Below are 56,984 nucleotides of genomic sequence, written 5' to 3' on the forward strand. Positions count from 1 at the left end.
GATCCTGGCGGGGGCGGGGGCGGGGGCGGGGGCGGGTCCGGGGGACGGCGGACCGGTGCACAACCACCGCCCACCCGCCTGAACCGCGCCGCCCGTCAGCCCTCCGCCGGGGCGCGGCCGGTCAAGGTGGCCAGGCTGGTGCGGACGTGCGACATGTGCGCCTGCATCTCCTCGCGCGCGTCGTCGTGCTCGCGCAGGAGGCGCTCCGTCTCGCGTACGACGCGCTCCTCACGCACCCGCGCCTCGGCCAGCAGCTCGGCGGCGCGCGCCTCCGCGTTCTCCTGGCCGTGACGGGCCGCCTCCTCCACGGCGGCCAGGGCTCGCTGCGCGTCCGCGAGACCGCCCTCCGCGTAGGCCACACGTTCCGCATGACGGACAGCCAGCTCCGCCTCGCGTCCGGCGAGTTCCCGCTCGGCACTCTCCCAGCGCTCCGCGTGCTCCTTCTCCTGGCCGGCGAGCAAATCCGCCGCACGCTGCCGCATTTCCTTCAGCGCCGCGATCGCCTCGCCCCGCCGCGCCTTCACCTCCCGGCGTGCGCCGGCCCTGGCCTCGTCGGCGGTGCGCTGGGCGACGAGGAGGATCTGCTGGGCGCGGGCATCGGCCTCGGCCAGTACCGTCTCCGCGTGCTCGCGGGCCGCGTCGTGAGTGGCGGCGGCCGCCGCGGCAGCCGCGTCGCGCAGCGCCTGAGCCTCGTCGCGGGCCGAGGCCACCACTTCCGCGGCCTCCTCCTCGACCACCGCGAGGAGGTGCTGGGCGCGCTCGCCGAGGGTCTCGTACGTCTGGGGAGCGAGCCCGTCCACCTGTTCGCGCAGCCGCGCCGCCTCGGCCTCCATCTCCTTCGTCAGGACGGTGAGGCGCGCGGCGCGCTCCCACGCGGCGTCGCGGTCCTGGGAGAGCCCGGCGGCGTACCGCTCCACCTGGTCAGGACGGTAACCGCGGCCCCGCCCGACGATGAAGCCGTGAGGTGACGGTGAAACCGATGCACTCATCCTTGAAGCCTCTCTCCGACGCACAACACAATCCGTCGCAATCTTGACGGATGAGGCGCAAGTGCTCAAAACCCGACACTCCACCCGATCGCACCCGGTCAACGATGCGCCAATTGCTGTCAGAAGTCCGAATCAAGGTGCCGTGGCGCAGCGCGCCGAAGAGCTTTTCGGCCGATAACCGGGGCAGGCGCCCGACCCGTACCGCAGGTCGAGCGCCCGAACGTACCCGTCAACCGGTCAGCCGGTCAGCCGGTCACAGCAGGCCGTCCCACATCTGCTCCAGCAACACCGACCACCAGCTCTCCGGCGACGCCAGCGCCGCCGGGTCCAGTGCGGCGAGCTGCGCCTGGAAGTCGACCGTCCAGCGGCCGGCCTGCTCGGGCGTCAGGCCGAAACGCAGCCGCCACATGTGGCCGAGGAGTGCCAGCGAGCGCGTGAACTCCGGCAGCCCGGTGTTCACGAACTGCGGCGGCACGGGCTGGCCACCGGGGCCCGCCTCCACCGGTACGGCCACCATGTTGGCCGTGCCGTACTGCACGCAGATCGCCCGGCCGAAGTCGCTGCCCATGACGAGGTACGAGCCCGCGTCCGGGGCAGGCTGCACTCCGCGCTGCGCCGCCAGCTCCGCGAGCGTCGGCACCGGCTGACCCGGCACCGCCTGCGCCCAGAAGAACGGCCCGAAATCGACGGGCAGTCCCGCCCACACGAGCGTGCGCGCCACGATCTCCGGTACGCCCTGACGCGACACCGCCGCCTGGTCGAAACGGAAGACGCCCTGCGGCCCGAAGGCCCCCATCAGCTCGTGCGCGATGCCCTCCGGCGGGATCGGCGGCGCCTGCATCAGCTGGCCCGGCGGCGGCAACGGCACCCGCATCGGCGCGGGGCGCGCCGGTCCGTCCGCGACCTGGTGCAACTCCCCCTGGTGGGTGAGGAGATGCTGCATGCCCTGCTGGCGGCTGGCGTGATCCTTCCCGTACGGCGCCACGCTCGTGATCCGCACCTGCGGCCACGTCTCACGGATCATGCGCGCGCAGTAACCGCCCGGCAGCTCGCACGACTCCAGCTCCGTGTGCAGCTCCAGCACCTGCTGCGGCGGCACGTTCATGGCGCGCAGCTCATGCAGGATCTGCCACTCGGGGTGCGGCGTGCCCGGCGCGGAGCGGCGGATGAGCTGCTGCTCACTGCCGTCCTGGGCGCGGTAGCGCAGGACGGCCTGGTAGCCGGGGCCGACGGTCGGCAGGCCGGTCGGCCGGGGCTGCGGGTAGCCGTACGCCTGCCCCTGGCCCTGCGGCTGCGGGGGCTGCGGCATGGGCATGGGCTGCTGCATCGGGGCACCACCGGGCGGCATTCCCGGCGGGCCGGGCGGGCCGGGGGGCTGCGGGGCGCCGGGCGGCGGACCGACCTGTCCGGGACCGGCCAGCATGGTCGCCGCGTGATGGATGCCGCCGCCGGGCGGACCGGGAGGCTGGGGAGCGCCGGGCGGACCGGGCGGCTGCGGAGCCCCCGGCATGCCGCCGCCCTGACTCGGGTCGGCCAGCATCGTCGCCGCATGATGTACGCCCCCACCGGGCGGCGGAGGCGGCGAACCAGGAGCTCCGGGAGGACCGGGAGGACCAGGCGGACCGGGCGGCTGCGGAGCCCCCGGCATGCCACCACCCTGACTCGGGTCGGCGAACATCGTCGCCGCATGGTGAACACCGCCACCGGGCGGCGGCTGCGGACCGTCGGGCTCCAGAGCCGAAACGAACTGAGTCGGTACGTACCCACCCGCCGGGGCACCGGGCGCACCGGGCGCACCCGGCACACCGGGAACGCCGGGCGGCGGCGGAGGCATCGAACCACTCCCGCGCGCACCGCGCGACACGGCGGCCTTGCTGGTCGCGGCGTCGGCGATGTCCCTGGCATCGGGCCGGGGCCCACCGGGGCGTACGGGCGCGACCGGCGGCTGCGGATCACCAGCAACCGCGGGGGCCACCGTGGTCGAGGGCAAGTGACTGCCGCCCGACATCAGCGCCGTCTTCGCCTCCGGCGGCACACCGGGCGGCGGGGCGTCGTCCTCGTCGGACCCGGAGAGCGGCGGCGCGAAAACCGTCGCGGGCAGCGGAACTGACGCGTCGTCGGAGCCGGTGGCCGAGTTGGTGTCGGTCCCGGCCCAAGGGGTCGCCCCGGCGGGCGCCGCGGGCACGCCGCCGGAAGCGGTGGGCTCGTAGTCGACCTGGCCCGCGCTGGGCCAGGGCGTCCCTCCGGACCCGCGTTCGGCCTGCGAAGCGTTCTCACTCCCGGATCCGCCCCAACTCCCGCCGCCGGTAGCTGTACTCGCGTCACCCGGCGCCCCATGGCCCCCGGCACCGCCCCAGCCACCACCGGCAGCGGGCGACCCGACCGCGTCCTGCGGCCCACTGCCACCCGTGCTGCCGGCAGCACCGGCGTCGGCCGGGTCACCGAGCGCGCCACCGGCACCGCCCGCCGAAGGGGAAGCCGCCCCCGCGCTCACCGCGTCGGCCCAACCGCCGCCCGCAGAAGACGAACCCGCCCCCGACTGCGGCCCATTGGCACCGGCGAGAGGCCAGTCACCGCCCGCTGAGGCCGAGGGGGAACCAGCAACCGAACCCGAACCCGAACCCGAACCCGAGTCCGAGTCCGAAGCCGAATCCGTCGCACGGCGATCCGGAATGCCGATCTTGTCCGCCGCGTCCTGGAGCCACTCCGGTGGCGTCAACAGGAACGACGTCTGTTCCAGGTCAACCCGCTGCCCCGGAGCCGGCCCCGCATCCGCCACCGGTGACACGTCCGGCGCCCCGTACTCCTCCTCGTACCGGCGGATCACCTCACCCACCGGCAACCCCGGCCACAGCGTGGCCTCACCACTGTCCCGGGCGATGACGAGGCGCTGACGCCCACCGTCCGACGCCGGACCGCTCGCACGGTCCTCCGCCCACACCACGAAGCCGAGTTCGAACTCGCGCACCCGCACCTCACGGTGCGACGGCACGGGCACATCCCCGTTGACCCACTCTTCCGCGCGCTCCTGCGCCTGCGCGAAGGTCACCATAGGACCGTCACCCCTCCACCGGGACGGCGCGCGCGAAGCCGCCGTCCACCATCAGGTTCGCCACGGTCTCCAGCTCCGGCGGATTGCCCGCCAGCCGCTGCAGAAAAGCGTCGAAGTCGTCACCGCACGGCAGCAGCAGCCGCTCCACGCGCTCGTGCACCGTCCAGCCGTCGCGGTCCCGCGCGTCGTCGTACGCGACGAACCACACCGACCCCACCGCCTCGCCCCTGACCTTCACGGCCAGCAGACCGCCCTGCACGAAGGCAACGCCCAGGTAGTCCTTGGTCATGTGGTCGCGCAAGCACTTGTTGACGTACACCAGATCATTCACCGCGGCCTCGTCCCGCACAGTGAAGAACGGCTGGTCGACCAGCAACCCCAGCTCCGCGTCCAGCGCCGCGCCCACCGGCGCGCAACCGCCGGCCGCCTTCAGGAAGGACCTGTACGCACCCGGAAGCCGGTAGCCAAGATCTTCCTCCACGCCCAGGATCTGCTGCTCACTCACCGATACGGAACCCTTCGGCAGCCCGAAATGGGCCGGCCGCGTCTCCTGCAGCGGGCGCGTGCCGCGCTTGTCCTGGTCGACGGCAGCAGTCGCCAGCCCACCGTGGTGGCGCAAAAGCGCCTTCACCTCAACGGGTACGAGTTCCATGCGCCGGGTGCCCGCCACGTGGTGCCAGGTCCAGCCGTGCGGAGTGGCGACCGCCGGGATCGTGTCCCACAGGTCGTGCCCGTCGGCGGCCAGCGCCGCATTGGCGGACACGTAGTCGGTAAGCCGCAGTTCGTCGACGCCGAAACCCTCCGGGGGCTCGGCGATCTCCGCGGCGGCACGCGCGTACGGCGTGAAAACCGGGAAGCCGGCGTCGTCAACACGCACACCCTGAGGGTGGCGGGAGGCCCGGACCGGGTCCGGGAAGTGCACGAGCTGCCCGGCGTAGGCCGCATTCGGTGGCGCGGCTTGCTGCCCGAGCCGACCTGTCGTCATGGCGGTTGCCCCCTGCTGCGTCTGGCTGATTCGGACAGCCTATGCGTTGGGGCAACAGGCGGCCCCGCCCCTCGCCTTGCGTAACGAACCGTCACACGGGGGTCACCACCTGGCGACACACGTACACGATTCACCGACCCAGCTTCCGTACCACTGGACACATTTGGCAGGCTGTCCCAGCAACGCGGGGGCGTGCACACCAGCGGCTACCGTCGCGGGCACGGAGGGGAGCACCACCATGCACACGGCACAGACAGCCGCTACGACGACACCGACGGGCACGGCCACGACAGCGACAACGACGACGCCGGAGCCAGCCACAACGGCGGCGGCGGCCACAGGCACAGCCACTGCCCCAGCCACAGCCACGGCCGGAGACCCGCGCCTCAGCTGGAGCAGCACCGAGCCCACCCGTGTGCCCGCGCTCAGCCACCGCCGGGACGGCATCCTGCCGACCGTCGCCGCCGCACTCTCGGTACGCGGCGCCGACACGCTGATGTGCACCGCGGGCCGGGGCGACCAGCCACCGCCGCTGCACCCGCTCGTCCAGGACTTCCTCGACACCCTCACCAGCGGCCAGCGGGAACGCTTCACCGGCCGCTGCCCGGAAGCGATCCTCCTCTCCCGGCACATCACCGCCACCGAGGGCTCACGCTCCAAACGCGCCTCCCGCAAACCGCTCACCACGGGCGAGGCCCGCCGCTCCCTGAAGCACTCCAAGCTCACGGCCCGCCGCATCCGCGAGGACGGCGATCCGCTGCACGGCAGCTACGCCCCGCCGTGCCGATCCTGTACGCCGATGCTCGCCCATTTCGGCGTACGAGCCGTAGACCCGACCGCGACCACCAACGAGAAGGGCTGACCCGCAGCCAATGCCGGCCCCCAACACCAGCACCACCCGCTTCCCGGTAGCCGTGGACGCCGCCCTGCGCGCGGCCGGCTGGCAGCCGGGGCGCTGGGACATACGGCAAGCGGAGCACTGGGCCGACACCCTGCGCGCACACACCTCACCGGCCGGCCACCGGCACAGCGTGTTCCCCGCGGCGGTAGAGGCCTGGGCCGAATTCGGCGGCCTGCACATCACGCCCCCGGGCCCGGGCCGGCAGATCGCCCCCACCCCGGTACGTTTCGATCCCCTCAGCGGCCTGCACCACGCCCGTACGCTCGCCGACCTCGGCCGGGCCCTCGGCACGGAAGTCTGTCCGCTGGGCACGGAGCTCAGCGGCGAGGGGGACGACGGGCAGGCGGTGCTCGCGGTCGACGTGGAGGGCCGGGTCTACAGCCTGGACCACACGGGCGACTGGTACCTGGGCCCGGACCTCGACCACGCCCTCTCCACCCTGATCACCGGCACCCAGCCAGGCCGACTCGCTCCGGAGTAGCCGGAGCGCGGGGCCGGCATGCCGCTGCGCGGGCCGTTCCCCTACCCGCCCCTTCCCGCAGTGACATTTCGCGGCTCCGCCGCGTGAGGGGCGCCGCCCCGGACCGCACTCCTCAAACGCCGGAGGGGCTGGATTTGCCGGAGGCGGAGGTCGCCAGAGCTAGGCGCTCTGCCCAGCTCAAGGGGGCCGTGCCCCTTGAAGTTGCCGCGCTTGCCGCAGTCTCAGGCTCCAGCTCGGCGAAAATCCGGCCCGTCCGGCGATTGAGGACACGCCCGGAGGGCGTTCGGGGCCCGGGGCAGCGCCCCGGGTCGGGAAGGGGCGGGGTGGGAAGGGGCGGGGTGGGGAAAAAGCCCCGCGCAGCGGCACCCGCCCCCGTCCGCCCCCGCAGCCGGAAGCGGAGCCGGTAAGCCCGCAGCCGTGCCGGCGGCCATGAGCCGGTAGCCGGGTCGCACCACACCACACCACACCGCACCTCACCCAGGAGCGGGCAGCGACCTACCCCCCGCGCGGCCGAGCCGGCAGAACCGCCGACACGCGGAAGCCACCCGCATCCGTCGGCCCGGACACGAAGACACCACCCAGCGCCGTCACCCGCTCCCGCATCCCCACCAGCCCATTCCCGCCACTCGGCAACCCCGCATCCGCCGTGCCACCGTCCGACGGCCCGTTCTCCACCTGCATGGCGACCTCCGAGCCCCGGTGCGCCAGCCGCACCCACGTCTTCGCGCCCGCCGCATGCTTGTGCACGTTCGTCAGGGCCTCCTGCACCACGCGGTACGCCGTCTGCTCCACCAGCGGCCCACACGCGACCGGATCGCCCTCGACCGAGAACTCCACCACCATCCCCGCCTGCCGCGACTGCCCCACCAGCGCCTCAAGATCGGCCAGACACGGCCCGTCCTCCGCCTCAGCGGCAGCCGCCGCGGCCGCGGCCGCGCCCACCGCCGCCAGCGGAACCGCCGCCGACGCCATCGGCCGCGCCCCAGAACCCCCCGCATCCCCCGAACGCAGCACCCCGAGCATCTCCCGCAACTCCGTCAGCGCCTGCCGCCCCATGTCCCCGACCAGCGCCGCGTTCTTGACCGCCTTGGCCGGGTCCTTCAACGCCACCGCCTGCAGCGCCGCCGCGTGCACCACCATCAGACTCACCCGGTGCGCGACCACGTCGTGCATCTCACGCGCGATCCGCGTCCGCTCCTCCGTACGCGCCCACTCGGCCCGCTCCTCCGCCCGGTCCGCCAGCAGCGACAGCTCCCGCTCCAGCGAATCCGCCCGCTCCCGCAAGCTCTCCATCAACCGCCGCCGCGCCCCTATATAGAGCCCGTACAACACCGGCGGCCCGGTCAGCCCCAGCGACAAGAACAACGAAACCAGCGGCACATACCAGGGCCCGGGCCTGAAGTCCCCGTCCGTGGCGTTCGCCACGTCCTGCTGCGTCCGTACGAACGTCACGATCAACGTCCCGGCCAGCGACATCCCCGCCAGCACCACCGTGATCCGGCGCGGCACCTCCGACGCGGCCAGCGTGTACAGCGACACGATGCCCATCAGGAAAGCCATCTCGGCCGGCGTCACGGCGATCGACACCAGCACCACCGCGATCGGCCACCGCCGCCGCACGACCAGCACGGACCCCGCGACCAGTCCGAACACCACCCCCAGCGGAACCGGCAGCCCCGCGTTCCCCGCGAACCTCACACCCTCCACCGCACATTCGAGCGCCGAAACCAGCGCCAGTCCCACATCCAGGACGACACTGCGCCGCCTGTCCCACCACCAGAAGCGCCGGGCGGTCATGCCCGTGGCGTCCTGATCTGCCCCCGTTACGGTCATGCCAACCACCCTACGGGCGCCCGCCACCCAATATCCGGAGACCGGACGAGTGCGAAAACAGCCGTTGGCTCCCGAAACATGTGTTGTCCACACGAACTATTGAATCGACCGCGCTTTCGACCCAGGACGACGCATAACGAACAAGGCTGCTCGCATGACGGAAATCCTCGGCAAGTACGCCGACTTCGAAGTCCTCCGCGAGCAGGCGATCTCACTCCGCCGCCAGGGCCTCAGCCGCCGCCAGATCCGCGACCGCATCCAGGTCGACAACAACGACATCCTCAACCGCCTCCTGGACGGCGAGCCCGCCCCTGAGTGGACGAAGCGCCCGAACGCGAAGGACGACCTGCGGGCGAAGGCACGGGAGCTGCGCCTCCAGGGCCTCACGTACGACCAGATCCAACTGGAACTGGGCTGCTCGAAGAGCTCGATCTCGCTCTGGGTACGGGACCTGCCGAAGCCGCCCAAGCGAACTCGGGAGGAGGCGTCGGCGATCGCCCGGCGCGGCTGGGAAGCAACGCTTCAGCGGCGTGAAATCGAGCGGGAAGGGACGAAGCGTGCCGCCGCCGATGAAATTGGCGCCCTGACGGACCGGGAACTGTTCCTGCTGGGTGTCACGCTCTACTGGGCCGAGGGCGGGAAGGACAAGGCATACGACCGGCGCGAGTCTCTCAAGTTCATCAACAGCGACCCGAACGTCATCACTCTCTATCTGCGATGGCTCGACGTGCTCGGGGTCCCCCGTGAGCGTCTGCGTTTCTACGTCAGCATCCACGAATCGGCCGACGTGCCAGCAGCCGAACAATTCTGGGCGGACCTCGTCGGCGTCGCGCCCTCTGCCTTCAACAAGACCTCACTCAAGCGACACAACCCCAAGACCGTCCGCAAGAACACAGGCGAGGCGTACCGGGGTTGCCTGGTCGTCTACGTGAGGCAAAGTGCTGATCTGTACCGTCGCATGGAAGGCGCCTGGTACGGCATAGTAGGGGCGTCACTCACGTCCGACCCGAGAAATCGGACATAAGAGACGAACCATCCCGGGTCGTCTAATGGTAGGACAAATGGTTTTGGTCCATTGAATGAGGGTTCGATTCCTTCCCCGGGAGCTTCACTTTGCGGGTCCTGACCTCCCTGGTCAGGACCCGCGCGCGTTTCGGGCATGACACCCCCCGGTATCCTGCGGGTGTCCACCACCCGAAGCCGAAGGGCATCACCGTGAGCGCCAACCGCCCGGCCGCCGCCGTCGTCGTCCTCGCAGCGGGTGAGGGCACCCGCATGAAGTCGGCCATCCCGAAGGTCCTGCACGAGATCAGCGGGCGCTCGCTCGTCGGGCACGTCGTCGCCGCCTCCCGCGAGCTGAACCCCGAGCACCTCGTCGTGGTCGTCGGCCACGCCCGCGAGCAGGTCGCCGCGCACCTCGGCGAGATCGACCCCGAGGCTCGCACCGCCGTACAGGAGCAGCAGAAGGGCACCGGGCACGCCGTCCGCATGGGCCTGGAGCAGCTCGGCAGCGGCGGCATCGACGGCACCGTCGTCGTGGTCTGTGGCGACACGCCACTGCTGACCGGTGACACCCTCACCCGCCTCGCCGGGACGCATGCCGCCGACGGCAACGCGTGCACCGTGCTGACCGCCGAGGTTCCCGACTCGACGGGGTACGGGCGGATCGTCCGGGACAGGGACAGCGGTGCGGTCACCGGGATCGTCGAGCACAAGGACGCCACCGACGCGCAGCGCGCGATCAGTGAGATCAATTCCGGTGTGTTCGCGTTCGACGGGCAGCTGCTGGCCGATGCGCTGGGCAAGGTCCGTACGGACAACAGTCAGGGCGAGGAATACCTCACGGACGTGCTCGGCATCCTGCGTGAGGCCGGCCACCGCGTGGGCGCGGCGGTCGCCGCCGATCACCGGGAGATCCTCGGCATCAACAACCGCGTCCAGCTGGCCGAGGCACGCCGGCTGCTCAATGCCCGGCTGCTCGAGCGGGCGATGCTGAGCGGCGTGACGGTCGTCGACCCGGTCTCGACGTTCATCGATGTGACGGTGACGTTCGATCAGGACGCGGTCGTGCATCCGGGTACGCAGTTGCTCGGTGCGACGCACTTGGGTGAGGGCTGTGAGGTGGGTCCCAACTCCCGGCTCACGGACACGGTCGTCCACGCGGGCGCCCGGGTGGACAACACGGTCGCGGAGCGCGCGGAGGTGGGGCCGGGGGCGACGGTCGGCCCGTACACCTATCTGCGGCCCGGTACGAAGCTCGGTCCGAAGTCCAAGGCCGGCGCGTATGTGGAGATGAAGGCCGCTGTCATCGGTGAGGGCACGAAGGTGCCGCATCTGTCGTACGTGGGTGACGCGACCATCGGCGAGTACACGAACATCGGGGCGGCGAGCGTGTTCGTGAACTACGACGGTGAGACGAAGCACCACACCACGATCGGTTCGCACTGCCGGACGGGCTCGGACAACATGTTTGTGGCTCCTGTCACGGTCGGGGACGGCGCGTACACCGCGGCGGGCTCCGTCATTACCAAGGATGTTCCGCCCGGTTCACTCGCCGTTGCCCGTGGGCAGCAAAGGAATATCGAGGGTTGGGTGGCTCGTAAGCGTCCGGGAAGTGCTGCCGCGCAGGCGGCTCAGTCGGCGGCTGAAGTGGCCGAAGGCGAAAGCTGACCGGAAACAGGTGCGCCACTGACGGCGTACCGTGATAGGTGCACACAATTCGGCTGGCTCGTATGCGATTCAAAGGCGTGCGGGCGCAGCAGCAATGATTCACGTCCGAGGAGACAGTGCTGTGACCGGGATCAAGACGACCAGCGAGAAGAAGCTGATGCTCTTCTCCGGCCGCGCCCACCCCGAGCTGGCCGAGGAGGTCGCGCACCAGCTGGGTGTCGACCTCGTGCCGACGAAGGCTTTCGACTTCGCCAATGGTGAGATTTACGTCCGCTACCAGCAGTCGGCGCGCGGTGCCGACTGCTTCCTGATCCAGAGCCACACGGCTCCGATCAACAAGTGGATCATGGAGCAGCTGATCATGCTCGATGCTCTGAAGCGGGCTTCCGCGCGGAGCATCACTGTGGTCGTCCCGTCCTACGGTTACGCCCGTCAGGACAAGAAGCACCGTGGCCGTGAGCCGATCTCGGCCCGTCTGATCGCGGACCTGATGAAGACGGCGGGCGCGGACCGCATCGTCACGGTCGATCTGCACACCGACCAGATCCAGGGTTTCTTCGACGGCCCGGTCGATCACCTCTTCGCGCTGCCGGTTCTCGCGGACTATGTCGGGGCGAAGGTGGACCGTTCGAAGCTGACGATCGTGTCGCCGGACGCCGGCCGTGTGCGGGTGGCGGACCGTTGGTGTGACCGTCTGGACGCACCGCTGGCGATCGTCCACAAGCGCCGTGACAAGGACGTCGCGAACCAGGTCACGGTCCACGAGGTCGTGGGTGACGTGAAGGGACGTATCTGCGTCCTGGTCGACGACATGATCGACACGGGTGGCACGATCTGCGCCGCCGCGGACGCGCTGTTCGAGAACGGTGCGGAGGACGTCATCGTGACGGCCACGCACGGCATTCTGTCGGGGCCGGCGGCGGACCGTCTGAAGAACTCCAAGGTGAGCGAGTTCGTCTTTACGGACACGCTGCCCACGCCGGGTGAACTGGAGCTCGACAAGATCACTGTGCTGTCGATCGCGCCGACGATCGCGCGTGCGGTGCGCGAGGTCTTCGAGGACGGTTCGGTCACGAGCCTCTTCGAGGAGCAGTCGTAGCGATCACTTAGCAGTCATCGCCTAGATCGATTTCTGGTACGGCCTTCCCGCCGGGTAGACTCCTTGAGTTGCTCGGCGAGGGAGGCCGTACTCATGCAGTACGGCATATCCGTTATCGACGCGCTCTTCGTAGCAGGCCGTTTCGTGGCCGGGTGACCCATCCGTTTTTTGTCACCTGCGAGGAGTGCAGCCATGGCCGAGATCAAGATCGCCGCTGAAGTCCGTACCGAGTTCGGCAAGGGCGCTGCCCGTCAGACCCGTCGCGCCAACAAGGTTCCGGGCGTCATCTACGGCCACGGCGCCGCGCCGGTCCACGTCACCCTGCCGGGTCACGACCTGATGATGGCGCTCAAGACCAGCAACGCGCTGCTGAGCCTCGACGTCGACGGCAAGACCGAGCTGGTCATCCCCAAGGCCATTCAGCGTGACGCGATCCGTCGCACCATCACCCACGTCGACCTGCTCTCGGTCAAGCTGGGCGAGAAGGTCACGGTCGAGGTCGCGGTCCACACCGAGGGCGAGCTGGCCCCGGGCGGCAACCTGCTCGAGAACGTGCTGAACACGCTGTCGGTCGAGACCGAGGCCACGCACATCCCCGAGTCCGTCACGGTCTCCATCGCGGGCCTCGAGGCCGGTGTCTCGATCCACGCGAAGGACGTTCCGCTGCCCGAGGGCACGACCCTGGTCACCGACCCCGACGCCATCGTCATCCAGGTTCTGGCCCCGCAGGCCGAGGAGGCCCCGGCCGAGGGTGAGTCCGAGGGCTCCGAGGCCTGAGCCTCGCTGCTCACCCAGCTGCACCCAGCTGTTCACTGTCCAGCCGCCGTCCCGCGCCTCTGTGCGCGGGACGGCGGCTGGCGTATGAGGGCGTACGAAGGCGTATGAAGGAGACATGCAGATGACGGACGCAGCAGCCGCCGCCGAGCCGTGGCTGATCGTGGGCCTGGGCAACCCGGGTCCTGATTACGCGGCCAACCGGCACAATGTCGGTTTCATGGTGGCCGATCTGCTCGCGGAGCGCATGCGGGCGAAGTTCAAGGCGCACAAGGCGCGCGCCCAGGTCGTCGAGGGCCGCATGGGTGCGCCGGGCCCGGCGAACCGCCGTGTGGTGCTGGCCAAGCCGCTGTCGTACATGAATCTGTCCGGTGGCCCGGTCACGGCGCTGCGTGACTTCTACAAGGTGCCGACGGCCAACATCGTCGCGATCCACGACGAGCTGGACATCGACTTCGGCGCGCTGCGCGTGAAGCTGGGCGGCGGCGACAACGGCCACAACGGCCTCAAGTCGATGACCAAGGCGATGGGGCCGGACTATCACCGGGTGCGGTTCGGCATCGGGCGGCCGCCGGGGCGTATGCAGGTGGCGGACTTCGTCCTGAAGGATTTCTCCTCGACGGAGCGCAAGGAGCTGGGTTACTTCGTGGACCGGGCGGCGGACGCGGTGGAGTGTCTGGTCACTGAGGGTCTTGAGCGCGCGCAGAGCTCGTACAACTCCTGACATTCCCCCCTCCAGTCCTGGCCAGAGGTTGACCGAGCGCGGTCATATGGCCAAGGATCGCGCTCCATGGCCTCGAAGCGGACTCAAGCCCTCCTGTACGCCCGGCGAACGGCGATGGCCGGCATCGCCCTGCTGCTGCTCGTCGCCGGCGTACGTTCCTCCTGGGGCACGGCCCAGCACGTCATGCTCGCCAAGGGGCGCGAGCACGGCACGATGACGGTCGCCGCGTGCGGCGCCGAGACCTGTACCGGCCCGTACACCCCCGAGGGCCGTACGCCCGACCACCCGCGCGTGAGCATCGACAAGTCGATCGCGGCGAAGAAGGGCATGAAGCTCCGGGTGGTGGTGAAGCCCGGCACCGATGAGGTGGTACGCGCCGGAGGGTCCGGGCTCCTGCACGCCTGGACCCCGCTCGGCGGCGCACTGCTGCTCGCCGGTCTGGTCATCGGTGGGGGCCTGCGGCTGACCCGCACCGCCTGGGGAGTGGGGGCGGTCGGCGGGGCACTGCTGGTCGCGTCGTTCTTCGCGCTCTGAGTTCCGAGCGCTCCGAGTTCCGAGCGCTCCGAGTTCCGAGCCGCGTACCTCTGTGCGGAGCCGGAACCGCGTATTCCTGATCGTTACCCGGGACCATTGGGTCAAGTCACGGCGCATGGGACGGATGGGCCGACTTCCTCCTTGACGGGCCGCAGGGACCACAGGAAGCTGAGCCGCCCCACCCCCCACGGCATGCCACTTCTCTCACGTTGGACTGCCCATGCGCCCCCTCATTCCCTCCAGCGCTCTGGTGACGGCTGTGACCGCCTCCCTGCTGCTGGCCCCTTCCGCCTACGCCACGCCCCAGGGCGACAACGGCACGGTGAAGATCCACGACGCCACGACGGGCGAGGAACTTCGCAGGAACGAGCCGAAAGTCTGCTCCTTCTATCTCGACGCTTTCGGCTTCGACGCGACCCAGCAGGTCAGCTGGCACATCGAAGCCTGGGCCAACAACGAACTCGCCAAGGGCGAGATCGTGAAGTCCGGTTCGCTGACGCTCGACGGCTCCGGCCACGAGCGAACCGCGGACATGACCCTGCCCGACGGCCAGTACAAGCTGTTCTGGAACTTCGAGGGCGAGAACGGCAAGGCCAAGCACAAGGTCTTCAAGACCGACTGCCCGGCCGAGGAGGAGCCGGCCGACAAGCCCGGTAAGCCCGCCGAGGAGCCGGCCGACGAGCCGGCCGCCACGCCCAACGAGAAGCCCTCCGAGCCCGCCCCGGCCGGCGAGCAGCCGAACGGGGGCGCCTCCCCGACGGAGTCCGCTCCGGCGTCCGCGGCCCCGGCCGGTCAGGACGGTGGATCCGGTGGATCCGGCGACCTCGCCGAGACCGGTTCGGGTGCGCCCGTCGGTGTTCTCTCCGCCGTCGCCGCGGCGCTGCTCGGCGCCGGTGGCTACCTGGTGATGCGCCGCCGCAAGGCCCAGCAGAGCTGATCAGCGAACACGAACGGCGGTGGTCCCGGTGACCACCGCCGTTCGTGCTGTCCGTACCGCCGTGTCCGTCAGCCGGTGTTGCGCAGCCCTGCCGCCACGCCGTTGACCGTGAGCAGCAGCGCCCTGGCCAGCAGCGGGTCCGGCTCCTCACCGCGTTCGGCCGCTGCGCGCTGGCGGGCCAGCAGCGACACCTGGAGGTAGGAGATCGGGTCCAGGTAGGCGTCGCGGATCGCGAACGTCTGGTGGAGGACCGGGCTGGAGCCGAGCAGCTGCTCCTCGCCCGTGATCCGCAGGACTTCCGCCACGGTGAGCTCGTGCTCGGCGCGGATCATCTCGAAGACGTGCTTCAGCTCGTCCGGGACGAGCGTGTCGACGTAATGCTGCGCGATGCGCAGATCAGTCTTGGCGAGCGTCATCTCGACGTTGGAGAGGAAGTTCCGGAAGAAATGCCAGTTCTGCTGCATTTCGTCCAGGACCGTGTCCAGTCCCGCCTCCCGCAGCGCCTTCAGACCGGACCCGACGCCGTACCAGCCGGGCACGATCTGCCGGGACTGCGTCCACCCGAAGACCCACGGGATGGCCCGCAGGCCGTCGAGACCCGCGCCGCTGTCCGGGCGGCGCGAGGGCCGCGAGCCCAGGTGCAGGTCCGCGAGCTGGTCCACCGGAGTGGCCGCAAAGAAGTACGCCGGCAGGTCCGGGTCCTCGACGAGCCTGCGGTACGCCGTGTGGGCGGCCTCGGACACGGTGTCCATCGCCGCGTCCCAGCGCGCCAGCGACTCGTCGGACTGACGCGGTGAGGTGTGCAGCGCGGAGGCCTGGAGCGTGGCGGCGACCGTCAGCTCCAGGTTCTCCCTGGCCAGGGACGGCACGAGGTACTTGTCGGAGATGACCTCGCCCTGCTCGGTCACCTTGATCTCGCCCTCCAGCGTGCCCCACGGCTGCGCGAGGATCGCGTCGTGCGAGGGGCCGCCGCCGCGGCCGACGGTGCCGCCGCGGCCGTGGAAGAGCCGCAGGCGTACGCCGTACCGGTGGGCGACGTCACGCAGCCGCCGCTGGGCGCGGTGGATCTCCCACTGCGACGTCGTGATGCCGCCGAACTTCGACGAGTCGGAGTACCCGAGCATGACTTCCTGCACGTCACCGCGCAGTGAGACGAGCCGCCGGTACGACGGGTCGGCGAGCATTTCGTCAAGGATCACATCGGCCGCACGCAGCTCGTCCGTGGTCTCCAGCAGCGGCACGATGCCGATCTTCGCCCACCCGGTGTGCAGGTCGACGAGCCCGGCCTCCCGCGCGAGCACAGCCGCGGCGAAGACGTCGTCGGCGCCCTGGCACATCGAGATGATGTACGACTCGATGACCTCGGGCCCGAAGCGCTCCAGCGCCTCTCTGATCGTGGTGAACACGCCGAGCGTCTTCTCGCCCGCGGCGTCCAGAGGAGCAGGAGTCGGGGCCAGCGGCCGCCGCGACCGCAGCTCCTTCGCGAGGAGCTTCTGCCGGTACTCGCGCGGCATGTCGGCGTACCGCCAGGACTCCTCACCGAGCCGGTCGAAGAGCTGCCCGAGGGCGTGGTGGTGCGCGTCGGCGTGCTCGCGTACGTCCATCGTGGCGAGCTGGAGCCCGAACGCCGCCAGCGTGCGGATCGTACGGTCCATGCGGCCGTCGGCGAAGAGGCCGCCGCGGTGCTCGCGCAGCGACGTCTGGATGAGCGCGAGGTCGGCGATGAGCTCGCCGGTGCCGAGGTAGTCGATGCCGGGGCGGTGCGGGGTGCCGTTGGCGAGGCGCTCGCGCGTGTTGAGGAGCTTCTGCCGGATGCAGGTGGCCTTGAGCCGGTACGGCTCCTCGGCGTTCAGCCGCTTGTAGCGGGGGCTGATGGGCAGCCGCTCCAGGTCGGCCTGGAGGGAGGACATCAGCTCCTCCGTCGCGCCCGCGTAGCGGATGGAGTTCGACAGCTGCCCGCGCAGCTGATCAACGAGCTCCAGCGCGTCCGTGATCCCGTGCTCGTGCTGAAGGATCAGCACTTCCCAGGTCACGGCCGGTGTGACGTTCGGATTCCCGTCGCGGTCGCCGCCGATCCAGGTGCCGAAGGTGAGCGGCCGGGTGTCGGCGGGCAGCTCGACGCCCACCCGCTCCAGCTCGGCGGAGAGGTCCTCCAGGACGTCACCCACGGCGCCCGCGTGCAGCTCGTCCAGGTAATAGATGGCATTGCGGGCTTCGTCGGCAGGCTCGGGGCGTACGACACGCAGCTCGTCCGTCTGCCAGATGAGGTCGATCGATTCGGCCAGACGGAGGTCATGGCGACGCCGATCGGAGGCGATCACCGGGGTCTCGAGAAGCTCCGCGATGCGGCGCAGCTTGTTCAGCACGGACCGGCGCGCGGCCTCGGTCGGATGGGCGGTGAAAACCGGCCTGACGTTGAGGTTCTTGACGGTGTGGCGCAGGTGCTCGGGGTCGGCGTCCTTGAGCTTGTCAGCCGTACGGGCGAGCAGCCCGCCCTCTTCGGCACGCTTGGCGCGCATCTCACGACCGCGGTGCACCTGCTCGGTGACGTTGGCAAGATGGAAGTACGTCGAGAAGGCCCGCACCAGCCTGGCTGCGGTTTCCAGGTCGGTGTCGCCGAGCAGTTCGGCGGCGGCCTCGCCGTCGGTGCGCGTCAGGGCGCGCACCCGCTCCACCAGCTCGAGGAGCTCGTGGCCTTCCTGCCGTACGAGCGTCTCGCCGAGCAGGTCGCCGAGGCGGCGGATGTCGGCACGCAGCTCCGCGCTGGTGTTGGAGTTCTGGTCGGCACTGCTCACAGGTGCGGCTCCTTGCAGTGTTTGAGCACGTCTGGAGGTTATGTGGACCACGCTGTCCGACGGCACCCAGGATATGCGGCGCGGCCGAACGTGTTCCCCGCGGCCTCTTGCCGCTGGGCAAAGCGCTGCCATACTTACGACGCCGTAGGTTACGCAACCGTAGCCAAAGGTTTCGCAGCTGCGGCTTTGGCAACCAGAGCTTCTGACACTTCCCTCACCCCACAGGGGACCCCATGACCACTCGTTCCGACGTGCTCGAAGATGCCCGCGAGGCGGGTAACGACACCTCGGCCCCCACCGCCACCCGCGGCGGGGAGTCCAAGCGCTCCATCGAGCAGCTCGCGCTTCTCCTCTTCATCACCGTCCCCTTCCTGGCCCTGCTGGCGGCTGTGCCGCTGGCCTGGGGCTGGGGCGTGAGCTGGCTCGACCTGGGCCTGATGGTCTTCATGTACTACCTCGGGTGCCATGGCATCACGATCGGCTTCCACCGCTACTTCACCCACGGTTCCTTCAAGGCGAAGCGCCCGCTGCGCATCGCCCTGGCGGTCATGGGCTCCATGGCGGTCGAGGGGCCCTTGGTCCGCTGGGTCGCGGACCACCGCAAGCACCACAAGTTCTCGGACGCCGAGGGTGACCCCCACTCGCCGTGGCGTTTCGGCGAAACACTCCCCGCCCTGATGAAGGGCCTGTGGTGGGCACACATCGCCTGGATGTTCGACGAGGAGCAGACGTCGCAGGAGAAGTACGCCCCGGACCTGATCAAGGACCCGGCGATCCGCCGCATCTCCCGCGACTTCGTCTACTGGACGATCCTGTCCCTGGCCATCCCGCCCCTGGTCGGCGGCCTGGTGACGATGTCCTGGTGGGGCGCGTTCACGGCGTTCTTCTGGGGTTCCCTGGTCCGCGTGGCGCTCCTCCACCACGTCACGTGGTCGATCAACTCGATCTGCCACGCGGTGGGCAAGCGCCCGTTCAAGTCCCGTGACAAGTCCGGCAACGTCTGGTGGCTGGCGGTCCTGTCCTGCGGTGAGTCCTGGCACAACCTGCACCACGCGGATCCGACGTCGGCGCGGCACGGCGTGATGAAGGGCCAGCTGGACTCCAGTGCCCGGCTGATCCGCTGGTGCGAGAAGGCCGGCTGGGCGTACGACGTCCGGTGGCCGAGCACGGACCGTATCGACTCCCGGCGCAAGAGCGAGCCCTCCGAAGCGGCATGATTGGTGACGTGGCGATCGACGGCAGCAGTACGAACAGCGAGAAGAGCAGGCCCACTCCGAGCCGGCGTGCCCGCCGCGTCCGCATGACCGGCAAGGAACGCCGCGAACAGCTGCTGGACATCGGCCGCACCCTCTTCGCCGAGAAGGGTTTCGAAGGCACGTCGGTAGAAGAGATCGCAGCGAAGGCAGGCGTCTCGAAACCAGTGGTCTACGAACACTTCGGCGGCAAGGAGGGCCTGTACGCGGTAGTGGTCGACCGTGAGATGCGTCGCCTGCTGGACATGGTCACGGGCGCCCTTACGGCGGGCCACCCCCGCGAACTCCTGGAACAGGCCGCGTTCGCCCTCCTGGACTACATCGAGACGTACACGGACGGCTTCCGCATCCTGGTGAGGGACTCCCCGGTGGCCCAGTCAACAGGCAGCTTCGCCTCCCTCATCAGCGACATCGCGACCCAGGTGGAGGACATCCTGGGCCTGGAGTTCAAGGCCCGCGGCTTCGACCCCAAGCTGGCCCCCCTGTATGCCCAGGCCCTGGTGGGCATGGTCGCGCTCACCGGCCAGTGGTGGCTGGACGTCCGCAAGCCGAAGAAGGCGGAGGTCGCGGCGCACCTGGTGAACCTGTGCTGGCACGGGCTGGAAAACCTGGAAGCCAAACCCCGTCTAATAGGCCACCGCAAGAACTGACCTCCACGGAACCACGCGAGCGGGCCGCCCCTTTCCGGGGCGGCCCGCTCGCGTGGTCCCCCCTCCAGAAGCTCCAGAAGCTCCGGAACGGCTTCAGGCCCCGGTGTCGGTGGCGAGTGCGTACAGCAGCTCGTACGCCGATTCCACCAGGTGCAACCTGTCGCCCCGGCGGGTCGCCAGCGCCGCGATGCCGGTGGCCGAGGCGGGGTGGAAGCCGAGGAAGGCCTGTTGGCCGAAGGTGGCTCCGGCGTGGAAGAGCAGGGGTCCCCCCGGGGCCGGGTGGTGGAACCAGGTCAGGGTGTGGGTGTCGCGGCGGCGCAGGCCGCGGCGCAGTTGCGGGATCTGGACGTCGCGCAGCGGCAGGCCCAGTGGCGTGGTGCCGGGGTTCAGGTGTGCTTCGAGGTAGGTGAGGAGGTCCGCGGGGGTGGAGCGTACGGCTCCGGCGGCGATGAAGGGGCCCATGCCGATGCCGGGTACGGGTGTGGTGCCGTTCCTGCGGTGCCCCACGGCGGCGGTGTTCCCCGTGGTGGTGGGGGATCCCGGGCCGAGGGTGGTGCCGGTCAGGCCCAAGGGGCGCAGCACGTGGCGGGTGAGCAGCGTGGGGCAGTCGGCGCCCGCGGCCCGGGCCATGGCGGGGCCGAGCAGCGCCACCCCGAAGTTGGAGTACCGCCAGCGGGTGCCGGGGCGGTGGTGGGGCCGGGTGCGGGCGAAGGTGCGCAGGAGCCGCTCGGTGTCGTACGTCGCGTAGGCGTCGGCGTACGGGCGCAACAGGGCGCCGGGGATCAGGTCGCCGGGGATGCGGGGCAGCCCCGCGGTGTGGGTCGCGAGGTGGCGCAGGGTGATGCGGCGCGAGTCGGGGTGGCGCAGGGGCAGGTCCGGCAGGTGGGCGGCGAGCGGGTCGTCGAGGGACAGCACTCCGGCACGGGCCAGGTGGGCCAGGAGCAGGACGGTGAAGGTCTTGCTCACCGAGCCGAGTTCGTAACGCAGCGCGTGGCGTGGCACGTGGCGTGGCGCGTCTCGCGGCGCGGCCAGGGCACGCCCGGTGCCACCAGTCACCGTCGTACGTCGGCCGTGGCGGGTGACCGCGAGCACGACGTCCGGGGCGTCGATCGCGGTGACGGCGTCCGCGAGGCGCAGCGCGAGCGCGTCGGCGGACGTCGTGGCGGCCGGTGCCACGCGCGTCGTCACGCGCGGGACATCGCCCGGGAGGTGGCCATCGCGGAGGCGAACGCGGCGACCAGGGTGGGGTGGTGGACGATGTCGAAGACCTCCGCCTCGTCGCCGTCCGGCATCCCGTGCTGGAGGGGCATCGCACCGCTCTCGGACTGCGCGGCGGCGTACCGCTCCCACACCTGCGCGTCGAGGGTGGGCCGGGGCAGGCACGCGTCGACGACGAGGAGTTCGCCGAGCAGGTCCCAGTGTTCGAGGTCGGCCCAGTCGTCGATCCAGGCGGGCAGGTACAGCGCGAGGTAGGCGGCGGTCTGCGGCGGGATGCCGCCGGGGTCCTCGCCCCAGTTGGTGAGGTGGAAGACGGTGTGCGTGATGTCGTACGCGATGTGGTACTGCACCGTCCACGGTTCGGGGTGCCGGCTCAGCCAGGTCAGCTTCACGGCTTCGTCGAAGTCCCCACTGGGGGTGAGGCCGATTTTGCGTTCGGCGCCCAGCACGCTGAGCCGCCGGATGGGCACCATGTCCAGTGCCGGCCAGGTGCGGGTGCGGTGGCTGACGTCCACGGCCGTTTCCAGGCCCGGGTGGCGGAAGCCCAGTTCGTGGAAGGTCGCGTAGATCTCCAGGGGTACGGGCGAGAAGGGTTCGTCATGCTGAAGAGCCGCCAGTACATTGCCGCCGTCCAGCAGTTCCCGCCACGTGAAGTCCAGGAGCTGCCCGGCGCGGGCGTGCTGACGCGAGCCTGCCACTCCCTCCCGGAAGAGCACCCGCATGTTGAGCGCCAACTCGCCGATGGGTTTGAGGCGTTCGACGATGCCTCGGCCGGTGGCGCGGTCACCGGGCGTCAGCCGGAAGTGCTCACGGTGGTCGTCGAGCCAGGTCAGGGCCCGGTCTCCGACACCGTGCAGGAGCGCGGGAGGAGCGGCTGCGACTGTGCCTGCGGTAGTTGTCATCGAGCTGCCTCGCTTTCGTGGACCTGCGCCCCCGTATCACCCGCGACCGCACCCAGGGCGATGCGGGCCAGCGTGCCGGCGAAGGCGGTCACCAGGGTGGAGTGGTAGCAGGCCGTGAAGGTGGCGGCGCGGTCGTCGGCGGGTGGTCCCGCTCCCATGTCGGGCACACTGCCGTCGGGCCTCCGCGCGTCGGCCAGCCGCTGCCAGGCCACCGGATCGTACGGAGCGGCGGGCAGGCAGGCCGTCACTGCCAGCAATTCGCCTGCCAGGTCCCACAGTTCTTCGTCCAGCCAGTTCTCCAGCCAGGCGGGGAGCCACAGCCGCAGGTAGTCGGCCTGCGCGCGGGGCAGCCGGCCACGGGCGCGGCCCCAGTCGGTGAGGTGGAAGACGTCGTGGGTCAGGCCGTACGCCCCTCCCCGGTCCAGCGCCCACGGCTCCGGCATCAGGCCGAGGTTGGTCAGCCCCAGCACGGCTTCGAAGTCGGCGTGCGGCGCCAGGCCGATCCGGCGCTCCGCGTTCAGCACGCCGAGGGTACGGGTGTGGTCCTCGCGCGCCACGCGCCAGCCGCGCAGCCCGGTCGTCGCCGCCAGCAGTTGTTCCACGGCGGTGTTGCGCAGCCCGGCCTGGGCGAAGACTCCGTAGATCTCCACCGGATACGTGGCGTGCGGCTCACCACGGATGAGCTCGGCGAACAGCTCCGCGTCGCGTGTCTCGTTCCAGGCGAAGGCGAACAGCCCGTCCGCCGCCTGGCGCAGCTCGTCACGGGGGTGGGACGTGCGGATCAGGTACGTCAGTTCGGCCAGTTCACCGAGGGGTTTGAGGGTGAGGTTGGGGTCGGCGTCCGTGGTGACGTTCGGGGGCAGCCGGAAGTCGCCGCGCGCCGCGTCCAGCCACTCCAGGCTGTCGCCGACCATGCGGTCGAGGAACGACGCCGGGGCGGCCAGGTCGCCTGTCACCCACCCCGTCCGTAGAACTGCCGTGCGGCCACGACGTGGAGCGCCACCCTCGGGTCGCCGTCGCTCATTTGCCGCACGAACACCAGTCCGGTATCGAGCCCCAGGGTCGGCGGGGCGTCCGGCAGCCGGGCCAGCCAGCGCCCGAGTCCGGCGGCCTGCAGCCAGTCCCTGCGGCGTACGGCCCGGACGAAACCGCGGGCCAGGTCGTCGGTGCGCGACGCGAGCCGGTCGGCCAGCCCCTGCGCGAGTCCGGGAAGTGCGAGCGCGGCCAGTTGCGACGCGCGGTGGGAAAGTTTTGGCCAGGGATCGTCGGTCACCCACGCCGAGGCGGCCTCCGGCGCCTGCGGCCACCGGTCCGCGCCGCCGGGCAGGAAGGCGTGCGAGGCCTCAACCAGGCCCCGGTAACTCCACACCGACACCTCCGAGGCGTCAGGGCCGGGCGGGTAGGCGGCCAGCGCCTCCCGGACGACCGCTTCGTCGTTCTCCCCACCGGGTGCTGCCCGGTGGTCCAGCGCGTAGGGTGCGAGCGCGTCGGCGCCCAGCACCCGGATCGCCGCTGATGCCAGCGCGTCCCCTTGCCGCAGGAGGCTGGAGAGCGCATAGGGGTCGCCCTCACCTCGCAAGGCAAGGACGACTCCGTTTGCGGCATCGGCGACCACAGCGCTCAGCGGGACTGAGCCCGCTTCTTGAGCCTGTTCAGCCAACGCATTCCTCCTCAACGGGCCTTCGGGTCCGTCTTCGGGCGGGGGGTCGGCGGTGAGCCGAGGAGCAAGAGCGCGAGCAGGAACGAGCCCTTACACTCACGGGTGTCGCGGAAGACGCCCTGCGGTTCCGCGGAATCCAGCAGCCCCTCTACTTCGGCGCTCAGCGCTGCGGTCTCGACCGGGGAAGTGCGGTCCATGATCATGGGACCATCTCCTCTTCTAGCGGCTGAATAACCAGCGTTACATGGGCCCCAATTGGTCGCAAACGGTAGATAACAGGCGCAGGTCCGACAAGAAATCCGAGGGAAATCCGAGAGCAATCCGCCTCTTTGTTGACGACGTAACAGGTCAGCTCAGGCGGCCTTCCCTCCCCCCTTCCGCGCGACCGCGAAGATGCGCCGGAACGGAAAGACCGTCCCGTGCGGGCCTGCCGGATACGCGCTGCGCAAGGCCTCGGCGTACTCCGCGACAAACGCTTCGCTCGCCTCCGGATCGTCCGCGAGAGCGGTCAGGACCGGCCGCAGAGCCGTACCCTTCACCCAGTCCAGGACCGGGTCCTCGCCACGGAGGACTTGAAGGTACGTCGTCTCCCATACGTCGGCCTCGCAACCCAGCGCCATGAGGCGGGTGAGGTAGTCGCCCGGTTCGAGAACCGCCGCCACCGCCGCCCGCTCACCCGCGCCGCCCAGCCGGCCGCGCCAGCGCGGGGAGTCGCGCAGGGCGGCCAGGATGGTGTGACTGGGGGCGGTGAAGTTGCCCGGCACCTGAAAGGCGAAGGTGCCGCCGGGAGTGAGTGCGTCCAGCCAGGCCGGGAAGAGGTCGGCGTGGTCCGGCACCCACTGGAGGAGCGCGTTGGAGACGATCAGGTCGTACGTCGCCTCGTCCGGCGCCCAGGTCGCGGCGTCGGCGTGGCCGAAGTCGAGGAGCGGCCCCGCGTACCGCGCGGCCTGCTCCAGCATCTGCGGGGAACTGTCGTAACCCGTGATGCGGGCGCCGGGCCAGCGGTCCGCCAGCAGCGCGGTGACGTTGCCGGCGCCGCAGCCGAGGTCGGCGATGCGGGCGGGTGCGGGGGCGTCGACGCGGGCGAGGAGGTCGAGGAAGGGCCGGATGCGGTGGCCCGCGTGCCGGAGGTACTGCTGCGGGTCCCAGATCGGGGGTCGTACCGTCATGCACGCAGCTTGACCCCGCAACACTCTCGACGTCAAGATTCTCGGCGCCAAGAGACTTCATGTCGACAGACCAACTACACTGATCGCCATGGAGGACGAGGTCGACCGACTGGTCGCTGCATGGCGCCGCGAGCGCCCCGACCTCGACGTGGAACCACTCGAGGTCCTCAGTCGCGTCTCCAGGCTGGCCCGCCACCTCGACCGCGCCCGGCGCATAGCCTTCTCCGAGCATCAGCTGGAGCCGTGGGAGTTCGACGTACTGACGTCGCTGCGGCGCGCCGGCGACCCGTATCAGCTCTCGCCGGGCCAGCTGCTGACGCAGACCCTGGTCACCTCCGGCACCATGACCAACCGCATCGACCGGCTCGCCAAGAAGGGCCTCGTCGAGCGACTGCCCGATCCCAGCGACCGCCGTGGCGTCCTCGTGCGGCTCACCGCCGAGGGCCGCGACCGGGCCGACCAGGCGCTCGCCGGGCTGCTCGCGCAGGAGCGGGCCATCCTTGCCGAACTCTCGCGCGCGCAACGCGCTGACCTGGCCGGGCTGCTACGCCAGTTGACCGCCCCGTTCGACAACATCCCGGGTTAGGCCCGTCGGCCCGGGCCCGCCGCCGACCCCCAGGCCCACCTGCCCCAGCTCGACCGGCCCCAGGTCCACCGGCCCGACCCCGGCGCGGCGCGCGAGCGCGACGGCGGCGAGCGTGGAGTGCACGCCCAGCTTCCCCAGCACATTCTGCATGTGCGTACGGACGGTGTGTGGGGAGAGGAACAGCCGCTCGGCCACGGCCTTGCGGCCCAGCCCGGCCACCATGCACCGCAGCACCTCCCGCTCGCGCGGGGTGAGGGACTCGACGAGCCGCTCACTCTCCGTGCGGTGCTTGCGCGCCGCGGTCAACTCCCGCAGTACGCCCGTGAGAAGCGCCGGCGGCAGGTGCGTTTCGTCGCGCAGTACGCCGCGGATGACGGCCAGCAGACGTTGCAGCGAGCTGTCCTTGGCGACCCAGCCCGCGGCGCCGGCCTGCAGCGCGAGGGCGGCGCGACGCGGGTCGTCCTTCTCGGCGAGTACGACCGACCGTACGGCCGGCTGCCCGGACCGGACGCCCGCCACCAACGAAATTCCGTCCACCGGACCGTCCTCGCCCGGCTCCGGCACGTGAACCGCGCGGGCAGGCACCGCCGCGGCGGTGCCGAGGTCGGCGTCGACGAGCATGACATCGAATCGGCGGCCTTCCGCCGCCGCCCGCTCCAGAGAACGCAACGCGGCCGGGCCGCTGCCCGCCGCGCAGACATCGACGTCGGGCTCGGCGGCGAGGGCCGCGGCGAGCGACTCGGCGAAAATGCGGTGATCGTCCACCACCAGTACCCGGATCCGAACCACAGACACCCCCATGCCGCGTTGTGCCGGGATGTCCCCCCTGGACCCCCGGGGAGGCGAAACCGCCTGCGGGTACGGCGCCCGGAGAAGGTGCACGTCAGGTCGGACGCACGGCCGCCGCCGTGCAGCGAACACTGACCACTGCCCACCCCGGGCGACGTACCCGACTGTCTCGCCCCCTGATCAAGCACCGGCCCCCACCGGCGCTCTGCTTCAGCGTACGGGCGGGGGCGGGAAGCGGAAGGTAATTCGCAGAACTGATGGCCTGGTCTGTCCTTGGCGTGTTTCTGATGTGCCTCCTGTTTCGTATGGAGACAGAAGTCGATAAAACTCGACCAAGAACGGCCACGGGTCCGCCATCACGGTGTATTCACCACACGGGCAGCGCAACGAACAGCTTCCCGGCTGTCTCCCCCCGTGCGGTCGCCCGACGCTGACCGGAGTCCGGCACACGCACACCCAGACCCCGGGAAGGGAAACCGTGCATGGGGGTCAGACCCAGCACCCGCACCAGAACGCGTCTGCTCACCGCCGGAGCACTGCTTCTGGTGGTTCACGCGGGCGGCTGGCCCCTGGCCGCCGACCCCCCGCGCGCCGCCGCCGACGGTGTGGGCTCCCACGCCCTCGCCCTCTCGGTGACCGTCAACACGCGGCCCGGACGGGAGGCCGAACACACCGGCATCCGCGTCGGCCATCCCGTCGTCAAGCACTACCGGCTCACCAACCGCTCGGGGGCCGACCTCCACCGGCTCCGCCTCACCGACCCCCACGTGCCCGGCGCGGCGGTGAACTGCCCCGGCGGCCGGGGCCTGTGGCTGCGCGGGCTGACCTCCGTCACCTGTACGTCGCTGGTCAGCGCCACTCCCGGCAGGCACACGTCCACCGTGCGCGCACACGCGGAGATCCCCTCCCTCGGGGCGCGGCCGAGTGCCTCCGCCGTGGCCGGTTACGAGGGCGTGGCCGGTGCCCTGCGGCTCGCTGTCACGGTGCGGGAGGTGGAGGGGTCGCGTGCGGTGGTCCAGTACACCGTCGGGAATCCGGGCAACCGCACCGTCTTCGGCGTACGGCTCTCCGATACGGCGCTGAACCCGCCCCGGATCATCTGCGGCGGCCGCCCGGCTTCCTCCCCCCAGACCCTGCCGGCGGGGGCCACCGTGCTCTGCGTCGCGGAGCTGGACGGCCTGCGGCCCGGTACGTACCACAGCGGGCCCGAAGCGCGAGGAAGCGACGGGCTCTTCACGCTGGACACGGCGGGCGGGCTCGTCGGCCCTCCGCCGCTGGTGGCCCGTGCGGCGACGCGGTTCACGGTACGGGCCCAGCCGCCCCCGGAGTCACCCCGGCCGGCGAGGCCGGCGCCCCCACCGGCCCAGGCTCCACTGCCGGCCCCGGGTCCACCGCCGGGTGGCGCTTCGCTGCCGGGTGGCGCTTCGCCGCTGGACCGGGCTGCGCCACAGGCGCCGTCGCCCGGCGGCGGCGCGGGCACACCGGGAGCCCCGGGAGCCCCGGCCGCCGCGCCCGGCGGCGGTGCGCCGGGCGGCGGTGCGCCGGGCGGCCCGGCAGCCCCCGCCGGGCCGGCGCCGGGCACCCTTGGAGCGCCCGGCCTGGGGGTTCCGGGGCTGGGAGTTCCGGGGCTGGGGGTTCCGGGCCTGGGAGTTCCGGGGCTGGGGGTTCCAGGTCTGGGAGCGTCAGGCCTCGGAGTCCCGGGCCTCGGCCTCGGCGTACCCGGCCTCGGAGCTCCCGGGCTTGGCGCACCCGCACCAGGACTCGGCATCCCCGGCCTGGGGGCGGGTGAGGCCGCAGGCGTCGCACCGCCACCCCCCGCCGCCGAGGGCATCGCGCCTCCGCCGCCCGGAGAGCGCGCCACCCGGCCGAACACCCCCCGCGCCCCCGCCGACAACCAGTCCGTGGCCGCCCGAAGAGCCGGCGGCGTGCCACGCCGGGAGGATCCGCTCCCCGTCGTCGCGGTCCTGCTCCTGCTCCTCATTCCGGCGGGCATCGTCGCCGTGGTGGCCTCCCGCCGTACGTGACCCCGCGGCTGCCCACTTATCGACTCGACCGAGGGAGCGTCATGGAACAAGTCGTCGAGATGCTCGCCGTCGGGATGATCTGCGCACTGCTCACCGCAGCCGCGGTCATCGCCTGGCGCCGGTTCCACCCGGTGGAGGAAGAGGAGGAGTCCGGCGAGGAGGTGGCCGAGTACATGTCGATGATGATCGCCCTGCTGTACGCGCTGCTGCTCGGCCTGGCGCTGGTCAGCGTCTGGGATCTGCGGGCCAGCTCCGAGAGCCACACCGCCGCCGAGGCGGGCGCCCTGCACCAGATGACGGTCCTCGCCGAGGGCATGCCGCCGGCGCAGCGGGAGCGAATCGACGCCCTGGCCGAGAGCTACGCCGCTCATGTGGTCCAGGAGGAATGGCCGCGGCTGGCAGACCGTAACGGCCTCGGCGAGCGCGGCTGGTTCCCGCTGCGGCAGCTGCGCGCCGCAGCGGCGGCCCCGCCCGATGCCACCCCCGCCCAGGAGGTCACGGCGCTGGAACTGCTCGCTCAGCTCGGCGCACTCGACGACGCACGCCGGGGCAGGGAGGCGGACGCACAGGAAACCCTGTCACCGGCGCTGTGGTCCGGCATTGTGATCGGGGCCATCCTCTCGATCTGCATCCTGTTCTTCTTCAAGATCGGGCGCAGCCCCAGCCAGTTGGTGATGGCCATGGGCATGGTGGGGCTGACCGTCTTCCTCGGGCTCCTCATCCACCACTTGGCCTCGCCCTTCGGCGAGGTGATGGGCGTCAGCCCTGACCCGTTCACCCGCTACTTCCCCAAATCGGCCGGGGTCTGAATACAGCCGGCGTACGACAGTCGTCACGCGACGCGGTGGGCTCCCCGCGCCGGGATCGCCCGGAAGATGCGGGGCGCCGTACGGGAGGTCGCAGCGAAAGCCGTCTCGATCGACTTCGTGACCGTGTCCGACGCCGACGCCGACGACTCCACCAGGACGATCGCCGAGCCACCGAACCCGCCCCCCGTCATCCGCGCCCCCAGCGCCCCCGCCGCGTTGGCGGACTCGACCACCAGGTCGAGCTCCTCACACGAGACGCGAAGGTCGTCGCGGAGCGAGACGTGCCCCTCGGTCAGAAGCGGGCCCACCGCTCGCGGATCAGCCCCGTCCAGGAGGCCGATCACCTGCTCCACACGGTGGTTCTCGGACACCACGTGCCGCACGTAGCGGCGTATCCGCTCATCGCCGAGACTCTCCAGCGCGGCCCGCAGACCGGCGTACGGAACGTCCCGCAGCGCCGCCACGCCCAGCGCCCGCGCCCCCGCCTCGCACCCCTCGCGTCGTTCCGCGTACGCCCCGTCGCCCAGCGCGTGCTTGACCCGCGTGTCGACGACCAGCAGCTCCAGTCCGTGGGCGGCCAGGTCGAAAGGAACCTGGCGGCGCGTGAGGTCGCGCGTGTCCAGGTACAGCGCGTGGCCTTCCGTGCAGCAGGCCGCCGCCGTCTGGTCCATGATCCCGCAGGGCACCCCGACGAAGGCGTTCTCGGCGCGCTGGGCGACCACCGCCAGCCGGTCGCCTGAAAGCCCCAGGTCGTACAGGTCGTTGAGGGCCAGCGCCGTGACGACCTCCAGCGCGGCGGACGAGGAGAGACCCGCGCCCGTCGGCACCGTCGACGTCAGGTGGATGTCGGCGCCGCCGACCGCGTGGCCGGCCTCCCGCAGCGCCCACACCACCCCCGCCGGGTACGCCGCCCAGCCGCCACTGCCACTGCCGAGCGGCGCCAGCTCGTCGGCCCGCAGCTGGACGATGCCGCCGTCGACGTCCGCCGAGTGCAGGCGCAGCACGCCGTCGTCGCGGCGCGCGACCGCCGCGACCGCCGTGTGCGGCAGGGCGAGCGGCATCACGAAGCCGTCGTTGAAGTCGGTGTACTCGCCGATGAGGTTGACCCGGCCGGGGGCCGCCCACACCCCGTCGGGCTCGGCGCCGTACAACTCGGTGAAGGCCTTGATGACGGCGTCGGTCACGTGGTTCATACGTCCTGCTCCTCCCGGCGGGCAAACGCCCACGCGTCCGCGACGATGCCCGCGAGATCCGCGCGGGACGGCTTCCAGCCGAGCTTTTCGCGCGCCGCGTCGGCGGACGCGACCAGCACCGCCGGGTCGCCGGCCCGGCGCGGAGCCGGGGTCTCGGGGATCGGATGCCCCGTGACCTTGCGTACGGTCTCGACGACCTCACGGACCGAGAAACCGTTGCCGTTGCCGAGGTTGCAGATCAGGTGGGCGCCCGGCTCGGCCGCCCCCAGCGCGAGCAGGTGTGCCTCGGCGAGGTCGGCGACGTGGATGTAATCGCGGACGCAGGTGCCGTCGGGGGTCGGGTAGTCGTCGCCGTACACCGCGATCGACTCGCGCCGGCCCTGCGCGACCTGGAGGACGAGCGGGATGAGGTGGGATTCGGGGTCGTGCCGCTCCCCGTACGTGCCATACGCACCGGCGACGTTGAAGTAGCGCAGCGAGACCGCTGCCAGGCCGTGCGCGGCGCTCTCGCCGCTGATCATGTGGTCGACGGCGAGCTTGGAGGCGCCGTAGGGATTGGTGGGCGCGGTGGGCGCCGCCTCCGTGATGGGTGTGGAGACCGGCTCGCCGTACGTCGCCGCCGTCGAGGAGAAGACCAGCTTCCGCACGCCCGCGCCCCGCATCGCGGCGAGCAGCGCCATGGTCCCGCCGACGTTGTTCGTCCAGTACTTCTCGGGGTCGACGACGGACTCGCCGACCTGCGAGAACGCGGCGAAGTGCAGTACGCCGTCGTACGAGGAGTCCAGCCAGCGCCCGGCCTCCTGGACGCGGCCCTCAATGAACGCCGCGCCGGAAGGGACGCCCTCGCGGAAGCCGGTGGAGAGGTCGTCGAGGACGGTCACCTCGTGGCCTGCCTCCAGGAGGTGGGCCGCGACCACGCTGCCGACGTATCCCGCACCACCAGTGACCAGGTACTTCTGCTGCTGCTTCACTCGCTCGCTACCTCTCGCAGTCGCGCTGCCGCGGTCTCCGGCGGCACATCGTTGATGAACACATTCATGCCGGATTCGGAACCCGCGAGAAACTTCAGCTTGCCCGAAGTGCGTCGGATGGTGAAAAGCTCGAGGTGCAGCGCGAAGTCGGGGGCGCCGAGCGGCGCCTGGTGCCAGGCGGAGATGTACGGCGTCGGCGGCTCACCGGGGCCGAAGATCCGGTCGAACCGACGCAACAGTTCCAGGTAAATCTGTGGGAACTCTGTGCGCGCGTCGTCGTCCAGCCCTCGCAGGTCGGCCACGCGCCGCTTCGGGTAGAGGTGCACCTCGTACGGCCAGTGCGCGGCGTACGGCACGAAGGCCACCCAGTGCTCGCCCTCCAGCACGACTCGCGTCCCTTCGGCGCGCTCCCGCTCCACGACGTCGTCGAAGAGGTTCCGGCCGGTCTCCGCGAGGTGCGCGGCCGCCGAGCGCAGCATCAGCTCCGTGCGGGGGGTGACGAAGGGATAGGCGTAGATCTGGCCGTGCGGATGGCCGAGGGTTACGCCGATCTCCGCGCCCCGGTTCTCAAAACAGAACACCTGCCGCACGCCGGGCAGCTCGGCGAGCTCGGCCGTCCTGTCGGTCCAGGCCTCCAGGACGAGGCCTGCCTGCTCCTCGTTCATGTCGGCGAAGGACGCGTCGTGGTCGGAGGTGAAGCAGACGACCTCGCAGCGCCCGGCGTCTCCGGCCAGCGAGGGGAAGCGGTTCTCGAAGACGGCTACGTCGTACTCGGCGGCCGGGATCTCGCTGTGCCGGCCGTCGCGCGACGGGCAGAGCGGGCACTCGTCGGCGGGCGGGTGGTAGGTGCGGGCCTGGCGGTGCGAGGCGATGGCGACGCGGTCGCCGAGCAGTGGGTCGCGGCGGATCTGTGAGGTGGTCGCGACGGGTTCGAGGGGCCGCGGGTCGGTGGCATCGCGTACGGCGTCGTCGCGGGAGTCGTAGTAGAGCAGCTCCCGGCCGTCGGCCAGCCGGGTCGACGTCTTCTTCACACGCAGGCTCCTCATCACACCCACCACGGAACAACATAACCGAACACAACAAACCACGGTCAAACAAGGGAGTCAACACCGCCAGCCCCACCCCTCCCGCATCACAATCAAACAAAGAACACCAACAAAAGTATTCAGTTCCGCTATTCGGAGGCGTAGGTTCCGTCGGGTCCGTTCGCTCGACGAAGACGAAGCAGGTCTCCATGCACTACCTGGCCGAAGGGCTACGGCTCCCCACCAACGGGCTCGACTACACGATTCTGGCGATCTACTTCGCCGTGGTCCTCGGCATCGGCTTCGCCGCCCGGGCCAGCGTGAAGACCAGCCTCGACTTCTTCCTCTCGGGCCGGTCACTGCCGGCCTGGGTCACCGGTCTGGCGTTCGTCGCCGCGAACCTCGGCGCCACCGAGATCCTCGGCATGGCCGCCACCGGCGCGCAGTACGGCGTGGCCGTCGTCCACTGGTACTGGATCGGTGCCATCCCCGCCATGGTCTTCCTCGGCCTGGTGATGATGCCGTTCTACTACGGCTCCAAGGTCCGCTCGGTCCCCGAGTTCCTGCTCCAGCGCTTCGACAAGTCCGCGCACCTGCTGAGCTCGGTCCTCTTCGCCTTCGCCGCCATCCTCATCGCGGGCGTGAACCTCTACGCCCTGTCGATCGTCGTCGAGGCACTGCTCGGCTGGCCGCAGTGGGTGTCGATCGTCGTGGCCGGCTTCTTCGTCCTCGGGTACATCACGGTGGGCGGCCTCTCCTCGGCGATCTACAACGAGGTGCTCCAGTTCTTCGTGATCCTCGCCGCGCTGATCCCGCTCACCTTCCTCGGCCTCAAGCGGGTCGGCGGGTGGGACGGCCTGACCGGCTCACTGGAGAAGAGTCACGGCGGCGAATTCCTCACCGCCTGGGGCGGTACGGGCATAGGTGACGCCAACCCGCTCGGCGCGAACTGGCTCACCATCATCCTGGGCCTCGGCTTCGTGCTCTCCTTCGGCTACTGGACCACCAACTTCGCCGAGGTGCAGCGGGCGCTGTCCGCGAAGAACCTCTCCGCCGCGAAGCGCACTCCGCTGATCGCCGCCTTCCCCAAGATCTTCATCGTGTTCCTGGTGATGATCCCGGGCCTGGTCGCCGCCGTACTCGTACCGAAGATAGGCACCGCCGGCTCAGACCTGACGTACAACGACGCGATCCCGCTGCTGATGGCAGAGTTTCTGCCGAACGGTGTGCTGGGCATCGCGGTGACGGGTCTGCTGGCGGCCTTCATGGCGGGTATGGCGGCCAACGTGTCGTCGTTCAACACCGTCTTCACCAGCGACATCTGGGCGAAGTACGTGAAGCCGGGGCGTGAGGACGCGTACTACCTGCGCTTCGGGCGGCTGATCACGGCGATCGGCGTGCTGGCGTCCATCGGCACGGCCTTCATCGCGTCCAGCTTCTCCAACATCATGAGCTACCTCCAGACGCTCTTCTCCTTCTTCAACGTCCCGATGTTCGTGGTCTTCATCATCGGCATGTTCTGGAAGCGGGCCTCGATGAAGTCCGGCGTCTGGGGCCTGGTCGCGGGCACCGGCGCCGCGATGGTCAATTACTTCTGGGTTTACAAGCAGGGGATCATCGACATCCCGACCGACCAGGGCGCCAACTTCGTCTCCGCGATCGTCGGTTTCGTCGCCGGTGCGGTGGTCATGGTCGTCGTCACGCTCTTCACCGCGCCGAAGCCGGAGGCCGAGCTGGCGGGGCTGGTGTACGGGACGCGCTCGCCGGGGCTGGAGGAGCCGCCGGGTGAGGGCGACGACGCGTGGTACCGCAAGCCGGCTCTGCTCGGCTGGGGCGCGATCGTCATCGCCGCCCTTTGCTATGTCCCGTACTCCTTCTGATCGGAGACTGAGAACACATGTCTGACCTGCAGCGCGAAGTCTCCGAACTGGAGCGTAAGTCCGCTACCGCGGCACGCCTTTTCGACATCCGTCGCATCATTGGCGGCCTGTTCGTCGTGTACGGCGTGATCGTCACGATCGCTGGCATCAGTCCGTCCGTGGCGGACCTGGAGAAGGCGGAGGGGGTCCACATCAACCTGTGGACGGGGCTGGCCATGCTGGCCCTCGGCCTCTTCTTCCTGATCTGGCTGAAGCTGCGGCCGATAGCCCCGCCAACGGTGGCGGCCGAGCCCACCGAGTAGAGCGCCTGCGGCGCGAACTGGGGCGCTGCCCCAGACCCCGCTCCTCAATCGCCGGAGGAGCTCCAAAGGAGCCCGTCCGGCGATTGAGGACACGCCCGAAGGGCGTCCGGGGGTCTCCAGTCAGCTCTGCGGCGGGGTCGCGTGGTCCAGCAGGCCCGTTCGGGCCGCCAGGGCCGCCGCCTCCAGGCGCGAGCCCACGCCCAGCTTCATCAGCACCCGCTGAACGTGCGTACGCGCGGTGCTCGGCGCGATGCTCATCCCCGCCGCGATCAGCCGCGTGTCCTCACCGTCCGCGACCCGCATCAGGACCTCCACCTCCCGCGGCGTCAGCATCTGGAGCAGCCGCTGCCCCTCGTCGTCCGGCTGCGCCGCCGGGTTCAGCAGCTCGGCGAACGCGCCCTGCAGGAGCTGCGGTGCCACCGCCGCCTCCCCCGCCCGGGCCTTCACGATCGCGCGCTCGACGCCTTCGATGCGCTCGTCATGGCGTACGTACCCGGCCGCCCCGGCAGCGAAGGCCGCCGCGATGCCGCGCGGACTGGGCACCGGGCCCAGCACGACGACGGCCACCTGCGGCCGTTCGTGCTTGATGCGGACGATCGGGTCGAAAACCCCTGGTTCGGCGGGAGTCGCCGTACCGAACAAGCACACCTCGGGCGCCCTGCTGACGACCAGTTCCGCCGCCCCCGACGTCGGGGCGGCCGCCGCGAGCACCCGGTGCCCGCGCAACTTGAGCGCCGAGGCGAGCGCCTCGGCGAGCAATCGGTGGTCATCAACCACCATGAGCCGCACGCCCATAGAGAATCCCCCATACCCCTGCCCCTGGAGCTGGCCCCCCGGCCCGCCTGACCCGGCAAGCTACACGCTTGTTCGACGTTGCGCGCCCCTTACTGGTAAGAAGCCCCCCGGATTGTCGAATTCCTCGCGATTCAGGACTACTTGCCGGGCCGGATGTGGCATGGGATTGGCATGGGACGGCCCCGGCAGTGGAGACGAACCACTGCCGGGGCCGCTGTGACCTGTGTGTCAGGTACGCCCAGTGCGTCAGCCGGTGCCGAAGCCGATCGCCAAGTAGCGCTTGAAGCCCTCGCGCTCCTGGCTCATGAGGCGCGTCGCCATGAACAAGCGGCCGTCGGCGTAACGGAATTCGGCGGAGTCCACCACGAAGGTCATCGTCACATCACGGACCGCCCGGTCGGCCGGGTTCTCCATCAGCAGCGTCTCCTTCATGGAACCGCCGTTGATGCTCACCACCTGGCCGCCCTTGTCGTACGGCGGGTACTTGTACGCGATGATGTTGCCGCCGTCCATGCGGATCGGGTGCATCGTGTAGCGGTCGCCCGCGTCGGCCCGGTCGCTGGTGAGCTTGCCGGTCGCCAGGTCGAAGGACACGATCTCGTTCGTACGGCCGCCCTCGGCGCCACCCTCGTGCTCCTCGGTCGGCACGTAGATCTTGCCGTTGCCGACGACGACCTTCGTGCAGCCCTCGGTGTCGCGGCACCTCGGGGCGTACTGCTCGGCATCGACCGGGATCCTGGCGCGCAGATCGCCGGTCTTCTCGTCGATCGAGAAGAAGTCGGAGACCCCGCTTCCGTCGCCCGCGGTGTCGCCGACGTCGGCGGCGGCCACCAGCGGCTTGGTGGAGACGATGCTCGCCTGGTCCACGCCCGTGGGCATCTTGTACTTGGCGATCGGCGCGCCGGTCTTCGGGTTCAGGTGCTCGATGGAGAGCTGCGGCGCGCTGGCCGAACCGCAGCTGCGCACCGTGGCGAGTGCCTCGCCGCCCGCGTAGCCGACGTCGCGGCACTGTTCGGCGTTGGGCTTCGGCTGCCAGCGGACCTTGCCGGTGGCGACGTCGAAGGCCGCGCCGCCGCGGGTACCGCCGGCGCCGACCGCGTCGCCGCCGACGGTGACCTCACTGAACACGACCTTTTCGTCGCCGTCCTTGACCGACTTCTGCCACAGCAGTTTGCCGGCGTCGATGTCGATCACACCGACCTCGGTGCACGGCGAGTACGTCTTGCCCGCCGGCATCGGCCCCGCGAAGAGGATCGCGGTCTTGTTGTCCTTCGTGACGTGAGGCGACGCCGCGCAGACCTCGCCCGGGAGCGGAATGCTCCACAGCTCCGCGCCGCTGTCCAGGTTGTGGCCGACGACCTCGTTGAGGCCGCTCTTGACGTACGCCTTGTCGGTGATCCAGGAGCCGTTGACGCCGGCGACCGATTCCGTCACCTTCGGGGCGGGCAGCTGGAAGAGGACCTTGGAGCTGGCGTTGGAGGGCTTCTCTTCCTTGCCGACGCCGTCGGGAGCGGGTTTGCCGTCGTCGCCCCCACCACCGCCGGTCGAGCCCGCGGAGGAGTTCTGCGCCGGGTCGTCCTTGCCCCCCTCGTCGCCGACCGCGAACCAGACGCCGACGCCGACGATCAGCGCCACCGCGACGACCGCCGCTATGACGACGGCCGTGGTGGTGTTGACCTTCTTGCCGCCGCCGCCCTGCGGGGGCATGCCCTGCGGGTAGGCGTACTGCGGCTGTTGCTGGCCGCCGTACGGGGGCTGCTGACCGTAAGGCGGCTGCTGGCCGTACGGGTTGGGCTGGCCGGGCTGCTGGCCCGGGTAGCCGTAGCCGGGCTGCTGGCCGGGCGGCGAGGGGTAACCGTAGCCAGGCTGCTGACCCGGCTGCTGGGCGGGCGGCGCCGGGGGCGTCTGCGGGTAGCCGTAACCGGGCTGACCGGCGGGCGGGGGCGGCGGGGCGCCGAACCCGCCCTGCGGGGGCTCGTTCGGCGGCGGCGGGGGCGGGGACGGGGGCTGCGTCATGGCGTACGTACCTCTGGAGAAGGGGAGTCGAAGACGTGGGAGAAGACCCGGGGCTCAGTCACCGGCCGTCACTTGCCGAAGACCATCATCGTCTTCGTCTCCTTCTCTTCCTCGTCGTTGCTGGCGCTGACGCGGGAGGCGACGACGTAGAACTGACCACCCTCGTAGGCGACCTTCGTCGTGAAGAAGCTGTTCTCGATCTCGGCGGTCGACTGCGGGTTCTGGAGCAGCGTCTTCGGCTTGCCGCCCGACGCCGGAATGGTCGCGAGCGCGCCGCCCTTGTCGTACGAGGCGTCCATGTGCACCAGGACCTCTCCGCCCTCCATCCGCACCGGCATCATCGGGCGGTCGGTGGCGGCGGAACGCCACTTGGGCTTGCCGGTGTCGAGGTTGAAGGCGACGACCTCGTTGGTGCGCTTCAGGCCGCTCGTCTTCTCGGCGGTGGCCATGTAGAAGGCGTTCTGGTCGGCGGCGACGCCGGTGCAGCCCTCGAGGTTCCGGCCGAAGATGACGAAGGTGCCGCCGCACTGGGGCTGGAACTTGTCCTTGCCGCCGTCGATCACCGAGCGCAGCTTGCCGCTGTCCGTCAGCGCGATGACGCTCCAGGTCTTCTTCTCACGGTCCTGCGCGGACACGACGAGCGGGGAGACGGAGTAGACCCTGTCGACGTGCCAGCCCTTGGCCAGCGGGTACGACCACTTGACCTTGCCGGTGGCCGGGTCGTGCTCCTGGATCCGCTCGTGGTTCTTGGCGGTCTCGCCCGTGGAGCAGGCCGCGGCGGCGATCAGCTTGGCGCTGCTGGTGAAGGCGTACGGCTGGCACTCACCGGGGAGCTTGCCCCACAGCTCCTTGCCGTCCTTCATGCTGAAGGCGGTGGAGTGGCCGGTGCGGCCGGCGGTGACGGTGTTGCCGCTGATGGCGATGGTGATGTCGGAGAGGATGTCGAACGTCCCCTCCTTCTTCACCTCGGCCTTCCAGCCCGCCTTGCCGGTCTTGAGGTCGACCAGCTGGAGCTGGCTGCACTTGGCCTTCTCGGTGGTGCCGTTCTTGACGCCGATGACGATCTTGCTGTCGTCGGAGGTCCTGACGGGCGCCGCGCAGATCTCGGTGGAGAGCGGAAGGCTCCACTTCTCCTTGCCGTCGGTGGTGCTGTAGGCGGCGACCTTCTTGTACATCGCTTTGACGACGAGGCCGTCGGTGAACCACGGGCCGTACACGTCGGCGCCGTTGCGCGGCAGGTCCACGTCGTTCTTCTGCAGCCACAGGACCTTGGACTCGCCCGACTGGCGCCCGGCGTTCAGGTCGTCCCCGGCGTCGCGGCCGCCCGCGGAATCGTCACTGGTGTCGCCGGTGCCGCCGGTGGGCAGACCGTCCTGCTTGTTGTCCTTGCTGCTGTCGGCGACGGGCCGCTTCTTCTTGCCGCCGTCGTCACCGCCGACGGCGAGGTAGATGCCGCCGCCGACGACGAGGACGGCGGCGAGGGCCGCGCCGATGATGACCGCGGGCTTGCCCTTGAAGCCGCCGCCGGTGCCGCCGGTGCCAGCGGTGCCCGGGCCGGGTGCGCCGGGGAAGCCGCCGTAGGGACCCGGCTGCGGCTGGCCGTACGGGCCGGGCTGCTGACCGTAGGGGCCGGGCTGCGGCTGACCGTACGGTCCTGGCTGGCCGGGCTGCGGCTGGCCGTACGGGCCTGCCTGGCCGGGCTGTTGACCAGGCTGGCCCGGGTAGCCGTACCCCGGCTGCGGGGCCTGCTGCGGCGGTGCCTGCGGGTAGCCGTACCCGGGCTGCGCCGGGGGTTGCTGGGGCGGGGCTGCCAGCGGGCCGGGCGGGGCCGGGGGCATCTGCGGCGGCTGGGCAGGCGGCTGGGGCGGCTGCTGGGGCTGCTGGGGCTGCTGCTGCCGGGGGTCCTGGGGGGCTCCGAAGCCGCCCTGCGGCGGCTGGTTGGGCGGCTGAGACATCAGCGCTTACCTCTTCACACGAGACCGCCGCCCGTTCGGTCTCCCCCGCAATTCCGGCGGCGTAACTCCCCCAGAAAGGAGCGAATCGGGCTTGAGCCCCGCAGATCTACGTCAGTCGAGCGGGGCTTCTTTCTATCACTTGGGCCCCCTCCAACGAGGGGCCGGTCCGCCCCTGTTCCCAAGGGAGGACCGGCCCGTGACGCGCTCGTTATTCGGATTTGAGGATCTGCTACGCGTGGTTACGCGTCCTCGGCGAGTTCCATCCAGCGCATCTCCAGCTCGTCGCGCCCGGCGACCAGCTCGCGCAGCTCGGCGTCGAGCAGGGCGACCTTCTCGAAGTCGGTCGCGTTGTCGGCGATTTGGGCATGCAGCTTGGTCTCCTTGTCGGAGAGCTTGCTGAGCTGACGCTCGATCTTCTGCATTTCCTTCTGGGCGGCGCGGGCGTCGCCGGACGCCTTCTTCTTGACGGGCGCGGCGACGGCGGCGGGCGCCGGGGTGGCGGCCTCGATCATCTGCCGCCTGCGCTCCAGGTACTCGTCGAGACCGCGCGGCAGGTTACGCAGCGTCTGGTCGCCGAGCAGGGCGTACACCTTGTCGGTGGTCCGCTCGATGAAGAACCGGTCGTGCGAGATGACGACCATCGAGCCGGGCCAGCCGTCGAGCAGGTCCTCGAGCTGCGTGAGCGTCTCGATGTCGAGGTCGTTGGTCGGCTCGTCGAGGAAGAGGACGTTCGGCTCGTCCATCAGCAGCCGCAGGATCTGGAGCCGGCGCCGCTCACCGCCGGACAGGTCGCCGACGGGCGTCCACTGCTTCTCCTTGGTGAACCCGAACTGCTCGCACAGCTGGCCCGCCGTCATCTCGCGGCCCGTGCCGAGGTCCACCCGGTCCCGTACACGCTGAACGGCTTCGAGCACGCGCAGGTTCGGGTCGAGCTCACCGACCTCCTGGGAGAGGTACGCGAGCTTCACGGTCTTGCCGACGACGACCTTGCCCGCGACGGGCTGGGCGTCGCCCTGTGTGCTCGCCGCGTCGGCCAGGGCCCGCAGCAGCGAGGTCTTGCCCGCGCCGTTGACGCCGACGAGGCCGACGCGGTCGCCGGGGCCGAGCTGCCAGGTGAGGTGCTTGAGCAGCACCTTGGGGCCGGCCTGGACAGTGACGTCCTCAAGGTCGAAGACGGTCTTGCCGAGCCGCGAGTTGGCGAACTTCATCAGCGCAGAGGTGTCGCGGGGCGGCGGTACGTCGGCGATCAGCTCGTTGGCCGCCTCGACGCGGAAGCGCGGCTTCGACGTACGGGCGGGGGCGCCGCGGCGCAGCCACGCCAGCTCCTTGCGGACCAGGTTCTGACGCTTGGACTCCTCGGTCGCGGCGATGCGCTCGCGCTCGGCGCGAGCGAAGACGTAGTCGGAGTAACCGCCCTCGTACTCGTGCACGGCGCCGCGCTGCACGTCCCACATGCGGGTGCAGACCTGGTCGAGGAACCACCGGTCGTGGGTGACGCAGACGAGCGCGGAGCGGCGCGACTGGAGGTGCTTGGCGAGCCAGGCGATGCCCTCGACGTCGAGGTGGTTGGTCGGCTCGTCGAGGACCAGCAGGTCCTGGTCGTCGATGAGGAGCTTCGCGAGCGCGATACGGCGGCGCTCGCCGCCGGAGAGCGGGCCGATCACGGTTTCGAGCCCGTGCTCGAAACCGGGCAGGCTGAGCCCGCCGAAGAGGCCGTTCAGTACGTCGCGGATCTTGGCGGTGCCCGCCCACTCGTGGTCCGCGAGGTCGCCGATGATCTCCTGGCGGACGGTCGCGGCGGGGTCGAGCGAATCGTGCTGGGTGAGGACGCCGAGGCGCAGGCCGCCGTTGTGCGTGATGCGGCCGGTGTCGGCTTCCTCAAGCTTGGCGAGCATGCGGATGAGGGTCGTCTTGCCGTCGCCGTTACGGCCGACGACACCGATCCGGTCCCCCTCGGAGACGCCGAGGGACACGCCGTCGAGCAGGGCACGGGTGCCGTAGACCTTGCTGACGGCCTCGACGTTGACGAGGTTGACGGCCATTGATGCGCGCTCCAGGGACAGAAAAGGGATAGGCGTACCAGCGTAGTCGCCTGCGCCACGTCCCCGACGACCACCCGGTGGCTGGGGCCGGAGGGCGGCGCCGGCGTGCGGCCCCCGCCGATGCCGCCCCCGGGCCGCCGCTCCGAAACCCCGGCGCTGCGGGGCCGGGCGACCCGGCCGGAGCGGGGCCAAGGGAGGCACAAACCCCAGCGGGAGGCTGTGCACCGCCGACGGCTGCGGGCAGTGGGACCGGACCGGCGCTGCGCACCGGAGCCCTGCCCCACCCCGCCCACCCGCTGGCGGGGGCCAAGGGGCACACCGCCTTCCAGTGGGCGGCCCGACGCCGTCGGCGACTGCGGGCAGTGGGAGCGAATCGGCGCTGCGCCGCCGGGCGACGCGGGCAACGCGCACATAGCTTCAGTGGGCGGAGCGGCGCTGTCGGGGGCGCGGGCGGTGCGCCAGTAGCTTCTCCCGGCCCCTCTCCGGCCCCGGGATCAGGCGCCGACCACCGTCGCGCCCGCTGCCGGGGACTGCGCCACCCGGGCCGTGCGGCAGGTGCCGGATGCGGTGAGGGCCGCGGCCACCGACTCCGCCGACTCCGCGTCCTTCGTCAGGAACGCCGTCGTCGGGCCCGAGCCCGAGACCAGGGCCGCCAGCGCGCCCGCGTCCGTGCCCGCCGCCAGGGTGGCGGCGAGGGACGGGCGCAGGGACAGAGCCGCGGGCTGGAGGTCGTTCACCAGGGCGCCCGCGAGAGCCGTCGCGTCGCCCGTGCGCAGGGCGTCCAGGAGCGCCGGGGAGGCCGCGGGCGGCGGTACTTCGGTGCCTGCCGTCAGGCGGTCGAACTCGCCGTACACCGCCGGTGTCGACAGCCCGCCGTCCGCCACCGCGAACACCCAGTGGAACGTGCCGCCGACCTCCAGGGGGGTGAGGTTCTCGCCGCGGCCCGTGCCCAGCGCCGCGCCGCCCACCAGGCTGAACGGCACGTCACTGCCCAGCTCGGCGCAGATCGCGAGAAGTTCCGGCAGGGAGGACTCCGTACCCCACAGCTTGTCGCACGCCAGCAGCGCGCCCGCGCCGTCCGCGCTGCCGCCCGCCATGCCGCCCGCGACCGGGATGTCCTTGGCGATGTGGATGTGTACGTCCGGCGACAGCCCGTGGCGTTCTGCCAGCGCGATCGCCGCCCGCGCGGCCAGGTTCGTACGGTCCAGGGGGACCTGGGCCGCGTCCGGGCCGGAGCACGTGACGCGCAGGGAGTCGGACGGGGTGACGGTGACCTCGTCGTACAGGCCGACCGCCAGGAAGACGTTCGCCAGGTCGTGGAAGCCGTCGGGGCGCGCGCCGCCCACCGCCAGCTGGACGTTCACCTTCGCGGGGACCCGGACCGTGACCGTCATGCCGCTGCTCCCTTGTTCTCCGCGATACGCGCGAACTCCTCCACCGTCAGGGACTCGCCCCGGGCCTGGGGGGAAACCCCGGCCGCGACCAGCGCCGCCTCGGCCGCCGGCGCGGAGCCCGCCCAGCCGGCCAGCGCGGCCCGCAGCGTTTTGCGGCGCTGCGCGAAGGCCGCGTCGACCACCGCGAAGACCTCCGCCTTGGAGGCGGTCGTCTTGATCGGTTCGGTGCGGCGCACCAAGGACACCAGGCCCGAGTCGACGTTCGGGGCGGGCCAGAACACGTTGCGGCCGATCGAACCGGCCCGCTTGACCTCGGCGTACCAGCAGGCCTTCACCGACGGCACGCCGTACACCTTGTTGCCGGGGCGGGCCGCGAGGCGGTCCGCGACCTCCGCCTGGACCATGACGAGCGTCCGCTCGATGCTGGGGAAGCGCTCCAGCATGGTGAGGAGGACGGGGACGGCGACGTTGTACGGGAGGTTCGCGACCAGGGCGGTCGGCGGCGGCCCCGGCAGTTCGCTGACGTGCATGGCGTCGGAGTGGACGAGCGCGAAGCGGTCTGCTCGCGTCGGCATCCGGGCCGCGATCGTGGCGGGGAGGGCGGATGCGAGTACGTCGTCGATCTCTACGGCGACCACGCGGTCGGCGGCCTCCAGGAGGGCGAGGGTGAGTGAGCCGAGGCCGGGGCCGACCTCGACCACGACGTCGTCGGGGCGCACGCCTGCGGTCCGTACGATGCGGCGGACCGTGTTCGCGTCGATGACGAAGTTCTGGCCGCGCTGCTTGGTCGGGCGTACGCCGAGTGCCGCTGCCAGCTCCCGGATGTCGGCGGGGCCCAGGAGGGAGTCGGGCGCCGACGGGGAGGCCGGTGTGGGCTCGGGCGTCGGGTCAGGCAGGGGCTCAGAAGGCTCAGTGGTGCTCACCGCTCAAGCGTAAAGGCCCCCGGAACCGCGACCGTGCGGCCGGGCGGCCGGGCAGGCACCCGGGGGCTCTGGGGTCGGTGCCGCGCCGGGGCGTCTCCTCGGGTGCCGAACGTTCGGGCACTGCGTTTTGTTCGGGGTGGTTGCGTTCGACACCCTGCGGGGAGCGCCCCGCCACGTCCCCTCCTGGCACCGCGACCTGCGAAGCAGCGCCGGGTGCGGCGACGACACGGGGTCCGCACGGGTCCTGTCCCAGGTCGGCGGCAACTTCCAGCCCGTCCGGCGTTTGAGGACCGGGGTCTGGGGCGGAGCCCCTCATGCGGCGCAGCCGCACAATGTCGCAGCCGGAAAGGGGCGGGGTGGGGAAGAAGAGTGCCCCCTGCGCCGCCGCCAGCCAGTTCCAGCGCGCCGGGTCGGCGCGGCATACAGCCGGGCAGGCAGACAGCGACCGTGCAGGCGCGCAGCGCTGTAGGCGCGCAGCGGGCGCGGGATGCGCTCCTGCGGCGCCGGCGTGTTGGCGGGGAGGGCGTCAGCCCTGTAGGCGGGGGCCGCAGTGGGGCCAGGGGGTTGTGCCGCGCTGGATGTACAGCTTCTTCGCTCGGAACGTCTGCTCGCTCGCGGTCGCGTCCTCCGGACGGCCGCTGCCGCCCAGCCGCTGCCAGGTTTGCGCGTCGAACTGGTACAGGCCGCCGTAGTTGCCCGTCGCGTCCACCGCGCCGGGACGGCCGCCGGACTCGCAGTGGGCGAGCTCGTTCCAGTTGAGTCCGTCCGCGCCGGCCACGGACGCCGGCCTTTCCTTCGTGCCGACCTTCACGTGTCGCGCGACCGGCTGCCGCGCGATCTCCTCGGCGATCCGCCTCGGCGTTTGCCGGACACCGTTGACGGTCCGTACGGAGTACGTGATTCTCCTTGAACCCTGCTCGCCCGCCTGGACCACTACCTCTGTGCCCTTGAAGAGTGACGCGTCTTCGGTGCGGACGACGCCGAACGGGATCGGCTCCTCGCGCACTTCTTTCGTGCCCCGGATCCGCATCACGGTGATCGTCTGCCCGTCGCGCGGGAAGCTGCCGGACGGCACGGAGGTGGTGTCCTGGCCGCGCAGGCTGATGCCGGCCTCCTCGACCGCCTCCCGTACGGTCGCGGCGTTCGTACGGATGGTGCGCTCGCGCCCGTCCGCCATGAACGTCACGGTCCGCTCGGTGCGTACGTCGAGCGTGAGGCCGGCGCGCCCGATCTCCAGGGAGCGCGCGACGGAGAGGTACGCGCCCTCCGCACGCACCCCGAGCTGACGCAGTGCGCCTTCGACCGTACGGGCGGTGGTCCAGATCCGGCGCCGCTGCCCGTCCAGCGTCAGGGTGACCGGCCGGCCGTACCGGACCACCACCTCGTCACCGCTCTCCAGCGCCGCGCCGGGGGCGGGTGCCACGAGGTCGTGGGCGCCCACTTCGACGCCCTGGTCCTCCAGCAGTTCCGTGACGTCGTCGGCGAAGGTGTGCATCGTGCGGGGTACGCCGTCGACGCTGAGCCTGACCGCCTTGTCGCTGGCGACGAACGCCGAGGTGCCGCCGGCCAGGAACGCGACGACCAGCGCCTGCGGGACGAGCCGGCGCAGCGCCTCGGGGCGCTCGGCGCCCTTGCGGCGCTTGGCGGCCCGCCTGGCCTGCGCCCTGCCGCCCCCGGCGTTCTGGCGCGGCAGCATCGGCTCGCGGAGCTCGTACGACGGCACATACGTGTCCGTGCGACGGATGCTGCCGCGCACCGCTCGGTGACTGCCCTGCGAATTGCCCACGACGCTCCAGAAGTCCGGTCCGCCCCGATGACGCTGCGGGCCGGGACACTAGCGGAGCGGCGGTCACTCTCCAAAGCAACACGGCTACGGAGGGTTGCGAGGTTTCAGTAGTCGAACGCGCGTGCCGTGTTCGCGGCGAGCGCCGCCGTCAGCACGTCCTCCTCGATTCCCCTGACCGCCGCCATCGCCCGCACGGTGACCGGAATGAGGTACGGGGCGTTGGGCCGTCCGCGGTACGGCGCCGGGGTCAGGAACGGTGCGTCCGTCTCGACGAGGACGAGCTCCAGCGGCGCGACGGCGAGTGCGTCCCGCAGGTGCTGGGCGTTCTTGAAGGTCATGTTCCCCGCGAAGGACATGAAGTAGCCCTTGCGCGCGCAGACTTCGGCCATCGCGGCGTCGCCGGAGTAGCAGTGGAAGACGGTGCGCTCGGGAGCGCCCTCCTCGTCGAGTACGCGCAGTACGTCCTCGTGCGCCTCGCGATCGTGGATGACGAGCGCCTTGCCGTTCCGCTTGGCGATCTCGATGTGGGCGCGGAAGGACCGCTCCTGGGCCGCCATGCCCTCGGGGCCCGTACGGAAGTAGTCAAGGCCGGTCTCGCCCACACCCCGTACGTACGGCAGGGCGGCGAGCTGGTCGATCTCGGTGAGCGCGTCGTCGAGGGCGCCGTCCCCGCCCGGGATGCGCGCGCCCTGCCGCGACCAGCCGTCGGGGTCTCCGAGGACGATGCGGGGGGCTTCGTTGGGGTGCAGGGCGACGGCGGCGTGCACGTTCTCGTGCGCCGCCGCCGTTTCGGCCGCCCAGCGGGAGCCCTTCACGTCGCAGCCGACCTGGACGACGGTCGTGACACCGACCGCGGCGGCCTTCGTCAGGGCCTCCTCGACGGTGCCGTCCTGCATGTCCAGGTGGGTGTGCGAATCGGCGACCTCTCCCCGAAGGGGTTCGGGCAGCGGCGGGAGTGCGTCCTTGGGGCTCATGGTCACGATCGTACGAAAACCGGGCGCCCCTCCCACCGGCCGCTGCCCTGCCCGCGGCTCACTTCCGGTGGTGGAAGGGGTGCAGCAGATCGGCCACGCGCCAGTTGTGCTTCACCCGCACCGGGCCCGGGGCGTCCTCGAGCGCGGGCCCGGCGATGCCCACCACCGGCCCCATGGGGGCGTCCACTACGGCCGCCCTCAGCATTTCCCTGATCGACGAGACCTGCCCCGCCTTCATGATCCGCACGACATGCCCGCCGCAGTTCAGACAGGTGGGCCGGGACAGCGGCGAGGGAACGCGTTCTCCGTCAGCCGTGTAGGTCACGAATTCGTGGCCCTTGCCGTCGACGTGGTGGTGTATCTCGAAGGACTGCTCCCAGCCGTGCCCGCACCTCATGCAGGCGAAGGCGTAGGCCTCGTGAACGGTGGTTCCTGCGCCGGCGGTGTCTGCGATCTCGCTCATGCCAGCTCCTTTCCACTGGTCCAGTGGACGCCTTTATCGGCGGGAGCGCATCGGTGCCTGTCGATATATGGACCGGTCTTGGCCCTTCCATGGAAAAAGGCCCGGTGCGCGGTCTGCGGCTTTAGGAAGCTTTAGCTATTTACGATAGTCCTTTGACGTCCGCGGAGCCTGTTCGTGCCGCATTCTTTGCCGCGACGACCGCGTCGAACACCTCGCGCTTGGGCAGTCCCGCCTCGGCGGCGACCGCCGCGATGGCCTCCTTGCGCCGCTCCCCCGCCTCCTCGCGCACCTGCACCCTGCGCACCAGCTCCGCCGGGTCCAGATCCTGCGGCGCGTCCGAGGCACCTTCGACGACGACGGTGATCTCTCCCCGTACGCCCTCGGCCGCCCATTCGGCGAGCGCCTTGAGCGGGCCGCGCTTCACTTCCTCGTACGTCTTGGTCAGCTCGCGGCACACGGCGGCCCTGCGCTCGTCGCCGAAGACCTCGGCCATGGCGGCCAGGGTGTCGTCGAGACGGTGCGGCGCTTCGAAGAAGACCATGGTGCGCCGCTCGGCGGCGACCTCGCGCAGCTTGCCGAGGCGTTCGCCGCCCTTGCGGGGCAGAAAGCCCTCGAAGCAGAAGCGGTCGACGGGCAGGCCGGACAGGGCGAGGGCGGTCAGCACGGCCGACGGGCCGGGCACGGCCGTGACCTTGATGTCCCTCTCGACGGCCGCGGCGACCAGCCGGTAACCGGGGTCGGAGACGGACGGCATGCCCGCGTCGGTGACGAGCAGGACCCGCTTGCCGTCCTCCAGTGCCTCGACGAGTTCGGGCGTACGGGCGGTTTCGTTGCCCTCGAAGTACGACACGACACGGCCGGTCGTCTGCACCCCGAGCGCCTGCGTGAGGCGGCGCAGCCGCCGGGTGTCCTCGGCTGCCACGACGTCGGCCGTCGCGAGTTCGGTGGCGAGGCGCGGCGGCGCGTCGGCCACATCCCCGATGGGGGTCCCGGCGAGTACGAGCGTTCCGGTCGATGCGGTCGCGGTCGTTCCAGTCGTTCCAGTCGTTCCAGTCACAAGAGCCATCCTCGCAGGGCGCGCACACGACGCGCACAGATGTGTTCCCTACGATGGCGCGGTGACCAGTACCGCGTCAGAAGCCCAGCAGGGCCGGGCCCCAGGGGAACAGCCGCCCTCCTGGCAGCAGCGGCTGCGCCGATTCGGCTACGTACCCAGGCCCGTCATTGGGCTGCGCGAACGGCTCGTGCCGCCGTACAGCAAGCCCGGCACCCAGGTCTGGAGCGTCCTCGGGGTGCCGCCCGTACTCGCGGCGCACCTGGTGCGGTGGGCCGCGTGGGGCGGGCCGCTGCTCGTCGCGCTCGTCGCGGGGCTGATGCGGTTCTGGAACCTCGGCAGCCCGAAGGCGGTGATATTCGACGAGACGTACTACGCGAAGGACGCCTGGGCGCTCATTCACCAGGGGTACGAGGGCCAGTGGCCGAAGGACATCGACAAGTCGATTCTTGCCGATCCGTCGGGGGTCACGGTCCCCGCCGACCCCGGGTACGTGGTGCATCCGCCGGTCGGCAAGTGGGTCATCGGCATCGGCGAGCAGCTCTTCGGGTTCACGCCGTTCGGCTGGCGCTTCATGGTCTGCGTCCTGGGCACGCTGTCGGTCCTGATGCTCTGCCGGATCGGCCGCCGTCTGTTCCGCTCGACCTTCCTCGGGTGCCTGGCGGGCGCGCTGCTCGCGGTGGACGGCCTGCACTTCGTGATGAGCCGCACGGCGCTGCTCGACCAGGTGCTGATGTTCTTCGTGCTGGGCGCGTTCGGCTGTCTGCTGATCGACAGGGACCGGGCCCGGCGCAGGCTCGCGGCGGCGCTCCCGTGCGACGACGAAGGCGTACTGCGCCCGGACGCCAGGGTCGCGGACACGCTGCGGCTTGGGTGGCGGCCGTGGCGGATCGCGGCGGGGGTGTGCCTGGGTCTCGCCTTCGGCACGAAGTGGAACGGCCTGATGACCCTGGCGGCGTTCGGGCTGCTGACGGTGGCGTGGGACGTGGGGGCGCGCAAGACCGCGGGCGCGGTGTGGCCGTACCTCTCGGTGCTGAAGCGGGACATCCTGCCGGCGTTCGTCTCGACGGTCGTGGTCACCTTCGTGACGTACGTCGCCTCCTGGACGGGCTGGATCGTCACCAAGGGCGGCTACTACCGCAACTGGGCGCAGGGGGACGGCCGGGGCGGCAACTGGACCTGGCTGCCCGACTGGCTGCGCAGCCTGTGGCACTACGAGACCGAGGTCTACAGCTTCCACGTCAACCTGACGTCCGGTCACACCTACCAGTCGAACCCGTGGAGCTGGATCGTCCTGGGCCGCCCGGTCTCGTACTTCTACGAGTCGCCGAAGCCCGGCGAGGAGGGCTGCCCGGCGACCGAGAAGAGCGACTGCGCCCAGGAGGTGCTGGCGCTCGGCACCCCGCTGCTGTGGTGGGCGGCCTGTTTCGCGGTCCTGTACGTGCTGTGGCGCTGGGCGTTCCGGCGCGACTGGCGGGCGGGGGCGATCGCGTGCGGCATCGCGGCGGGGTGGGTGCCCTGGTTCTTCTACCAGGAGCGGACGATCTTCCTCTTCTACGCCGTCGTCTTCGTGCCGTTCCTGTGTCTGGCGCTGGCGATGATGATCGGCGCGATGCTGGGTCCACCGGGCTCCCACGAGCGGCGACGGACGGCGGGCGCGGTCGGCGCGGGGGTGCTCGTACTGCTCATCATCTGGAACTTCATCTATTTCTGGCCGATCTACACCGGCCAGACCCTCCCCATAGGCGACTGGCGCAACCGCATCTGGCTCGATACGTGGGTGTGACCGCCGGGGGGTTCGTCCCGGTCCTGTAACAGTCACCCCTGGTGTCACTGGGGTCCCGTACAGTGCGGTACAGCACTTCTTGAACATGTTCAGTTCAGGAAGCGGGGGACTCCTGGGGAGGGGACTGCACAGCATGCGCAGTGGAGCGAAGGTCGCCATAGTCGGCGGAGTGTTCGTGGTCGCGGCCGCCGGCGTGGGATTCGGGGCGTACTCCGTGGTGAGCGGCGAGGCCGACGGTTCGGACGTCGGGACTTTCTCGGCGCGGGAGAAGTCGGGGCCGCCGAGCGCGGACGAGATCGCGCAGGCTTCGAAGGAGTTCCTCGCCGCCTGGGCGGAGGGCAACGCCCCCCTGGCCGCTGATCTGACCAACAACGCCGCCGAGGCGCAGCCCGCGCTGACCGCCTACCGCGAGATGGCGCACATCAGTGAAGTGAAACTGACGGCGGGCACGGCGGCCGGGGCGAAGGTGCCGTTCACCGCCGATGCCACGGTGACGTACAAGGGCAAGAGCAAGCCCTTCTCGTACGAGTCGGAGCTGACCGTCGTGCGCGGCAAGACCTCGGGCAAGGCCCTGGTCGACTGGAAGTCGGCCGTCATGCACCCCGACATCAAGCCCGGCGAGGTGCTGAGGACGGGCGAGGCCTCGGCTCCGCCCATCAAGGCGGTCGACCGCGACGGCACCGAGCTGACGAAGGAGAAGTACCCGTCGCTCGGGCCCGTGCTGGACGCGCTGCGGGAGAAGTACGGCGAGCAGGCCGGCGGGAAACCGGGCGTCGAGCTGGCCATCGAGAGCGGCAGCGCCGGCGACGACGTGCCCGCCCCCCGAACCCTGGTCACCCTCACCAAGGGCAAGCCCGGCAAGCTGCCGACGACCCTGGACGCGGACGTGCAGGCGGCCGCCGAGACGGCGGTGAAGAAGTACAGCGAGGCGTCGGTAGCGGCGGTCAAGCCGAGCACGGGCGAGATCCTGGCCGTCGCCAACAACCGCGTGGACGGCTACAACGCGGCGGTCATGGGCGAGCAGGCGCCGGGCTCCACGATGAAGATCGTGACGGCGGCGATGCTGCTGGAGAAGGGCCTGGTGGGAGCGGACCGCAAGGCCGAGTGCCCGAAGACCGTGATGTACCAGGGCGTGAGCTTTCACAACCTGAAGATGTTCGAGATCCCGGACGGCACCTTCACCACCAGCTTCGCCCGCTCCTGCAACACGTCCTTCATCAAGCTGATCGACGACACCAAGGACGACGCGGCGCTGCCGAAGACCGCGCGCGAGGTCTTCGGTCTCGGACTCGACTGGCAGACCGGGATCGTCACCAAGGACGGTTCGGTGCCCGAGGCCACCGGCGGCGAAGCGGCGGCGCAGTACATCGGGCAGGGCACGGTCCAGATGAACGCGCTCAACATGGCGTCCGTCACCGCCACCGCCAAGGCCGGCACGTTCAAGCAGCCGGTCATCGTGCCGCAGTCGCTGGACGGCCGGGAGATCGCTACGGCGGCCCGCTCCCTCTCCCCCTCCGTACACAGCCAGCTGGTCGGCATGATGCGGCAGACGGCGGCGTGGGGCACGGGTGCGAAGGCGATGGCCTCGGTCGGCGGCGACAAGGGCGCCAAGACCGGTTCGGCCGAGGTCGGCGGACAGGGCAAGCCCAACAGCTGGTTCACCGCCTTCAGCGACGACGTCGCGGCAGCGGCGTCCGTCGAATCGGGCGGCCACGGCGGCGACGCGGCGGGCCCGCTGGTGGCGGCGGTACTGCGGGCCGGCTGACGGCGCCCGACCCGAAACCGGCTCGCATGGCCCGTACAACTACCGCTAGCGTGCGGCCCATGAGCACTCCGGAAAGCCAGGCCCACCCCCGGTTCGCCGAAGCCCTGCGCACGCTCGGCGTCGCGGAGCTCGAGGTACGCCGCTTCCCCGACGCCACGCGCACCGCCGCCGAGGCGGCGGCGGCGATCGGCTGTGGGGTCGACGAGATCGTCAAGTCGCTGATCTTCGAGGCCGACGGGGTGCCCGTCCTGGTCCTGATGGACGGCTCGTCGCGGGTCGACGTGGAGCTCGTACGACGCGAACTGGGCGCGGAGAAGGTCAAGCGCGCGAGTGCCGATCTCGTACGGCAGACCACCGGTTACGCGATCGGCGGCGTACCGCCCTTCGGCCACCGCACGAAGACGCGGGTGCTGGCCGACCGGGGGCTGCTCGACCACGCGGTGGTGTGGGCGGCGGCGGGCACCCCGCACACGGTCTTCCCGATGGAGCCGAAAACGCTGATCGCCCACGCGGGCGGCGCGCTGGTGGACGTACGCGAGCAGACCACGTGACGCCGATAGTCGCGGCGGCGGTCCTGATCGCCGCGATCACGCACGCCGGCTGGAACGCGATCGCGCACCACATCAAGGACCAGCTGCTCTCGTTCACGCTCATCTCGGGCGGTGGCGCCCTGATCGGCCTGGCCGCCGCCGCGTTCGTGCCCTTCCCGGCGGCGGGCGCCTGGCCGTACCTGATCACCTCCGCCGTGCTCCACGTGGCGTACATGGCGCTGCTCATGCGGTCGTTCACGCTCGGCGACTTCGGGCAGATGTACCCCATCGCGCGCGGCACGGCGCCGCTGGTGGTGACGGTGCTGGCGGCGGTCTTCGTGGGCGAGGTGCCGGACGGGTGGCAGATGACGGGCGTCGTGGTGGCCTGCGCGGGCCTGGTCGGCGTCGCCCTGTGGGGCATCCGGGGCTCGCGGCCGCACTGGCCGGCGCTGGTGGCGGCGCTCGCCACCGGTCTGTCGATCGCGGCGTACACGGTGGTGGACGGCGTGGGGGTGCGGGCGTCGGGCTCGTCGCTGGGCTACATCGCGTGGCTGATGATCCTCGAAGGCGTCGGGATCCCGGCGTACACCTTCTACCGCCGTCGCTCCCAACTCCTCACCCAGCTCCGCCCCCTGGCCGCACGGGGCCTGTTGGGCGCGGCCATGGCGGTCTCGGCGTACGGCCTGGTCCTGTGGGCCCAGACGCGCGCCCCGCTGGCACCGGTCGCGGCGCTGCGGGAGTCGTCGATCATCGTGGGGGCGGCGATAGGCGCACTGTTCTTCAAGGAGCGCTTCGGGGCCCCGAGAATCGCGGCGGCGGGATTGATGGTGATCGGGATCGGCCTGATGCTCCACACGAGTTGACGGGCGCAGCCGGACGGCGCGGCCCGCAGCGGGCCACAACCGCCGCTCCCCCCACCGCAGGACTGGGCCCGCCGCCCCCGCATCGCGTTCCACGGTGGCGGAGGGGACGTGTCGGGGCGCTCCCCGCAGGGTGTCGAACGCAACCACCCCGAAGAACCGGGAGTGCCCGAAGGTTCGGCACCCGAGGAGACGCCCCGGCGCGGCACCGACCCAACGCCACCGCCCAGTCCACGGTGCGGGAAGGTTGAGGGGCGGCGCGAGTCAGTCGTCCTGCGGGCCGGCGAACGCCCCCCTCAGGCCCAGGTTGCTGATCAGCAGGCCGCCGTCCACCGGGAGCGTCACCCCCGTGATCCACGCCGCGTCGCGGGACGCGAGGAACGCGACCGCCGCCGCGATGTCGTCCGGCTCCCCGACCCGGCCCAGCGGGTAGTGCGCCGACGCCCGCCGGAGCGCGCCGTCCCTGCCCGCCCACGCATCTGTCCGTACCGTCCCCGGCTCCACCAGGTTGACCCGTACGCCCCGCGCCGCCGCGTGCCCCGCCAGTGTCCGGGTCAGGCTCGCGAGACCCGCCTTGGCGGCGCTGTACGCGTGATTGCCGAAGTCCTGCTGCCCGTTGACCGACCCGACGCTGACGATCGCCCCGCGCCCCGAAGCGACCAGGTGCGGCAGCGCCGCCCGCGCGCAGCGAAAGACGCCGGTCAGCGTGACGTCGAGGTCGCGCTGCCACACCGCTTCGTCCGCGTCCTCGAAGAGCTCCGCGTCCGGCGCGCAGGAGTACGCGTTGTTCACGAGTACGTCGAGCGCCCCGAACTCCCGTACCGCGTACGCGACTGCCGCCTCCACCGACGCCCGGTCGCCCACGTCGCAGGCGAACGCCCGCGCCCCCGCGATCGCTCCAGCGGCCTTCTCGGCCCGTGCGCCGTCCACATCCGTGACGAGGACCCGCGCCCCCTCGTCCGCGAACCGCCGCGCGATCGCCTCGCCGATGCCGCGGCCGGCGCCGGTGACCAGGACGCCGTACCCCTCGAAACGTGTCGAACCTGTGGTCTGCATCAGCCGATCATGCAGCGGAACGCACCGCTGTGACCAGGGCCTGGGCACGCGGGTCGGCGGTAACTCCCTTCTGGTGCCCATTGGTTACGTACCCGAAGGCGATCCCCGACTCCGGATCGGCGAACCCGAGCGAGCCGCCCCGCCCCGGGTGCCCGAACGAACCGGGCGCGAGCAGCGGCGCGCCGGAGCCGTGCAGCATGAAGCCGAGCCCGAAGCGGGTGTTGACGATCAGGACCCGGTCGGGACCGGACGATTCCTCGGTCCGCGCGAGGGTGAGCGTCGCCGGGGCGAACAGCCGGTGCCCGTCGACCTCCCCGATCATCGCCGCGTAACAGCGGGCCAGCGCCCGCGCGGTGGATATCCCGCCGGACGCGGGAAGTTCGGCGGCCCGGTACGCCGGGTCGTTCTCGTCCGCGAGCGGATCGATCGCACCGAACGCGCGCCGGGTCAGCGACGCCGGATCTCCGTACGCCTCGCTGACGCTCCGCTTGGGCCGCAGCCGCAGCGACCCGCCGTCCAGGGGCGGCGGCTCGACGGGACCGACGCGGCCGACCCGGTGCGCCTCGTCCGCCGGCAGCCCGACCCAGAAGTCGAGGCCGAGCGGCCGGGCGATCTCCTCGGCGATCCAGCGCCCGACGGTCCGCCCCGTCACGCGCTTCACGAGCTCGCCGATCAGCCAGCTGTACGTCTGCGCGTGGTAGCCGTGGTCGGTGCCGGGCTCCCAGGCGGGCGCCTGGGCGGCGACGGCGCGCGGCCCGGAGACTCCGTCGATGGCCTCGGCGGGCGTCAGGGGGCGGTCGAGCACCGGTACGCCGGCCCGGTGGGACAGCAGGTGCCGTACGAGCACCCGCTCCTTGCCGTTCGCCTTGAACTCCGGCCAGTAGGTGGCGACGGGGGCGTCCAGGTCGATTTGTCCGCGCTGATGGAGGAGCAGCGGGACTGCGGCGGCGACGCCCTTGGTCGCGGACCGTACGACCTGGGCGGTGTCGACCGCCCACGGCTCCGTGCCGTCCACGTCTCTCGTCCCCGCCCAGAGGTCGACGACCTTGCGGCCGTGGCGGTAGACGGCGACTGCGGCGCCGCGCTCACCGCGCTGCCCGAAGTTACGTACGAACGCGTCCCTGACCGGTTCGAATCCGGCGGCCACCGTGCCCTGTGCATCCACTACTGCGCTCGCGCTCATGCCCCCCATGGTGCAATGCGGCTGCGCGGGGCCTTGAACTGGGGCGCTGCCCCAGACCCCGCTCCTCAAACGCCGGAGGGGCTGAAAGGTTGCCGCAAGCGGCAACATCCAGCCCGTCCGGCGTTTGAGGACACGCCCGTAGGGCGTCTGTGTGGTCCGGGCCTGGGGCAGGGCCCCAGTTCGGGAAGGGGCGGGTCGGGGAAAGCCCCGCGCAGCGGCTCCAGCACCCAGCCCGCACCCACCCCACCTGCGGCGTCCCTACGCCTCCACCCGCACCGAACCCGGGTCGAACCCGAACGGCAGTTCCAGTCGATGCTCCCGCATCACCACATCGTCCGACAGCAGCTCCTGCGTCCGCCCGTCCGCCACCATCACGCCCCCGCTCAGAATCACCGACCGCGGGCACAGCTCAAGCGCGTACGGCAGGTCATGCGTGACCATGAGCACCGTCACGTCCAACGACCGCAGGATGTCCGCCAGTTCGCGCCGCGACGCCGGGTCCAGGTTGGACGACGGCTCGTCCAGCACCAGGATCTCCGGCTCCATCGCCAGTACGGTCGCGACCGCCACCCGCCGCCGCTGCCCGAAGGACAGGTGGTGCGGCGGCCGGTCCGCGTACTCCGCCATGCCCACCCGCTCCAGCGCCGCCGCGACGCACGCCTCCAGCTCCGCGCCGCGCATGCCCGCCGCCGCCGGCCCGAAGGCCACGTCCTCGCGGACCGTCGGCATGAAGAGCTGGTCGTCGGGGTCCTGGAAGACGATGCCGACCCGGCGCCGGATCTCGGCGAGGTGCTGCTTCCCGACGGGCAGCCCCGCCACGGTCACGGAACCCGCGCCCGCCGTGAGGATGCCGTTGAGGTGGAGCACGAGCGTGGTCTTGCCCGCGCCGTTGGGGCCGAGCAGCGCGACTCGCTCGCCGCGTGCGACCGACAGGTCGACGCCGAAGAGCGCCTGGTGGCCGTCCGGATAGGCGTACGCGAGGCCGCTCACCTCAAGAGACATCGTGGGCATCGTGGTCATAGGGTCCATCCCAGCAGACAGACCGCCAGCGCCGAAACCGGCAGTGCGGCCGCGTACGACCACTGCGTTCGCGTCGCGGTCACTTCGTCGATCACCGGCATCGTGCCGGTGTACCCCCTGCTGATCATGGCCAGATGCACCCGTTCACCTCTCTCGTACGAGCGGATGAAGAGCGCACCCGCGGTCTTGCCCAGGACACCCCAGTGCCGCACGCCCCGCGCCTCGAATCCGCGCGAGCGCCGGGCGATCGACATCCGGCGCATCTCATCCGTGATCACATCGCCGTACCGGATCATGAACGACGCGATCTGTACGAGCAGCGGCGGCAGCTTCAGCCGCTGCAGCCCGAGCAGCAGAGACCGCAGTTCGGTCGTGGACGCGAGCAGGACAGAGGCGGCGACGCCGAGCGTCCCCTTCGCCAGGACGTTCCAGGCACCCCACAGCCCCGAGACGCTCAGCGACATGCCGAGCACCTCCACCCGCTCCCCCTGCGCCACAAAGGGCATCAGCACCGCGAACGCCACAAAGGGCACTTCGATGAGCAGCCGCTTCAGCAGGAGCCCGGCCGGCACCCGCGCGGCGTACGCGACCATCCCCAGCAGCACCGCGTACAGCCCGAACGCCCACATCACCTCACGCGGCGTGGAGACGACAACGAGCACGAAGCAGAAGACGGCGGCGAGCTTGCAGTGCGGCGGCAGGGCGTGCACCGCGCTGTGCCCGTGCCGGTAGAGCTTGTGGGCGTGACCCGCGCCCATGTCAGGCGGTTTCCTTGTCCTTGGTACGCGCCGGCGTGACCTCGGCCGGCCGGCCGGCGTCGCGACGGCGCCGCACCGTCCAGAAGATGCCGCTGCCGACGGCGACGGTCGCACCGACGCCGACGACTCCGGCGAGGCCGCCGGAGATACGGCCGTCGGTGATGCCGCTGATGCTGTAGTCGGCGAGCGGGGAGTCGGCGGCGGCGTGCTCCTCGGCCTTCTTGTCGAAGCCCTGGTCGGCGGCGACCTTCTCCAGTCCGTCCGGGCTCGCGGAAGCGTAGAAAGAAACGAACCCGGCGAGGATGAGCGCCGAGGCCAGCCCCGCGCCCCACACCTTGCGGGTGGAGCGAGCGGCGACGGGAGCCGGGGCGTCGGCGGGGGCGGCGTCCACCAGCTCGCCGCCGACCAGGAGCTTGAGC

The 56,984-nt window shown here is 71.0% G+C and carries 51 protein-coding genes and 1 tRNA gene (2 of these 52 cut by a window edge); 22 read left to right on the forward strand and 30 right to left on the reverse strand.

Translation table 11 applies throughout. The features are described 5' to 3' along the window. A protein-coding gene (locus ABZX79_RS16700) for a cation acetate symporter (protein WP_355257244.1) crosses the window boundary here: on the forward strand, positions 1–82 show its 3' end. The gene continues 1,574 nt to the left of window position 1, outside the view; the window shows 82 of its 1,656 coding nt (coding positions 1,575–1,656); the start codon falls outside the window, past its left edge; its stop codon occupies positions 80–82. 13 nt (positions 83–95) lie between these two features. Here the strand turns inward: ABZX79_RS16700 and ABZX79_RS16705 are convergent, their stop codons facing one another. The 3 genes from ABZX79_RS16705 to ABZX79_RS16715 form a co-directional block, all read right to left on the reverse strand. Then, positions 96–989 carry a cellulose-binding protein gene (locus ABZX79_RS16705; protein WP_355257247.1) on the reverse strand — a complete coding sequence of 298 codons (894 nt, stop codon included), beginning with the start codon at positions 987–989 and terminating at the stop codon, positions 96–98. A gap of 253 nt (positions 990–1,242) precedes the next feature. Next, the gene (locus ABZX79_RS16710) at positions 1,243–4,041 is read right to left on the reverse strand and encodes an SUKH-4 family immunity protein (RefSeq protein WP_355257249.1); all 2,799 of its coding nucleotides are present in this window, start codon (positions 4,039–4,041) and stop codon (positions 1,243–1,245) included. A 7-nt stretch (positions 4,042–4,048) separates the two neighbouring features. Then, positions 4,049–5,026, reverse strand: coding sequence for an SMI1/KNR4 family protein (locus ABZX79_RS16715; RefSeq protein WP_355257252.1), 978 nt, complete (start codon positions 5,024–5,026; stop codon positions 4,049–4,051). 238 nt (positions 5,027–5,264) lie between these two features. Here ABZX79_RS16715 and ABZX79_RS16720 point away from each other — a divergent pair, with 238 nt between their 5' ends. Together ABZX79_RS16720 and ABZX79_RS16725 are read left to right on the forward strand one after the other, a co-directional pair. Beyond that, positions 5,265–5,888, forward strand: coding sequence for a YwqJ-related putative deaminase (locus tag ABZX79_RS16720; RefSeq protein WP_355257255.1), 624 nt, complete (start codon positions 5,265–5,267; stop codon positions 5,886–5,888). 10 nt (positions 5,889–5,898) lie between these two features. Continuing rightward, complete coding sequence (locus tag ABZX79_RS16725; RefSeq protein WP_355257257.1) at positions 5,899–6,408, forward strand: SUKH-3 domain-containing protein; 510 nt, start codon at positions 5,899–5,901, stop codon at positions 6,406–6,408. A gap of 495 nt (positions 6,409–6,903) precedes the next feature. Here ABZX79_RS16725 and ABZX79_RS16730 read toward each other — a convergent pair whose 3' ends face one another. Next, positions 6,904–8,241 carry a histidine kinase gene (locus tag ABZX79_RS16730; protein ID WP_355257260.1) on the reverse strand — a complete coding sequence of 446 codons (1,338 nt, stop codon included), beginning with the start codon at positions 8,239–8,241 and terminating at the stop codon, positions 6,904–6,906. A gap of 154 nt (positions 8,242–8,395) precedes the next feature. On the opposite strand from ABZX79_RS16730, the gene ABZX79_RS16735 reads away from it, so the two are divergent. From ABZX79_RS16735 to ABZX79_RS16770, 8 genes are all read left to right on the forward strand, one after another. Next, the gene (locus ABZX79_RS16735) at positions 8,396–9,265 is read left to right on the forward strand and encodes a hypothetical protein (protein ID WP_355257263.1); all 870 of its coding nucleotides are present in this window, start codon (positions 8,396–8,398) and stop codon (positions 9,263–9,265) included. Positions 9,266–9,276: 11 nt separating this feature from the next. Then, a tRNA-Gln gene (locus ABZX79_RS16740) sits at positions 9,277–9,347 on the forward strand. Positions 9,348–9,456: 109 nt separating this feature from the next. Next, entirely contained in the window at positions 9,457–10,911 is a 1,455-nt protein-coding gene (glmU, locus tag ABZX79_RS16745) for a bifunctional UDP-N-acetylglucosamine diphosphorylase/glucosamine-1-phosphate N-acetyltransferase GlmU (RefSeq protein ID WP_355257266.1), read from the forward strand. Positions 10,912–11,032: 121 nt separating this feature from the next. Continuing rightward, on the forward strand, positions 11,033–12,010 hold the full coding sequence (locus ABZX79_RS16750) for a ribose-phosphate diphosphokinase (RefSeq protein ID WP_215134135.1): 978 nt from the start codon (positions 11,033–11,035) through the stop codon (positions 12,008–12,010). A gap of 192 nt (positions 12,011–12,202) precedes the next feature. Then, positions 12,203–12,787, forward strand: coding sequence for a 50S ribosomal protein L25/general stress protein Ctc (locus tag ABZX79_RS16755; protein ID WP_355257270.1), 585 nt, complete (start codon positions 12,203–12,205; stop codon positions 12,785–12,787). A gap of 121 nt (positions 12,788–12,908) precedes the next feature. Next, positions 12,909–13,508, forward strand: coding sequence for an aminoacyl-tRNA hydrolase (pth, locus tag ABZX79_RS16760; protein ID WP_355257273.1), 600 nt, complete (start codon positions 12,909–12,911; stop codon positions 13,506–13,508). A gap of 66 nt (positions 13,509–13,574) precedes the next feature. Next, the gene (locus ABZX79_RS16765; RefSeq protein WP_355257276.1) at positions 13,575–14,042 is read left to right on the forward strand and encodes a hypothetical protein; all 468 of its coding nucleotides are present in this window, start codon (positions 13,575–13,577) and stop codon (positions 14,040–14,042) included. 220 nt (positions 14,043–14,262) lie between these two features. Further along, complete coding sequence (locus tag ABZX79_RS16770; protein WP_355257279.1) at positions 14,263–14,979, forward strand: LPXTG cell wall anchor domain-containing protein; 717 nt, start codon at positions 14,263–14,265, stop codon at positions 14,977–14,979. A gap of 68 nt (positions 14,980–15,047) precedes the next feature. Here ABZX79_RS16770 and ppc read toward each other — a convergent pair whose 3' ends face one another. Continuing rightward, complete coding sequence (gene ppc / locus ABZX79_RS16775) at positions 15,048–17,774, reverse strand: phosphoenolpyruvate carboxylase (RefSeq protein WP_355257282.1); 2,727 nt, start codon at positions 17,772–17,774, stop codon at positions 15,048–15,050. 233 nt (positions 17,775–18,007) lie between these two features. On the opposite strand from ppc, the gene ABZX79_RS16780 reads away from it, so the two are divergent. Beyond that, positions 18,008–18,991: an acyl-CoA desaturase gene (locus tag ABZX79_RS16780; protein WP_355257284.1), complete on the forward strand. Its 984-nt coding sequence runs from the start codon at positions 18,008–18,010 to the stop codon at positions 18,989–18,991. Further along, complete coding sequence (locus tag ABZX79_RS16785) at positions 18,988–19,677, forward strand: TetR/AcrR family transcriptional regulator (protein WP_215134119.1); 690 nt, start codon at positions 18,988–18,990, stop codon at positions 19,675–19,677. Before ABZX79_RS16780 ends, ABZX79_RS16785 begins: the two co-directional genes overlap by 4 nt. Before the next feature lie 93 nt (positions 19,678–19,770). Here ABZX79_RS16785 and ABZX79_RS16790 read toward each other — a convergent pair whose 3' ends face one another. The 6 genes from ABZX79_RS16790 to ABZX79_RS16815 form a co-directional block, all read right to left on the reverse strand. Then, positions 19,771–20,865, reverse strand: coding sequence for a serine hydrolase domain-containing protein (locus tag ABZX79_RS16790; RefSeq protein ID WP_355257288.1), 1,095 nt, complete (start codon positions 20,863–20,865; stop codon positions 19,771–19,773). Continuing rightward, entirely contained in the window at positions 20,862–21,797 is a 936-nt protein-coding gene (locus tag ABZX79_RS16795; protein ID WP_355257291.1) for a hypothetical protein, read from the reverse strand. The genes ABZX79_RS16790 and ABZX79_RS16795 overlap by 4 nt, the downstream gene beginning before the upstream one ends. Then, positions 21,794–22,753 (reverse strand): hypothetical protein, encoded by a 960-nt coding sequence (locus tag ABZX79_RS16800; protein ID WP_355257294.1) that lies wholly within the window; start codon positions 22,751–22,753, stop codon positions 21,794–21,796. The genes ABZX79_RS16795 and ABZX79_RS16800 overlap by 4 nt, the downstream gene beginning before the upstream one ends. Next, a complete protein-coding gene (locus ABZX79_RS16805; RefSeq protein ID WP_355257297.1) occupies positions 22,750–23,457 on the reverse strand; it encodes a hypothetical protein in 708 nt (235 codons plus the stop codon). The genes ABZX79_RS16800 and ABZX79_RS16805 overlap by 4 nt, the downstream gene beginning before the upstream one ends. Positions 23,458–23,468: 11 nt before the next feature. Further along, a complete protein-coding gene (locus ABZX79_RS16810; protein ID WP_355257300.1) occupies positions 23,469–23,660 on the reverse strand; it encodes a hypothetical protein in 192 nt (63 codons plus the stop codon). 150 nt (positions 23,661–23,810) lie between these two features. Next, positions 23,811–24,626 (reverse strand): trans-aconitate 2-methyltransferase, encoded by an 816-nt coding sequence (locus tag ABZX79_RS16815; protein ID WP_355257303.1) that lies wholly within the window; start codon positions 24,624–24,626, stop codon positions 23,811–23,813. A gap of 88 nt (positions 24,627–24,714) precedes the next feature. Here ABZX79_RS16815 and ABZX79_RS16820 point away from each other — a divergent pair, with 88 nt between their 5' ends. Further along, complete coding sequence (locus ABZX79_RS16820) at positions 24,715–25,212, forward strand: MarR family transcriptional regulator (RefSeq protein WP_355257306.1); 498 nt, start codon at positions 24,715–24,717, stop codon at positions 25,210–25,212. Here ABZX79_RS16820 and ABZX79_RS16825 read toward each other — a convergent pair. Next, complete coding sequence (locus tag ABZX79_RS16825) at positions 25,171–26,001, reverse strand: response regulator transcription factor (RefSeq protein ID WP_355257309.1); 831 nt, start codon at positions 25,999–26,001, stop codon at positions 25,171–25,173. The two genes, ABZX79_RS16820 and ABZX79_RS16825, sit on opposite strands and share 42 nt — an antisense overlap. Positions 26,002–26,483: 482 nt before the next feature. Here ABZX79_RS16825 and ABZX79_RS16830 point away from each other — a divergent pair, with 482 nt between their 5' ends. Next, positions 26,484–28,025, forward strand: coding sequence for a hypothetical protein (locus ABZX79_RS16830; protein ID WP_355257312.1), 1,542 nt, complete (start codon positions 26,484–26,486; stop codon positions 28,023–28,025). A gap of 41 nt (positions 28,026–28,066) precedes the next feature. After that, positions 28,067–28,834, forward strand: a complete 768-nt coding sequence (locus ABZX79_RS16835; RefSeq protein ID WP_355257314.1) for a hypothetical protein — start codon at positions 28,067–28,069, stop codon at positions 28,832–28,834. Between the two features lie 23 nt (positions 28,835–28,857). Here ABZX79_RS16835 and galK read toward each other — a convergent pair whose 3' ends face one another. From galK to galT, 3 genes are read right to left on the reverse strand one after another with little or no spacing between them, the layout of a single operon-like run. Further along, entirely contained in the window at positions 28,858–30,027 is a 1,170-nt protein-coding gene (gene galK / locus ABZX79_RS16840) for a galactokinase (RefSeq protein ID WP_355257317.1), read from the reverse strand. Next, entirely contained in the window at positions 30,024–30,998 is a 975-nt protein-coding gene (galE, locus tag ABZX79_RS16845) for a UDP-glucose 4-epimerase GalE (RefSeq protein WP_355257320.1), read from the reverse strand. The genes galK and galE overlap by 4 nt, the downstream gene beginning before the upstream one ends. Beyond that, complete coding sequence (gene galT, locus ABZX79_RS16850) at positions 30,995–32,029, reverse strand: galactose-1-phosphate uridylyltransferase (RefSeq protein ID WP_355257323.1); 1,035 nt, start codon at positions 32,027–32,029, stop codon at positions 30,995–30,997. The genes galE and galT overlap by 4 nt, the downstream gene beginning before the upstream one ends. A 203-nt stretch (positions 32,030–32,232) precedes the next feature. Between galT and ABZX79_RS16855 the strand changes: the two genes are divergently transcribed. Both ABZX79_RS16855 and ABZX79_RS16860 read left to right on the forward strand, forming a co-directional pair. Next, complete coding sequence (locus ABZX79_RS16855; protein WP_355257326.1) at positions 32,233–33,903, forward strand: sodium:solute symporter family protein; 1,671 nt, start codon at positions 32,233–32,235, stop codon at positions 33,901–33,903. 17 nt (positions 33,904–33,920) lie between these two features. Continuing rightward, entirely contained in the window at positions 33,921–34,205 is a 285-nt protein-coding gene (locus ABZX79_RS16860; RefSeq protein ID WP_355257329.1) for a hypothetical protein, read from the forward strand. A 120-nt stretch (positions 34,206–34,325) separates the two neighbouring features. On the opposite strand, the gene ABZX79_RS16865 is transcribed toward ABZX79_RS16860, so the two are convergent. The 10 genes from ABZX79_RS16865 to rsmI form a co-directional block, all read right to left on the reverse strand. Next, complete coding sequence (locus ABZX79_RS16865; RefSeq protein ID WP_355257332.1) at positions 34,326–35,000, reverse strand: LuxR C-terminal-related transcriptional regulator; 675 nt, start codon at positions 34,998–35,000, stop codon at positions 34,326–34,328. Positions 35,001–35,246: 246 nt separating this feature from the next. After that, a complete protein-coding gene (locus ABZX79_RS16870) occupies positions 35,247–37,016 on the reverse strand; it encodes a PQQ-binding-like beta-propeller repeat protein (RefSeq protein WP_355257335.1) in 1,770 nt (589 codons plus the stop codon). A 68-nt stretch (positions 37,017–37,084) separates the two neighbouring features. After that, positions 37,085–38,971 (reverse strand): PQQ-binding-like beta-propeller repeat protein, encoded by a 1,887-nt coding sequence (locus ABZX79_RS16875; RefSeq protein WP_355257338.1) that lies wholly within the window; start codon positions 38,969–38,971, stop codon positions 37,085–37,087. A gap of 239 nt (positions 38,972–39,210) precedes the next feature. Continuing rightward, a complete protein-coding gene (locus ABZX79_RS16880) occupies positions 39,211–41,013 on the reverse strand; it encodes an ABC-F family ATP-binding cassette domain-containing protein (RefSeq protein WP_355257341.1) in 1,803 nt (600 codons plus the stop codon). 494 nt (positions 41,014–41,507) lie between these two features. Continuing rightward, entirely contained in the window at positions 41,508–42,407 is a 900-nt protein-coding gene (locus tag ABZX79_RS16885) for a 4-(cytidine 5'-diphospho)-2-C-methyl-D-erythritol kinase (protein WP_355257344.1), read from the reverse strand. Beyond that, positions 42,404–43,303, reverse strand: coding sequence for a 16S rRNA (adenine(1518)-N(6)/adenine(1519)-N(6))-dimethyltransferase RsmA (rsmA, locus tag ABZX79_RS16890; protein WP_355257676.1), 900 nt, complete (start codon positions 43,301–43,303; stop codon positions 42,404–42,406). Before rsmA ends, ABZX79_RS16885 begins: the two co-directional genes overlap by 4 nt. Before the next feature lie 553 nt (positions 43,304–43,856). Then, on the reverse strand, positions 43,857–45,053 hold the full coding sequence (locus ABZX79_RS16895; RefSeq protein ID WP_355257678.1) for a ubiquitin-like domain-containing protein: 1,197 nt from the start codon (positions 45,051–45,053) through the stop codon (positions 43,857–43,859). A gap of 167 nt (positions 45,054–45,220) precedes the next feature. After that, on the reverse strand, positions 45,221–46,090 hold the full coding sequence (locus ABZX79_RS16900) for a TatD family hydrolase (protein ID WP_355257347.1): 870 nt from the start codon (positions 46,088–46,090) through the stop codon (positions 45,221–45,223). 58 nt (positions 46,091–46,148) lie between these two features. Then, positions 46,149–46,553 (reverse strand): hypothetical protein, encoded by a 405-nt coding sequence (locus ABZX79_RS16905; protein ID WP_355257350.1) that lies wholly within the window; start codon positions 46,551–46,553, stop codon positions 46,149–46,151. Positions 46,554–46,692: 139 nt separating this feature from the next. Beyond that, on the reverse strand, positions 46,693–47,610 hold the full coding sequence (gene rsmI, locus ABZX79_RS16910; RefSeq protein ID WP_355257353.1) for a 16S rRNA (cytidine(1402)-2'-O)-methyltransferase: 918 nt from the start codon (positions 47,608–47,610) through the stop codon (positions 46,693–46,695). A gap of 61 nt (positions 47,611–47,671) precedes the next feature. On the opposite strand from rsmI, the gene ABZX79_RS16915 reads away from it, so the two are divergent. From ABZX79_RS16915 to ABZX79_RS16930, 4 genes are all read left to right on the forward strand, one after another. Next, a complete protein-coding gene (locus ABZX79_RS16915) occupies positions 47,672–49,393 on the forward strand; it encodes a phospholipid carrier-dependent glycosyltransferase (RefSeq protein WP_355257356.1) in 1,722 nt (573 codons plus the stop codon). Between the two features lie 133 nt (positions 49,394–49,526). Continuing rightward, positions 49,527–51,158: a penicillin-binding transpeptidase domain-containing protein gene (locus tag ABZX79_RS16920; protein ID WP_355257359.1), complete on the forward strand. Its 1,632-nt coding sequence runs from the start codon at positions 49,527–49,529 to the stop codon at positions 51,156–51,158. A gap of 59 nt (positions 51,159–51,217) precedes the next feature. Beyond that, positions 51,218–51,709, forward strand: coding sequence for a YbaK/EbsC family protein (locus ABZX79_RS16925; RefSeq protein WP_355257362.1), 492 nt, complete (start codon positions 51,218–51,220; stop codon positions 51,707–51,709). Continuing rightward, positions 51,706–52,551 (forward strand): EamA family transporter, encoded by an 846-nt coding sequence (locus tag ABZX79_RS16930; protein ID WP_355257365.1) that lies wholly within the window; start codon positions 51,706–51,708, stop codon positions 52,549–52,551. Before ABZX79_RS16925 ends, ABZX79_RS16930 begins: the two co-directional genes overlap by 4 nt. A gap of 261 nt (positions 52,552–52,812) precedes the next feature. On the opposite strand, the gene ABZX79_RS16935 is transcribed toward ABZX79_RS16930, so the two are convergent. From ABZX79_RS16935 to ABZX79_RS16955, 5 genes are all read right to left on the reverse strand, one after another. Further along, the gene (locus ABZX79_RS16935) at positions 52,813–53,604 is read right to left on the reverse strand and encodes an SDR family NAD(P)-dependent oxidoreductase (protein ID WP_355257368.1); all 792 of its coding nucleotides are present in this window, start codon (positions 53,602–53,604) and stop codon (positions 52,813–52,815) included. Positions 53,605–53,611: 7 nt separating this feature from the next. Next, a complete protein-coding gene (locus ABZX79_RS16940; protein ID WP_355257681.1) occupies positions 53,612–54,769 on the reverse strand; it encodes a serine hydrolase domain-containing protein in 1,158 nt (385 codons plus the stop codon). 276 nt (positions 54,770–55,045) lie between these two features. Beyond that, positions 55,046–55,807 carry an ABC transporter ATP-binding protein gene (locus ABZX79_RS16945; protein WP_355257371.1) on the reverse strand — a complete coding sequence of 254 codons (762 nt, stop codon included), beginning with the start codon at positions 55,805–55,807 and terminating at the stop codon, positions 55,046–55,048. Continuing rightward, on the reverse strand, positions 55,804–56,565 hold the full coding sequence (gene cbiQ / locus ABZX79_RS16950) for a cobalt ECF transporter T component CbiQ (protein ID WP_355257374.1): 762 nt from the start codon (positions 56,563–56,565) through the stop codon (positions 55,804–55,806). The genes ABZX79_RS16945 and cbiQ overlap by 4 nt, the downstream gene beginning before the upstream one ends. 1 nt (position 56,566) lies before the next feature. Continuing rightward, positions 56,567–56,984, reverse strand: the final stretch of a protein-coding gene (locus ABZX79_RS16955; RefSeq protein WP_355257377.1) for an energy-coupling factor ABC transporter permease. 653 nt of this gene lie beyond the right edge of the window; 418 of the gene's 1,071 nt are visible here — the last part of the coding sequence; the start codon falls outside the window, past its right edge — the gene reads right to left on this strand; the stop codon is at positions 56,567–56,569.

This window comes from Streptomyces sp. NPDC002994, assembly GCF_040611155.1.
Classification (GTDB): Bacteria; Actinomycetota; Actinomycetes; order Streptomycetales; family Streptomycetaceae; genus Streptomyces.

Bases quoted from the DNA above. Each gene is read 5' to 3' on its own strand.
- ABZX79_RS16885 (WP_355257344.1), bottom strand. From the start codon at position 42,407: ATGACGGTCACGGTCCGGGTCCCCGCGAAGGTGAACGTCCAGCTGGCG.
- ABZX79_RS16720 (WP_355257255.1), top strand. From the start codon at position 5,265: ATGCACACGGCACAGACAGCCGCTACGACGACACCGACGGGCACGGCC.
- ABZX79_RS16855 (WP_355257326.1), top strand. From the start codon at position 32,233: ATGCACTACCTGGCCGAAGGGCTACGGCTCCCCACCAACGGGCTCGAC.
- ABZX79_RS16870 (WP_355257335.1), bottom strand. From the start codon at position 37,016: ATGACGCAGCCCCCGTCCCCGCCCCCGCCGCCGCCGAACGAGCCCCCG.
- ABZX79_RS16925 (WP_355257362.1), top strand. From the start codon at position 51,218: ATGAGCACTCCGGAAAGCCAGGCCCACCCCCGGTTCGCCGAAGCCCTG.
- ABZX79_RS16785 (WP_215134119.1), top strand. From the start codon at position 18,988: ATGATTGGTGACGTGGCGATCGACGGCAGCAGTACGAACAGCGAGAAG.
- ABZX79_RS16815 (WP_355257303.1), bottom strand. From the start codon at position 24,626: ATGACGGTACGACCCCCGATCTGGGACCCGCAGCAGTACCTCCGGCAC.
- ABZX79_RS16810 (WP_355257300.1), bottom strand. From the start codon at position 23,660: ATGATCATGGACCGCACTTCCCCGGTCGAGACCGCAGCGCTGAGCGCC.
- ABZX79_RS16935 (WP_355257368.1), bottom strand. From the start codon at position 53,604: ATGCAGACCACAGGTTCGACACGTTTCGAGGGGTACGGCGTCCTGGTC.
- ABZX79_RS16725 (WP_355257257.1), top strand. From the start codon at position 5,899: ATGCCGGCCCCCAACACCAGCACCACCCGCTTCCCGGTAGCCGTGGAC.
- ABZX79_RS16835 (WP_355257314.1), top strand. From the start codon at position 28,067: ATGGAACAAGTCGTCGAGATGCTCGCCGTCGGGATGATCTGCGCACTG.
- ABZX79_RS16755 (WP_355257270.1), top strand. From the start codon at position 12,203: ATGGCCGAGATCAAGATCGCCGCTGAAGTCCGTACCGAGTTCGGCAAG.
- ABZX79_RS16770 (WP_355257279.1), top strand. From the start codon at position 14,263: ATGCGCCCCCTCATTCCCTCCAGCGCTCTGGTGACGGCTGTGACCGCC.
- ABZX79_RS16900 (WP_355257347.1), bottom strand. From the start codon at position 46,090: ATGAGCCCCAAGGACGCACTCCCGCCGCTGCCCGAACCCCTTCGGGGA.
- ABZX79_RS16920 (WP_355257359.1), top strand. From the start codon at position 49,527: ATGCGCAGTGGAGCGAAGGTCGCCATAGTCGGCGGAGTGTTCGTGGTC.
- ABZX79_RS16780 (WP_355257284.1), top strand. From the start codon at position 18,008: ATGACCACTCGTTCCGACGTGCTCGAAGATGCCCGCGAGGCGGGTAAC.
- ABZX79_RS16865 (WP_355257332.1), bottom strand. From the start codon at position 35,000: ATGGGCGTGCGGCTCATGGTGGTTGATGACCACCGATTGCTCGCCGAG.
- ABZX79_RS16710 (WP_355257249.1), bottom strand. From the start codon at position 4,041: ATGGTGACCTTCGCGCAGGCGCAGGAGCGCGCGGAAGAGTGGGTCAAC.
- ABZX79_RS16730 (WP_355257260.1), bottom strand. From the start codon at position 8,241: ATGACCGTAACGGGGGCAGATCAGGACGCCACGGGCATGACCGCCCGG.
- ABZX79_RS16860 (WP_355257329.1), top strand. From the start codon at position 33,921: ATGTCTGACCTGCAGCGCGAAGTCTCCGAACTGGAGCGTAAGTCCGCT.
- ABZX79_RS16880 (WP_355257341.1), bottom strand. From the start codon at position 41,013: ATGGCCGTCAACCTCGTCAACGTCGAGGCCGTCAGCAAGGTCTACGGC.
- ABZX79_RS16765 (WP_355257276.1), top strand. From the start codon at position 13,575: ATGGCCTCGAAGCGGACTCAAGCCCTCCTGTACGCCCGGCGAACGGCG.
- ABZX79_RS16820 (WP_355257306.1), top strand. From the start codon at position 24,715: ATGGAGGACGAGGTCGACCGACTGGTCGCTGCATGGCGCCGCGAGCGC.
- ABZX79_RS16830 (WP_355257312.1), top strand. From the start codon at position 26,484: ATGGGGGTCAGACCCAGCACCCGCACCAGAACGCGTCTGCTCACCGCC.
- ABZX79_RS16945 (WP_355257371.1), bottom strand. From the start codon at position 55,807: ATGACCACGATGCCCACGATGTCTCTTGAGGTGAGCGGCCTCGCGTAC.
- cbiQ (WP_355257374.1), bottom strand. From the start codon at position 56,565: ATGGGCGCGGGTCACGCCCACAAGCTCTACCGGCACGGGCACAGCGCG.
- ABZX79_RS16875 (WP_355257338.1), bottom strand. From the start codon at position 38,971: ATGTCTCAGCCGCCCAACCAGCCGCCGCAGGGCGGCTTCGGAGCCCCC.
- ABZX79_RS16715 (WP_355257252.1), bottom strand. From the start codon at position 5,026: ATGACGACAGGTCGGCTCGGGCAGCAAGCCGCGCCACCGAATGCGGCC.
- pth (WP_355257273.1), top strand. From the start codon at position 12,909: ATGACGGACGCAGCAGCCGCCGCCGAGCCGTGGCTGATCGTGGGCCTG.
- ABZX79_RS16735 (WP_355257263.1), top strand. From the start codon at position 8,396: ATGACGGAAATCCTCGGCAAGTACGCCGACTTCGAAGTCCTCCGCGAG.
- galK (WP_355257317.1), bottom strand. From the start codon at position 30,027: ATGAACCACGTGACCGACGCCGTCATCAAGGCCTTCACCGAGTTGTAC.
- ABZX79_RS16905 (WP_355257350.1), bottom strand. From the start codon at position 46,553: ATGAGCGAGATCGCAGACACCGCCGGCGCAGGAACCACCGTTCACGAG.
- ABZX79_RS16705 (WP_355257247.1), bottom strand. From the start codon at position 989: ATGAGTGCATCGGTTTCACCGTCACCTCACGGCTTCATCGTCGGGCGG.
- ABZX79_RS16795 (WP_355257291.1), bottom strand. From the start codon at position 21,797: ATGACAACTACCGCAGGCACAGTCGCAGCCGCTCCTCCCGCGCTCCTG.